Annotated in this window: 48 protein-coding genes and 3 riboswitches (2 of these 51 running past the window's edge); of the genes, 30 read left to right on the plus strand and 18 right to left on the minus strand. The window is 69.5% G+C overall.

Features of this window, described 5'->3' with window-relative positions; genetic code table 11:
- The 6 genes from HNR09_RS09145 to HNR09_RS09170 form a co-directional block, all read left to right on the plus strand.
- Window positions 1-927: the 3' portion of a lipopolysaccharide biosynthesis protein gene (locus HNR09_RS09145; protein WP_179541748.1), read on the plus strand. 432 nt of this gene lie to the left of the window's left edge; 927 of the gene's 1359 nt are visible here — the last part of the coding sequence; its start codon lies off the left edge, out of view; the stop codon is at window positions 925-927.
- Window positions 924-1781, plus strand: coding sequence for an ATP-grasp fold amidoligase family protein (locus HNR09_RS09150; protein WP_179541749.1), 858 nt, complete (start codon window positions 924-926; stop codon window positions 1779-1781). The genes HNR09_RS09145 and HNR09_RS09150 overlap by 4 nt, the downstream gene beginning before the upstream one ends.
- Window positions 1778-3358: a sugar transferase gene (locus HNR09_RS09155; RefSeq protein ID WP_179541750.1), complete on the plus strand. Its 1581-nt coding sequence runs from the start codon at window positions 1778-1780 to the stop codon at window positions 3356-3358. The genes HNR09_RS09150 and HNR09_RS09155 overlap by 4 nt, the downstream gene beginning before the upstream one ends.
- 98 nt (window positions 3359-3456) lie before the next feature.
- Window positions 3457-4839 carry a HEPN domain-containing protein gene (locus HNR09_RS09160; protein ID WP_179541751.1) on the plus strand — a complete coding sequence of 461 codons (1383 nt, stop codon included), beginning with the start codon at window positions 3457-3459 and terminating at the stop codon, window positions 4837-4839.
- Window positions 4836-6317, plus strand: coding sequence for a Wzz/FepE/Etk N-terminal domain-containing protein (locus tag HNR09_RS09165; RefSeq protein ID WP_179541752.1), 1482 nt, complete (start codon window positions 4836-4838; stop codon window positions 6315-6317). The genes HNR09_RS09160 and HNR09_RS09165 overlap by 4 nt, the downstream gene beginning before the upstream one ends.
- Window positions 6314-7537 (plus strand): hypothetical protein, encoded by a 1224-nt coding sequence (locus tag HNR09_RS09170; RefSeq protein WP_179541753.1) that lies wholly within the window; start codon window positions 6314-6316, stop codon window positions 7535-7537. The genes HNR09_RS09165 and HNR09_RS09170 overlap by 4 nt, the downstream gene beginning before the upstream one ends.
- Window positions 7538-7556: 19 nt before the next feature.
- Here HNR09_RS09170 and HNR09_RS09175 read toward each other — a convergent pair whose 3' ends face one another.
- The 7 genes from HNR09_RS09175 to HNR09_RS09205 form a co-directional block, all read right to left on the minus strand.
- Window positions 7557-8102: a CoA-binding protein gene (locus tag HNR09_RS09175; protein WP_179541754.1), complete on the minus strand. Its 546-nt coding sequence runs from the start codon at window positions 8100-8102 to the stop codon at window positions 7557-7559.
- Window positions 8102-9475, minus strand: coding sequence for an O-acetylhomoserine aminocarboxypropyltransferase/cysteine synthase family protein (locus HNR09_RS09180; protein WP_179541755.1), 1374 nt, complete (start codon window positions 9473-9475; stop codon window positions 8102-8104). Before HNR09_RS09180 ends, HNR09_RS09175 begins: the two co-directional genes overlap by 1 nt.
- Window positions 9472-11577 carry an acetate--CoA ligase gene (acs, locus tag HNR09_RS09185; protein ID WP_246348773.1) on the minus strand — a complete coding sequence of 702 codons (2106 nt, stop codon included), beginning with the start codon at window positions 11575-11577 and terminating at the stop codon, window positions 9472-9474. Before acs ends, HNR09_RS09180 begins: the two co-directional genes overlap by 4 nt.
- A gap of 83 nt (window positions 11578-11660) precedes the next feature.
- On the minus strand, window positions 11661-12572 hold the full coding sequence (locus HNR09_RS09190; RefSeq protein WP_179541757.1) for an ABC transporter permease: 912 nt from the start codon (window positions 12570-12572) through the stop codon (window positions 11661-11663).
- On the minus strand, window positions 12572-13663 hold the full coding sequence (locus tag HNR09_RS09195) for an aliphatic sulfonate ABC transporter substrate-binding protein (RefSeq protein ID WP_179541758.1): 1092 nt from the start codon (window positions 13661-13663) through the stop codon (window positions 12572-12574). Before HNR09_RS09195 ends, HNR09_RS09190 begins: the two co-directional genes overlap by 1 nt.
- A 146-nt stretch (window positions 13664-13809) precedes the next feature.
- Complete coding sequence (locus HNR09_RS09200) at window positions 13810-14682, minus strand: ABC transporter ATP-binding protein (protein ID WP_179541759.1); 873 nt, start codon at window positions 14680-14682, stop codon at window positions 13810-13812.
- Window positions 14683-14692: 10 nt separating this feature from the next.
- A riboswitch (SAM riboswitch) is annotated at window positions 14693-14812 on the minus strand.
- A 111-nt stretch (window positions 14813-14923) separates the two neighbouring features.
- Window positions 14924-15529, minus strand: coding sequence for a flavin reductase family protein (locus tag HNR09_RS09205; protein WP_179541760.1), 606 nt, complete (start codon window positions 15527-15529; stop codon window positions 14924-14926).
- A gap of 10 nt (window positions 15530-15539) precedes the next feature.
- A riboswitch (SAM riboswitch) is annotated at window positions 15540-15656 on the minus strand.
- 201 nt (window positions 15657-15857) lie between these two features.
- Window positions 15858-15972: riboswitch (SAM riboswitch) on the plus strand.
- A 7-nt stretch (window positions 15973-15979) separates the two neighbouring features.
- On the opposite strand from HNR09_RS09205, the gene HNR09_RS09210 reads away from it, so the two are divergent.
- The 7 genes from HNR09_RS09210 to HNR09_RS09240 are packed head-to-tail and all read left to right on the plus strand — an operon-like array spanning window position 15980 to window position 23075.
- Window positions 15980-16924, plus strand: coding sequence for a methionine ABC transporter ATP-binding protein (locus HNR09_RS09210; RefSeq protein ID WP_179541761.1), 945 nt, complete (start codon window positions 15980-15982; stop codon window positions 16922-16924).
- Window positions 16924-17586, plus strand: coding sequence for a methionine ABC transporter permease (locus HNR09_RS09215; RefSeq protein WP_179541762.1), 663 nt, complete (start codon window positions 16924-16926; stop codon window positions 17584-17586). Before HNR09_RS09210 ends, HNR09_RS09215 begins: the two co-directional genes overlap by 1 nt.
- Window positions 17587-17646: 60 nt before the next feature.
- Window positions 17647-18603 carry a MetQ/NlpA family ABC transporter substrate-binding protein gene (locus HNR09_RS09220; protein WP_218881910.1) on the plus strand — a complete coding sequence of 319 codons (957 nt, stop codon included), beginning with the start codon at window positions 17647-17649 and terminating at the stop codon, window positions 18601-18603.
- Window positions 18600-19499: a MetQ/NlpA family ABC transporter substrate-binding protein gene (locus HNR09_RS09225; RefSeq protein ID WP_179541763.1), complete on the plus strand. Its 900-nt coding sequence runs from the start codon at window positions 18600-18602 to the stop codon at window positions 19497-19499. Before HNR09_RS09220 ends, HNR09_RS09225 begins: the two co-directional genes overlap by 4 nt.
- Entirely contained in the window at window positions 19496-20422 is a 927-nt protein-coding gene (locus HNR09_RS09230) for a MetQ/NlpA family ABC transporter substrate-binding protein (protein WP_179541764.1), read from the plus strand. Before HNR09_RS09225 ends, HNR09_RS09230 begins: the two co-directional genes overlap by 4 nt.
- Entirely contained in the window at window positions 20419-21684 is a 1266-nt protein-coding gene (locus HNR09_RS09235) for an acyl-CoA dehydrogenase family protein (protein WP_179541765.1), read from the plus strand. Before HNR09_RS09230 ends, HNR09_RS09235 begins: the two co-directional genes overlap by 4 nt.
- The gene (locus HNR09_RS09240; RefSeq protein WP_179541766.1) at window positions 21681-23075 is read left to right on the plus strand and encodes an LLM class flavin-dependent oxidoreductase; all 1395 of its coding nucleotides are present in this window, start codon (window positions 21681-21683) and stop codon (window positions 23073-23075) included. The genes HNR09_RS09235 and HNR09_RS09240 overlap by 4 nt, the downstream gene beginning before the upstream one ends.
- A 107-nt stretch (window positions 23076-23182) precedes the next feature.
- Here HNR09_RS09240 and HNR09_RS09245 read toward each other — a convergent pair whose 3' ends face one another.
- The 3 genes from HNR09_RS09245 to HNR09_RS09255 are packed head-to-tail and all read right to left on the minus strand — an operon-like array spanning window position 23183 to window position 25983.
- Window positions 23183-23662 (minus strand): GNAT family N-acetyltransferase, encoded by a 480-nt coding sequence (locus HNR09_RS09245; RefSeq protein ID WP_179541767.1) that lies wholly within the window; start codon window positions 23660-23662, stop codon window positions 23183-23185.
- A 22-nt stretch (window positions 23663-23684) separates the two neighbouring features.
- Window positions 23685-24836, minus strand: coding sequence for an ATP-binding protein (locus HNR09_RS09250; RefSeq protein WP_179541768.1), 1152 nt, complete (start codon window positions 24834-24836; stop codon window positions 23685-23687).
- Window positions 24837-24852: 16 nt separating this feature from the next.
- Window positions 24853-25983, minus strand: a complete 1131-nt coding sequence (locus HNR09_RS09255) for a hypothetical protein (RefSeq protein WP_179541769.1) — start codon at window positions 25981-25983, stop codon at window positions 24853-24855.
- A gap of 338 nt (window positions 25984-26321) precedes the next feature.
- Between HNR09_RS09255 and HNR09_RS09260 the strand changes: the two genes are divergently transcribed.
- Window positions 26322-27752: an LLM class flavin-dependent oxidoreductase gene (locus HNR09_RS09260; RefSeq protein WP_179541770.1), complete on the plus strand. Its 1431-nt coding sequence runs from the start codon at window positions 26322-26324 to the stop codon at window positions 27750-27752.
- A gap of 69 nt (window positions 27753-27821) precedes the next feature.
- Here the strand turns inward: HNR09_RS09260 and HNR09_RS09265 are convergent, their stop codons facing one another.
- From HNR09_RS09265 to mmsB, 4 genes are all read right to left on the minus strand, one after another.
- Window positions 27822-28226, minus strand: a complete 405-nt coding sequence (locus HNR09_RS09265; RefSeq protein ID WP_179541771.1) for a YtxH domain-containing protein — start codon at window positions 28224-28226, stop codon at window positions 27822-27824.
- A 284-nt stretch (window positions 28227-28510) separates the two neighbouring features.
- On the minus strand, window positions 28511-30052 hold the full coding sequence (locus HNR09_RS09270; RefSeq protein WP_179541772.1) for a GntP family permease: 1542 nt from the start codon (window positions 30050-30052) through the stop codon (window positions 28511-28513).
- Between the two features lie 74 nt (window positions 30053-30126).
- On the minus strand, window positions 30127-31668 hold the full coding sequence (locus HNR09_RS09275; RefSeq protein WP_281366345.1) for a CoA-acylating methylmalonate-semialdehyde dehydrogenase: 1542 nt from the start codon (window positions 31666-31668) through the stop codon (window positions 30127-30129).
- A 5-nt stretch (window positions 31669-31673) separates the two neighbouring features.
- Window positions 31674-32687: a 3-hydroxyisobutyrate dehydrogenase gene (mmsB, locus tag HNR09_RS09280; RefSeq protein ID WP_179541773.1), complete on the minus strand. Its 1014-nt coding sequence runs from the start codon at window positions 32685-32687 to the stop codon at window positions 31674-31676.
- Window positions 32688-32825: 138 nt separating this feature from the next.
- Between mmsB and HNR09_RS09285 the strand changes: the two genes are divergently transcribed.
- From HNR09_RS09285 to HNR09_RS09305, 5 genes are all read left to right on the plus strand, one after another.
- Entirely contained in the window at window positions 32826-33743 is a 918-nt protein-coding gene (locus HNR09_RS09285; RefSeq protein WP_246348774.1) for a LysR family transcriptional regulator, read from the plus strand.
- 253 nt (window positions 33744-33996) lie between these two features.
- Complete coding sequence (locus HNR09_RS09290; RefSeq protein WP_179541774.1) at window positions 33997-34278, plus strand: hypothetical protein; 282 nt, start codon at window positions 33997-33999, stop codon at window positions 34276-34278.
- The gene (locus HNR09_RS09295; RefSeq protein WP_179541775.1) at window positions 34278-35792 is read left to right on the plus strand and encodes a sodium:solute symporter family protein; all 1515 of its coding nucleotides are present in this window, start codon (window positions 34278-34280) and stop codon (window positions 35790-35792) included. The genes HNR09_RS09290 and HNR09_RS09295 overlap by 1 nt, the downstream gene beginning before the upstream one ends.
- A gap of 96 nt (window positions 35793-35888) precedes the next feature.
- Window positions 35889-37238: a M20 family metallo-hydrolase gene (locus HNR09_RS09300; RefSeq protein ID WP_179541776.1), complete on the plus strand. Its 1350-nt coding sequence runs from the start codon at window positions 35889-35891 to the stop codon at window positions 37236-37238.
- Window positions 37235-38761: an amidase gene (locus tag HNR09_RS09305; protein ID WP_179541777.1), complete on the plus strand. Its 1527-nt coding sequence runs from the start codon at window positions 37235-37237 to the stop codon at window positions 38759-38761. Before HNR09_RS09300 ends, HNR09_RS09305 begins: the two co-directional genes overlap by 4 nt.
- A 27-nt stretch (window positions 38762-38788) precedes the next feature.
- Here the strand turns inward: HNR09_RS09305 and HNR09_RS09310 are convergent, their stop codons facing one another.
- Window positions 38789-40204 carry an aspartate aminotransferase family protein gene (locus HNR09_RS09310; protein WP_179541778.1) on the minus strand — a complete coding sequence of 472 codons (1416 nt, stop codon included), beginning with the start codon at window positions 40202-40204 and terminating at the stop codon, window positions 38789-38791.
- A 193-nt stretch (window positions 40205-40397) separates the two neighbouring features.
- Here HNR09_RS09310 and HNR09_RS09315 point away from each other — a divergent pair, with 193 nt between their 5' ends.
- The 8 genes from HNR09_RS09315 to HNR09_RS09350 all read left to right on the plus strand — a co-directional run bounded on the left by HNR09_RS09315 (window position 40398) and on the right by HNR09_RS09350 (window position 50761).
- Window positions 40398-41837 (plus strand): gamma-aminobutyraldehyde dehydrogenase, encoded by a 1440-nt coding sequence (locus HNR09_RS09315; protein WP_179541779.1) that lies wholly within the window; start codon window positions 40398-40400, stop codon window positions 41835-41837.
- Between the two features lie 13 nt (window positions 41838-41850).
- The gene (locus HNR09_RS09320) at window positions 41851-43275 is read left to right on the plus strand and encodes an FAD-dependent oxidoreductase (RefSeq protein WP_179541780.1); all 1425 of its coding nucleotides are present in this window, start codon (window positions 41851-41853) and stop codon (window positions 43273-43275) included.
- Between the two features lie 103 nt (window positions 43276-43378).
- On the plus strand, window positions 43379-44605 hold the full coding sequence (locus tag HNR09_RS09325; protein ID WP_179541781.1) for a polyamine ABC transporter substrate-binding protein: 1227 nt from the start codon (window positions 43379-43381) through the stop codon (window positions 44603-44605).
- The gene (locus HNR09_RS09330) at window positions 44605-45738 is read left to right on the plus strand and encodes an ABC transporter ATP-binding protein (RefSeq protein ID WP_179541782.1); all 1134 of its coding nucleotides are present in this window, start codon (window positions 44605-44607) and stop codon (window positions 45736-45738) included. Before HNR09_RS09325 ends, HNR09_RS09330 begins: the two co-directional genes overlap by 1 nt.
- Window positions 45738-46694, plus strand: a complete 957-nt coding sequence (locus tag HNR09_RS09335; protein ID WP_179541783.1) for an ABC transporter permease — start codon at window positions 45738-45740, stop codon at window positions 46692-46694. The genes HNR09_RS09330 and HNR09_RS09335 overlap by 1 nt, the downstream gene beginning before the upstream one ends.
- Entirely contained in the window at window positions 46691-47563 is an 873-nt protein-coding gene (locus HNR09_RS09340) for an ABC transporter permease (RefSeq protein WP_179541784.1), read from the plus strand. The genes HNR09_RS09335 and HNR09_RS09340 overlap by 4 nt, the downstream gene beginning before the upstream one ends.
- Before the next feature lie 12 nt (window positions 47564-47575).
- Window positions 47576-48046 (plus strand): Lrp/AsnC family transcriptional regulator, encoded by a 471-nt coding sequence (locus HNR09_RS09345; protein ID WP_179541785.1) that lies wholly within the window; start codon window positions 47576-47578, stop codon window positions 48044-48046.
- A 153-nt stretch (window positions 48047-48199) separates the two neighbouring features.
- The gene (locus HNR09_RS09350; protein ID WP_343047506.1) at window positions 48200-50761 is read left to right on the plus strand and encodes an HAD-IC family P-type ATPase; all 2562 of its coding nucleotides are present in this window, start codon (window positions 48200-48202) and stop codon (window positions 50759-50761) included.
- Window positions 50762-50796: 35 nt separating this feature from the next.
- Here HNR09_RS09350 and HNR09_RS09355 read toward each other — a convergent pair whose 3' ends face one another.
- The 3 genes from HNR09_RS09355 to HNR09_RS09365 all read right to left on the minus strand — a co-directional run bounded on the left by HNR09_RS09355 (window position 50797) and on the right by HNR09_RS09365 (window position 54443).
- Window positions 50797-51954 carry a hypothetical protein gene (locus tag HNR09_RS09355; protein WP_179541787.1) on the minus strand — a complete coding sequence of 386 codons (1158 nt, stop codon included), beginning with the start codon at window positions 51952-51954 and terminating at the stop codon, window positions 50797-50799.
- Window positions 51955-52795: 841 nt separating this feature from the next.
- Complete coding sequence (locus HNR09_RS09360; protein ID WP_179541788.1) at window positions 52796-53755, minus strand: AEC family transporter; 960 nt, start codon at window positions 53753-53755, stop codon at window positions 52796-52798.
- 241 nt (window positions 53756-53996) lie between these two features.
- Entirely contained in the window at window positions 53997-54443 is a 447-nt protein-coding gene (locus HNR09_RS09365; protein ID WP_179541789.1) for an SseB family protein, read from the minus strand.
- Window positions 54444-54729: 286 nt separating this feature from the next.
- On the opposite strand from HNR09_RS09365, the gene HNR09_RS09370 reads away from it, so the two are divergent.
- The 3 genes in view from HNR09_RS09370 to phnE are tightly spaced (at most 59 nt apart) and all read left to right on the plus strand, a layout consistent with a single transcriptional unit that may run on beyond the window.
- Window positions 54730-55677, plus strand: a complete 948-nt coding sequence (locus HNR09_RS09370) for a PhnD/SsuA/transferrin family substrate-binding protein (RefSeq protein ID WP_179541790.1) — start codon at window positions 54730-54732, stop codon at window positions 55675-55677.
- A 59-nt stretch (window positions 55678-55736) separates the two neighbouring features.
- Complete coding sequence (locus HNR09_RS09375; protein WP_179541791.1) at window positions 55737-56555, plus strand: ATP-binding cassette domain-containing protein; 819 nt, start codon at window positions 55737-55739, stop codon at window positions 56553-56555.
- Window positions 56552-56919, plus strand: partial view of a phosphonate ABC transporter, permease protein PhnE gene (phnE, locus tag HNR09_RS09380; RefSeq protein ID WP_218881911.1) — the beginning only. It continues 460 nt past the right edge of the window; only the first 368 of its 828 coding nucleotides appear in the window; the start codon lies at window positions 56552-56554; its stop codon lies beyond the right edge, outside the window. Before HNR09_RS09375 ends, phnE begins: the two co-directional genes overlap by 4 nt.

Here is a 56919-nt window from a genome sequence, read left to right on the forward strand (position 1 = left end):
CTGCCGCTCGGACTGGCCGAACGGGTCCTCGTCGGTCAGGACCGGGCTGATCTCCTGGTCCTCCTGGGGCTCGTCCCCGGCGCGATCACCCTGGTCTATGTCTATGCCGCCGGCGTGGCGGGGGTGAGCCCCATGTGGCTGGCCCTCGGACTGCCATTGGGGATGGTCATCTTCCTGCTGCTCTGCCGCCGGGCGGCGGACTATCCCACGGCAGGCCGGACAGCCGGGGGCGGCCGCGCGACGGCGGGCCCCTCGATGACGCACATCCTGCGCGGTGGACTGCCGGTGCTGCTGGCCTCGGTGGGATTGGTCCTGCTGGAGCAGCACGGCCGCATCGTGCTGGCGGCCACCGCCACCGCCGAGCAGCTCAGCGAGTACGCGCTGGCCCTGCAGCTGTACATGCCCATCTACTCGGTGATGCACATGGCCGCCATCGTGTTCTGGCCGCGATTCTCCGTCTCGCTGGACCGGAGCCTGTGGCTGCGCGCCAATGCTGCGCTGATCGGCCTGGGGAGCGCCGCCGCCGTCGGGTATCTGTGCCTGGCCCGCCCGGTCTCTCGACTGATCAGCGGCGGAGAGCTTCAGCCCTCCTGGTCCCTGACCATCGCGATGACGGTCCTGCTGGTGGCGCAGTCCGCGCACCTGACACAGGTCAACCTGCTCACCGACCGTCCCGGATACCGCCGCCAGGCCGCGATGTCCTGCTCGGCGCTGGTGTGCGTGGTGCCGCTGACCCTCCTGGGGGTCCAGCACGGGCTCGGTGCGACGGCGCCCGCGGTGGCGATGATCGCCGTGATCGTCGTGCTGCAGGTCATCCCCGGGATGCTGGTGGCCGCTCGACGGGTCAGCCCGTCCGCACCGAGAATCTCTGACCTTCCTGCTGACCACTCGACCGTTCAAGACCTGACGAGGAGCACCCCCCGATGAGGACCACTCTGCGACGTCTCCTGGAACCCGTGCCTGATCCGCTCGTGCGGCACATGATGTATCGCCGCCGCTTCGGCCGCTGGGGAGACTTCCGTGACGCGCCCCGGTTCACCGAGCTCCTCACCCGGAGGATGCTGCAGGAACGGAGCCAGCAGATCGCCTGGACCTGTGACAAGGTCCGGATGAAGGCCCATGCCCTCCGGATCTGCCCGGACCTGCGCGTGCCCGAGACCCTCTGGCGCGGCTACGACCTCGCCGACCTCGACCTGGCCGGGCTGCCGGACCGCTGGGTGATCAAGCCGAACCATGCCAGCGGCATGGTCGCCTTCGGGGACCGGGAGACGACGCCGGCGCAGCTCCGGCGCCTCACCCGCGGGTGGCTGCGCACCTATGACCGGGCGGCACTGGGGGAGTGGGCCTATCGCTGGGCCGACCACTCCCTGCTCGTCGAGCCCGACATCAGCCAGGACCGGGGTAGGGATCTTGTGGACTACAAGTTCTACGTGTTCCACGGTGAGGTGAAGATGCTGCACCGCTCTTCGGGCCGGTTCACCGCCGGCCACCGGGAACGCTTCTACTCCCCGGACTGGCAGGTGCTGGACCTCTTCAACGGCGTCTCCCAGGAGCCGGAGTCCCCGGCACCGGCTTCTTTGGAGCGGATGGTGGAGCTCGCCGAGGCCCTGGCGCGCGGGTTCGAGTTCATGCGCGTGGACTTCTATGAGATCGACGGCGTCCCCTGGTTCGGTGAACTCACCCCCTATCCCTCGGGCGGCATGGACCCCTTCGAACCGGAGCAGTTCGACCTCGAGATGGGTCGATGGTGGACGGGTCGGCAGGAGGCGGGGATCTCATGAGCCTCGAGATGCTGCCCACCTCCGAGCTCCGCAGCCTGAGCCACCCGGGCGTCGACCTCCGCCCGCCCTCCGCCTGGCGGGTGGTCCCGCCGCTGCAGGTCCAGGGTCTGCCCGCAGGCCTCGGGACGACGACGCCAGGCGGGACGAGCGAACTCCGGCGCTGGAGACGGGGTCTGGCCCGGCGCATCGCGGTCAGCGACGGCCTGATCATCCTCCTGGTCCTGGGAGGCCTGCACCTGGCCGGAGCCCTCACCTCCACCGCGCAGGGCCTGCTGGCCTCCGGCGGTGTGCTGGCCCTGTGGATGCTCCTGCTGGCCCTCTGCCGCACCCGGAACGCCCGGATCCTCGGATCCGGGGCCCAGGAGTTCCTCGGCCTCGCGGCGGTCTCGGCCACGGTGATGTGGATGACCGCCGTGGGCAGTCTGATCCTCGATGAGGCCTCGCTGCGGGCCGGGGCGCTGCTGGCCGTCCCAGCCGGAGCCCTCCTGCTGTTCGTCGGCAGGCTCGTCTGGCGCCATCGCCTGCGCCGCCACTGGGACACCGGTGTGGGGCTGCACCGCGCACTGGTCATCGGGGAGGACGGCAAAGCCCGGCACATCGCCGACCACCTGCGCCGCCTCGGACCGGTCAGCGGCTACCAGGTGGTGGAGCTGCTCGTCCGCGAGGCCGGGCAGCCCCTCTCTTCTCCCGGCCCGTCCACCCTGGCAGGACTCACGGAGACCGAGGCCGCGGATCCTGAGCAGATCATCCGGCACGCACGGGACGCGATCACCCGCGACGCCGTCGACACCGTGATCCTCACCAGCGCCGACCAGCTCACGCCCCGCGCGCTGCGCGAACTCGGATGGGCGCTGGCCGCGCTCGACGTCGACCTCGTCGTCGCACCCTCCCTGAGCGAGATCAGCCAGGGCAGGCTGCATACGCGCAGCGTGGACGGCATGCCGCTGATGCACGTGGACTCCCCGCGGCTCAGCGGCGGCGCCGCGGCGCTGAAGAGGGCCTTCGACATCGTCTTCGCCCTGACGGCCCTGCTGGCCATCGCTCCCGTGCTGGTGGCCGCGGCAGTGGCCGTCAGGCTCGACTCGCCGGGGCCGGTGTTCTTCTCCCAGACCCGCGTGGGCCTGCGTCACTCGTCGTTCCAGATGCTGAAGTTCCGGTCGATGGTGGTCGACGCGGAGGCGCGTCGTGAGGAGCTGCTGAGCACCTCCGAGGGCAACGCGGTGATGTTCAAGATGCGTCGCGATCCTCGGGTGACCCGGGTAGGGACAGTCATCCGCAGATACAGCATCGACGAGCTGCCACAGTTCCTCAACGTGCTGCGCGGAGACATGTCCGTGGTCGGGCCGCGGCCGCCGCTGGTCAGCGAGGTCGAGGCCTATGACGAGAACTCCCAACGGCGCCTGCTGGTCAAACCCGGGATCACCGGGCTCTGGCAGGTCGGCGGCCGCTCGGACCTCAGCTGGGAGGATTCGGTCCGCCTGGACCTCTACTACGTGGAGAACTGGTCGCTGGCCGGGGACGTCGGCATCGTGCTGCGGACCCTCCGTGCGGTCCTGCGGGGGGCGGGTGCCTACTGAGCCTCGGCAGGGACCACAGGACCCGCGCCGGTGAACCGACGCTCAGAGTCGCCGACCGACAGGCCGGCCACCCACGTGACGACGATCAGGGGAACCCCATGACACCACACTCATCCCGCGAGGCCGCCGGCTGCTGGTGGCCCGCAGGAGCACCAGGGTCGGCGTTGTCCGGCACGGTCACCGGTGCGCTGCTCGGTGAGGAAGCGCCCCCCGCGGCCCTTCGACTGACCCTGGAGGCGTCCGCACCGGAGAACGCGCAGGCGATGATCGCCGCCCTGCGCCGCCCGCCGGCGGTGCTCCACGGCCTCCTCGACGGCCGCGCCGCCACGGCCTGGACGCGTGAGGTCATGGCGGAGACCGGCACCCTGTACGTCGAGCTCGAGGTGCTCCTGATCGGGGCGCATCTCATGGGTTCCGAGGATCGCCGTCTGCAGGAGGCCGAGATGCGTCTCGACAGCCTCCAGGTGGGGCAGATCCTGGTGGGTGCCGGGCCCTGGACCGGCTCGCTCCCGCTGGGCGGGGACGCATCCGACTCCGCACCCCCGGCGGGCACCGGTCAAGCCTCGGACGCAGGACGCTCGCGGATCCTCGTGGAGCGAGTGGAGGAGTCCGAGACGGTGATGCGAGTGCATATCCTGCCGAGCCGAGCGGCCTCGGTGCCGGAGATCCTCGAGCAGCTGAGAACCGTCACTGATCTGCTGGCCTTCGCCTGGCTCGAGACGTCCCCCGCGCTCACCTTCGAGGCAAGGGTCCACGGCGACGACAGTCGCCTCCTCGACGACTACCGGGTGACCTGCTCCGCACCGGGGACGCATCTCGGTGCGGGAGAGCGGGCACGCCCGCGCGTCGGGGGACCGCTGTTCACCGGCGAGCAGCGGCCCTTCGCGAAGCTGCTGGAGGCCTGGCGCGTCCTGCGCACCCGACACCGCACCTCGTTGACGATGCTGGTGGCCGCCAGGGCGCTCCCCGAGGAGTTCCAGGAGGCTGCGCTGCTGGTCCTGCTCGGCTCTGCGGAGGCGCTCTACGCCACCTCCTCCGGCCTGCGGCGCCGGGAGATCAAGGACTCGACCCTGCGGCGGAAGCTGGAGCACCTTGCCGACCGTGTCAGCTTCCACGAGGTCATGCCGCACCAGGTGACCGCCGCCGCATGGGCGGAGCAGGCGGCCAGGCTGCGGAGCACCTTCACGCACAGCGGGCGGGTGGACTCCGGGTCCCAGGCCGAGCTGCGTCATATGGCGAAGCTGACCGCCGGCGTCGTGGTCCTGGCGCTGCTGCGCGAGCTGGGCATCCCTGCAGCGGAGGGCCGGCAGCGACTGCCCGGCCACCTGGCGCTGCGTGACGACATGCCTACACCTCGTGGCACGCCTGAGCGACGCCGGGGCGACCCCGCTCAGGGACCGCCACCAGCACGCGGGGGGAAGACCCCGACCCCTCGTGACGTCGGAACCCGGCCCCAGAGGCCAGCGAGGAGATCATCATGAGCATCGCGAGCACATCCCCGGCATATGCGGATCCGCACCATGGCTCCAGAGACGAGATCTTCGCACTCGGCGGCCGTCATGCCCCTGGGACCGGCGAATCCCCAGACCCGACGATCCGGCACGCCCGGCAGGAGGAATCGCAGATGACGGTGTGGGACATGCTGCGCGTGGTGCGCCGATACTGGAGATCCGCCTGCGCGCTCTTCATCCTGGGGCTGCTGGTCGGCGTCACGTTCTTCGTCCTGGCACCGCGTGAGTACACCTCCACGGCCCGGATCTACGTGACCACCGCCACCGGAGACGACCTCTCACAGCTGCAGCTGGGACGCTCGGTCTCCGAGCAGATCGTGGCCAGCTACGCGGATCTGGTGGGCACCGCCGTCGTCCTGGAGCCGGTCATGCAGCAGGTGGGAGCCGAGGAGCCCCTGGCTGACTTCGCGGACTCCGTCGACGCCTCCGTGGTCGAGGGGACCACTCTGTTGGAGGTCTCGGTGCGGGCCTCCACACCGGAGGTCTCGGCCGCGCGGACCGAGGCCCTGACGGACAGCCTCGTGGAGTTCATCGGCGATCTCGAGGAGATGCAGGGTGCACCCCAGGACCTGATCTCGGTCAGCATCATGCAGCCGGCCGTGATCCCGGAGGTCCCCACCTCACCGCAACCGCTGATGGTGTTCGGGGGAGCGCTGGGAGGCGGGGCCGCGTTGGGGCTCGGTGTCGCCGCCCTGCGGGAGAGTCTCAATCGACGAGTGCGGGACCGCCACGACGTGCAGGTCGCCTCGTCGCTTCCGGTGCTCGAGATGGACCTGGGGGCCGACGACGGCGACACCTTGACGCCCGCCGTCAGGCGGATCCTCGCCCCGATGCAGGCGCTGCGTGCCCGGTCCGGAGGCAGAGGCGCCGACGGGCCCGCGCCGGTGACGTTGGTGGCCTCGGTGGATCCGGAGGTGCTCTCGGCCGAGGTGGCGGAGCGGCTGGCTCGCTCGGCGGCCGAAGACGGCTTCCGCGTCCTGCTGATCGAGGCCTCCGGGGGCAACGCCTGGGCAGGGTCCGGCTTCTCGCGGGCCGCTGAGGTCGCGGTGAACGGCCGGGCGCCGATGTCGCAGGGACGGCGGCGGAACGCCGCAGCCGGGATCGACGTGATGAGCCTGGACCATCCGATCGGGACGCTGGAGGACGACCTCCTGCACACCCGGGAGACGCTGGACCGCGCCCGCGCCGCCTGCGACCTGGTGATCCTGAGTGCGGCACCGGTGACCGCCGACGCCCGAGGGCTCGGGCTGGCCGGCGACGCCGACGCCACCTGGCTCGTGGTCCGCGCCGGGCACACACTGATGGACGACCTGTCCGGCGCCCTGGACCTGCTCGAGGGGCTGACCCGCTCCCTCGCCGGGACCATCGTGGTGGGATCCCGTCCGCCGTCCAGCCGGGCCGCGAGGCGGCTCGGCCGGAGGGCCCGGTCGCGCCGGCGGCGCACATGACGATCCGGCGGGAGGGTGCCCTGCCGGCGGGTTTGCAGCGGTCCCTGCACTGGGGGCTGATCCTCTGCGCGGCCGTCAGCGTCCTCTTCGTGGGGGAGTTCTCCCCGCTTCCGATGACGATGCTCCTGGACCTGTGGATCATCGTCTTCATCGTCGCCGTGGTCCGGCGCGGCCGTCTCGCCACGCTGCTGCCGCTCAGCATCCTGGCGATCTACACGTACACACGGATCATGGGGGTCTGGGCCACCGGCGCCGCCTGGGAGGACTTCTTCCAGGCCTACCGCTGGCTGCTGTATCTGGTGGCCCTGGCCGTCGCGGTCGGGCAGAGGTGGACACGTCCCGGCGGACTGACGACGCTGACCTGGTGGCTCATCTCCCTGGCGACGGCGAAGGCGGCCGTGACGTGGGTGATGTACGGCTCGGGCGAGCGTCCCGGCCTCTTCCTGGAGAACAACTTCGAGCTGGCCCTCTTCAGCGGGCTGACCGCCGTCGTCCACCGCGGATCACCCCGCTCGCGCCTGTGGCTGCTCCTGCTGCTGGGGGCGCTCACGGTGCTCTCCGGATCGCGCAGTGGGGCGGTGGCCTACGTGCTGTGCGTGCTGTACGCGATGCTGAGCACCGAGACCAGGGACGTCTTCCTGCGCCTGGCGTCCGTGGCCGTGCCTGCGGTGGTCGCGGTGATCCCGCTGGTGATCTTCCAGGAGCGCGCCGACGAGTCCGAGGTGATCGACAGAGTCCGGTTCCTCGACTTCTTCCTCCGGGAGACGCAGCACTGGGGGCCGCTGAACTGGCTGGTGGGGACGCCTCCGCTCACTCCGCTCAACCCGGCGACCTGTGAGGAGCTGGCGTACTACGACGTGCTGTTCTCGGCCCAGGGGGACGGCACGTGCTACTCCGTGATCCTGCATGCCTTCGTCCTGCGGCTGATGTTCGACGCAGGGATCCTCGGAGCCGTCCTGGTCCTGGTCCTGCCCTGGATCTTCCTGCGCCGCGCCGGCGTCTCAGCCCTGCTCACGCTCACCCTGATGGCGATCGCCCTCACCAACAGCCTCTCGGTCAGCGGCTTCAACAATCCCTACGTCGCGCTGCCGTTCCTCCTGGCGATCCTCACGGCGACGAGACCCGCAGACACGACGACGGCGGGGACCCGTTCCCGGCTCCCGGGCGCGCGGATCCGCGTCTCCGGTGCTGAGGCGGGCCCCCGCCGTCGGCTGTTCTGAGCGTGTGGCGTCTCGGTGCTCAGCCGTCCAACTGCTGACGCTTGGCGCTGATCACTCCGGTGTCGAAGCCGCCCAGGTGCAGGTTGCCGTGGAAGCGGCCATGCTCGATCTTGATGCACCGGTCCTGCACGGCGTTGATCCCCAGGTCCGTGGCGCGCTGCATGGCCTCCGCGGAGTGGATGCCCAGCTGCACCCACAGCGTCTGGGCGCCCACGGCGGCGGCCTCCTCGGCCAGGGTGGGCAGGTCCGCCGGCTTGCGGAAGGCTACCACGATGTCCGGAGCCTCCGGCAGATCCTGCAGCGAGGCGTAGCCGGGCTCACCCAGCACCTCGGTGATCCGGGGGTTCACGTAGTACAGCTGGTAGGACGAGTCCGAGGTCAGGTAGGTGGCCACGAAGTAGCTGGCCCGGGCGGGCTTGTCGCTCATGCCCACGATCGCCACGGACTTCGCAGCGCGCAGCAGCTGCAGGCGCCGTGCCGCGCCCGGCTCCTCCCACAGCCCGTGCGGGTGCTCCTCACCGGCGGTGGTCGCCGTGTTCGTGCGTGTCTCAGGGGTGGTGGTCATCAGGCCTCGCCTCCGTCGTGTGCCGCACCGCCGGCACCGGCTCCCGCGCTGACGGGGGCCGGGGTCTCCTGCTCGGTGTCCTGCTGGGCGGCCAGGGCACGGTCCAGCGCCTGGTCCAGATCCCAGATGATGTCCTCCACGTCCTCCAGGCCCACCGAGATCCGGATCAGGTCCTGCGGGATCCCGGCGGCGGTCAGCTGAGCCTCGGTGAGCTGCTGGTGCGTGGTGGAGGCCGGGTGCAGCACCAACGTGCGGGCGTCACCCACATTGGCCAGGTGGCTGGCCAGCTGCAGCTCCTCGATGAACCGGGCGCCGGCCTCGCGGCCGCCCTTCACCCCGAAGCTGAACACCGAGGCGGTGCCCAGCGGCAGCAGGTCCTTGGCCCGCTCGTGGTGCGGGTGGGACACCAGCCCGGAGTAGTTGACGTACTCCACGCGCTCATCGGCCTCGAGCCACTCGGCGACCTTCTGCGCGTTGGCGGTGTGCTCCTCCATGCGCTGCGGAAGGGTCTCCACACCCTGGATCAGCTGGAACGCCGCCTGCGGGGTCAGGGAGGGCCCGAAGTCCCGCAGCTGCTCGGCGCGGAGCTTGGTGAGGAAGCCGTACTCGGCGAAGTTTCCCCACCAGGACAGCCCGCCGTAGGACTCCACGGGCTCGGTCATCTGCGGGAACTTCCCGTTGTTCCAGGGGAAGGTGCCCGACTCCACGACGACCCCGCCCAGGGTGGTGCCGTGTCCGCCGAGGAACTTCGTCACCGAGTGCGTGACGATGTCCGCACCGTGCTCGATCGGGCGCAGCAGGTAGGGGGTGGTCAGCGTGGAGTCCACCACCAGCGGGACCCCGTGCTCGTGAGCCACCCCGGCCAGGCCGGGCAGGTCGACGACGTCGCTGCTGGGGTTGGCCACGACCTCGGTGAAGATCAGCTTGGTGTTGTCCTGCAGAGCGGCCTTGAAGTCCTCCGCCTCGTCCGAGTCCACGAAGGTCGTCTCGATGCCGAAGCGGCGCAGCGAGACGTCCAGCTGGGTGACCGTGCCGCCGTAGAGCTTCGAGGAGGCCACGATGTGGTCGCCCTGGCCGCACAGCGCCGCGAAGACCAGAAACTCCGCACTCATCCCCGAGGCGGTCGCCACCGCCCCGATGCCGCCCTCCAAGGAGGCCAGGCGCTCCTCCAGGGCGGCCACCGTGGGGTTGCCGATGCGGGAGTAGATGTTGCCGAACTTCTGCAGCGCGAAGAGGTTGGCTGCGTCGTCGGTGTCCTTGAAGACGAAGGAGGTGGACTGGTGGATCGGCACCGCCCGGCTGCCGTAGACGGCATCCGGCACGGCCCCGGCATGCAGGGCCCGGGTGCGGAACCCGAACTGTCGATCGCTCATGGAAGCTCCTGGGTCGAGGGGTGGGTTGATGGATGGTTCAGGGGAGCCGCGGTCTCGCGGTCCCGGCAGATCTGCGCGATCTGCGGCACACAGTGTTCGTTCTGCAGGCTGGTGGTGTCGCCGAGGGCATCGCCCTCATGCAGCTGGGTCAGCAGCCGGCGCATGATCTTCCCGGAGCGGGTCTTCGGCACCTCCGGCACCGGGATCACCGCGCGCGGTTTCGCCACAGGGCCGATCACCTCTCCCACGTGGGAGCGCAGCGCGGTCAGGAGCGCGCGTTCAGCCGCAGCGTCCACCACGCCGTCCTCCCCGGTGAGCCGCGCACGGGCGGGGCCGGTGAGCACCGTGAACGCGACGGCGGCGTGCCCGGTGGTCGCGTCGGGCACGGGGCACACTCCCGCCTCCACCACCTCCGGGTGGGCCACCAGGGCGGACTCGATCTCGATGGTGGAGAGCCGGTGTCCGGAGATGTTGATGACGTCATCGATGCGGCCCAGGATCCAGATGTCGCCGTCGGCGTCACGCTTGGCGCCGTCGCCGGCGAGGAACCAGCCTCGAGCGGCGTGCTTCTCCCAGTAGGAGGTGTAGTACCGCTCCGGATCGCCCCATACGGTGCGTGCCATGGAAGGGCCCGTGCTGGTCAGCACGATCTCACCCTGGACGTCCTGCGCGACGGGACGGCCCCCGGAGTCGACGACTTCCACCGACACTCCCGGCATCGCCCGGGTCGCGCAGCCCGGTTTGAGCCCGCTGTCCTCCGGGCGGGGGCTGAGCACCGTGGAGCCGGACTCCGACTGCCACCAGGTGTCCACCATGGGGACGGCCGGGGCGCCGTCGTCGTCGAGGGTGTCGCGGCCGAGCTGGGTGCGCAGCCAGGTCCAGGCCTCCGGATTCACGGCCTCGCCCACGGTGCCCAGCAGGCGCAGCGAGGAGAGGTCGTACTCCTCCGGCACGCCCTCGGGGAACCAGCCCATCAGGGAGCGCACCAGGGTGGGCGCGGTGTAGTAGGTGGTGACCCGGTGACGCTGGATGATCTCGAAGTGCCGGCCCGGATGCGGGGTGTTCGGAGTGCCCTCGAAGATCACCTGGGTGGCGCCGGCGGCCAGCGGCCCATAGATCTCATAGGTGTGCGCGGTGACCCAGGCCAGGTCGGCGGTGCACCAGTGGACGTCCTGCGCCCGGCGGGCCGGATCAGGGTGGGCGAAGAGCCGCAGGTAAGTGAACAGCGCCCCGGTGAGGTACCCGCCGGTGGTGTGCACCAGGCCCTTGGGCTTCCCCGTGGTGCCGGAGGTGTACATGATGAACAGGTCCTGCTCGGCCTCGAAGAACTCGGGGGTGTGCGCGGTGGAGGCCGTCTCGACGACCTCGTGCCACCACACGTCCCGGCCGATCCCGTCACCGGCGAGGTCCTCGTCCGTCCAGGTGATCTCCGAGCCGGTGCGGCGGATCACCAGCACATGGGCGAGGCTGCCGCCCTCTGCCGCAGACAGTCCGGACACGGCCGCATCGGCCTGCTGCTTCACCGGAACGGCCTTCCCCCGGCGGAACTGGCCATCGGTGGTGACCAGCAGCTTGGCCCCGGTGTCCTCCACCCGGAAGCGCAGCGCCTCGGCGGAGAACCCGCCGAAGACCAGTGAGTGGACGGCCCCGATGCGGGCACAGGCCAGGGTGATGACCACGGTCTCCACCAGCACCGGAAGGTAGATCACCACTCGGTCCCCGCGGCCTACCCCGAGGGTGGTCAGCGCGTTCGCCGCCTGGTTCACTTTCTGCTGGAGCTGGGCGTAGGTGACGTCTTCCCGGTCCCCCGGCTCGCCCTCGAAATGGAGGGCGACGACATCTCCGCGCTTGGCGTCGACGTGTCGGTCCACACAGTTCACGGCGGCGTTGAGCGTGCCGCCGTCGAACCAGCGGATGTCCGGGCCGCGGCGGGTGACCGGGTCCGGATCCGTCCAGGAATGCGTGGTGTGCCAGGGAGTCTCCCAGTCCAGCAGGGAGGCGGCCCGGGACCAGAAGCTCAGCCGTTCGGCCTCTGTGGCGGGGTCGGTCCAGCTGTGCACATCCGCACCGATGGGCCCGGTGGCCAGCGGCCCCTCCTGCATCGAGTGGTCGATTCGACGGGATTTCGGGCCATCCGTGGGGGCAGAATCCCGTCGAATCGACCGATCGATGTGCGAGGTCGGTGTCACGCCCATGTCTTCAGCGCCTTCCTCTCCACCACGCCCAGCAGGGCGTCGGTGAGCTTGCCCAGCACCGCCAGGAGGATGATCGCCAGCAGGAGCCGGTCCGTGCGTCCGTTGTTCTGCGAATCGGTCAGCAGGAAGCCCAGCCCCATGGAGGAGGCGATGAGCTCGGCGGCCACCAGGAACAGCCAGGCCTGCGCCAGCGCGAGGCGGAGCCCGGAGAACACGCTGGGCACCACCGCAGGCAGCTGGACGGTGACTAGCAGCCGCAGCCCGTGGTAGCCGAACGCGCGGCCGGCTTCCACCAGGTGCGGGTCCACATGGCGCAGCGCGGAATGCACGGCGGTGAAGACCGGGAAGAAGGCGCCGATCGCGATCAGCGTGACCTTCGAGTCCTCGTAGATGCCCATCCACAGGATCAGCAGCGGCACCCACGCCAGCGAGGGCACGGCGCGGAACGCCCCGATGGTGGGGTGCAGCAGGGTGTCGGCGACCTTGGAGAGCCCCAGCACCGAGCCGAGCGCCAGGCCCAGGCCGGCGCCGATGCCGAAGCCGATCAGCACACGCTGCACGGAGATCGCGATGTGCTGGTAGAGCTCGCCGCGCTCGAAGAGCTCCGCCCCGGCGCTGAGCACCGTCTGCGGGGCCGGCAGCTGCACGGCGGAGAACACCCCGGCCGCGGCGACGCCGTACCAGAGACCCAGCAGAGCGATCGGCACCAGCGCGCCCAGCAGGAACCGGCCGCCCGGGATCCGGCGCACGCGAGCCGGGACCCCGGCACGGGGGCTCACCGGGCCGGTGACCGGACGGGGCGCCGAGGAGCCGCGCTCACCGACGACCTGGGCCGGCGCCTCCTCCTGGAAACGGCCCGCCTCGGTCCGAGTCCGGGCATCATCGGGCAGGGTCTGGCTCATCACTCATCATCCTCGATGATGGTCGCCTCGCCTTCGGCGCCCTCTGCCTCGGTGGCGTCACGATTCTCTGCGAACTCCGGGTGGAACAGGGTCTCCAGCGCCTCGTCGATGCTCTCCTGGGTGGAGACGTCCCCGGTGTCCAGGAAGATGGGGCCGACCTCTTCCAGCACGTCGTGCTGGGCCTGGCCGGGGACGGGGTCGACGTCGAAGCTGGAGCGCTCCTGGATGACCGTCTCGGCCACCTCCTGATCGATGTTGCCGTACTCGGCGAGGATCTCCGCGGTCTCCTCGGGGTTCTCCAGCGCCCACTGCCGAGCCTGCTCGTAGACATCCACGACGGTCTGGGCGACCTCAGGGTGATCCTCGATGAAGGGCTCGGTGGCGTTGATGACGCTGTAGGTGTTGAAGTCCACGTTCCGGTAGAAGAGCTCCTCGCCGTCGGCCTCTGCGCCGGCCATGATCGGGTCCAGACCGGCCCAGGCGTCGACGTCCCCGTTGCCCAGGGCGGACCGTCCGTCGGCGTGCTGGAGGTTCTGGACGTCGACGTCGCTGATCTCCAGGCCGGCCTCCTTCAGGGACTGGACGAGGAAGAAGTAGGGGTCGGTGCCCAGCGTCGCGGCCACGGAGGCGCCGTCCAGATCCTCGACCGAGGAGATCCCGGAGTCCGGCGAGGTGACCAGCGCGGCCCACTCGGGCTGGTTCTCGACGAGGATCGTGTGGATCTCGGTGCCGTTGGCCCGGGCCAGCAGCGCCGCAGAGCCGGCGGTGGATCCGATGTCGATGGCCTGGGCGCGCAGCTTCTCGTTGGCGTCGTTGGAGCCGTGGGACTGGATCCACTCGACCTCGGTGCCGGCATCGGCCAGCTCTTCCTCGAGCCAGCCGTGCTCCATCATCACCAGGCTGAGCGGGTTGTAGGTGGCGAAGTCGATGCTGAGGGTCGCCAGTTCGCCGTCAGCGGCGTCGCCGGAGCCCTCGCCCTCCACGCAGCCGGCCGCCATCAGGGTGACGGCGAGGCCGGCGACCGCAGCGCGGGAGGTGCGGCCGATGGTGGCGCGGGCAGGGCTGGGGGAGGTGCTGGTCAGACTGGGCATGTGATGAAGCGGCCTTTCGTGCGGTGTCGGGTGCCGCTCCGTCCGCATCCCGGCTGGCAGACCCGGCAGGGTCCACCCGGCTGGGGCCGGACTGGTGCGGCCGAGCGTGGGTCATCTCCGGAGGCTCCCGGAGCTCGGGGCAGAGGTCAGTGGGCGTGGGCGTCGACGCCGAGGCCGGTGAGCAGCTCGCCGCGCAGGGCGGCCAGCTCGGCGGAGGCGCGATCTCGCGGGCGGCTGCCCGGAACGGTGAGCAGCCGCGAGACGGTGGCCCCCTCGCGGGCGGCGTCGGAGGGGTCCGGGCCCAGCAGCAGGATGCGGTCGGCGAGCTGCAGAGCCTCGTCGACGTCGTGGGTCACCAGCAGCACCGTGGTGCCGGTCTGGGCGTGGACGTCGAGCAGCAGGTCCTGCATCTTCAGGCGCGTCAGCGCGTCCAGGGCGCCGAAGGGCTCGTCCAGCAGCAGCACTCCGGGGCGGCGGGCCAGCGCCCGGGCCAACGAGGCGCGCTGGGCCATCCCTCCGGAGATCTCCCGGGGGCGCAGCTGGGCACGGTCGGCCAGGCCGACGAGCTCGAGCAGCTCGTCCACCCGGGCCCGGCCCTCCGCCTTGGACACCGTGCGGGGCAGACCCAGTGAGACGTTGCGATGCACCGAGCGCCACGGCAGCAGGCGCGGCTCCTGGAAGCCGACGGCGGTCCGCTCGTCATAGGTGTGCACCCCGGCGCCGTCGATGACGACCTCGCCGGAGAAGCCGGCGTCGAGACCGCCCACGGCGCGCAGCAGGGTGGACTTCCCGCAGCCGGAGGCGCCCAGGATGGCGACCACCTCACCGGGGGAGATGTGCAGGTCGACGTCGCGCAGCACGGTGCGGCCGTCGAAGCTGCGTCCCACTCCACGCAGCTGCACGTCCAGCGAGTGGGTGGGCGCGGCGGCGGGGCGGTCCAGCACGGCGGTGCCGCCGGAGTGTGCCGAGGTGTGCAGGTCAGACTCGCGTGCTGCGAGTGTGGGTGCAGAGGAACCCATAGGAATATCTCTCCCATCGATCCTGGCGGTAGCACCTTTTCTGATGCGCCGGGCACAAACGGCCGATCGGCACATCCGAAGGTTGCTGCGGCGTCGTCGAGCCAGATCTCTCAGCCGCTCGGGATGGTGGCAGTTTCAACCCTACGCACAACCGCGCCGCCTGGGCAACGGCGATGTCACAGTATGAGACATCACTGAGACGTCGCCGGAGGAGGGGAGCCGCAGAGGCGCGGCCCGCGGTTCAGGCGTCGGCGTCGAGCGGACCGAGGGCCTTGAACTCGCTCTGATGGAACACCAGTGCCTGCGACTGGTCCTCTACGGCGAGGTCCAGCAGCTCGAGCACGATGATGTCGTGATCACCCGCGCGGACCTGATCGTGGATGCGGGTGGTGAAGGTGACCGGGGCGCCGTCGAGGGTGACCGCACCGCCCTCGCCGGTGGTCACGCGGAGGCCGGCGAAGCGGTTCTCCCGGTCCTTGGAGGCGATCTTCCGACACAGGGCGGACTGCCCGTGGCCGACGAGGGAGATCCCCAGCTCGGCGCCGGCACCGGCCAGCTTCGGCCAGGTGGTCGAGCTGTGCTGCACCGCCACGGTCACCAGCGGCGGCTCCAAGGACACCCCGACGGTGAACGTGGAGGCGACGAGGCCCTCAGGGCGTCCGTCCACCTCGGCGGCCACCACGACCACCCCCTGGGGGAAATGGCCGAAGGCCTCACGAAGCTCCAGCGGATCGATGCCGACCAGGCTGGTGGGCACGCGGCGGGCTACGGCGTCGGCGGTGGTGTGGTGCACGGCGGCCTCCACGGGGATCGGGCGGCTCTCGTCGGTGGCCAGTGCTGTGCTCATGGCTGATCAACTCCCATCGGCCCTGGCGGTAGCACCTTTTCTGAGGCGTCCGCCGAGAGAGGCGGAGCACGTCCGAAGGTTGCTGCGGCGTCGTCGAGCCAGATCTCTCGGCCGCTCGGGATGGTTTCGTCGCTCCAGGGTACGCGCGCAGCGCAGCACGATCAAAGGGATGTTCGGGGAGTGACACATGGAGACATCAGGCCTGGTGACCGTGCTGTCGCCCATCCGGCGACCTCGCAGATGTCCGTACATTCTTACGCCTCGTGACATGAACTTATCGATGAGATTTGACGAGTGTTCATCGACAGCGCGTAGTCTGGTGCTCGCCACACCATCCAGAGCGACTGAGAGATCTGGCTCGACGACGTCGCAGCAACCTCCCGAGCAGCCACGCCATCACGGCGCGGACCGGGGAACGGTGCTAACGCCAGAGACGATGGAGAATGCCCGATGATCTCACTGCGCCATGTGTCCACGACCTTCCCCGCCGCACGGGGCAAGGACCCCATCCATGCCGTCGACGACGTCAGCCTGGAGATCCCCCGCGGAAGCATCCAGGGCATCATCGGATTCTCCGGGGCCGGCAAGTCCACCCTGCTGCGCAACATCAACCTGCTCGAGCGCCCCACCTCCGGGGAGGTGCGCGTGGGCGGCACGGAGCTCACCGGGCTCGGAGGCGAGGCGCTGCGCCGCGCTCGCCACCAGATCGGCATGATCTTCCAGGGCTTCAACCTCGTGAACAACCTGACCGTTGCGCAGAACGTGGAGCTCTCCCTGAAGTTCGCGGGGGAGAGGGACCGCAGGGTGCGTCGTGAGCGCGCCGCGGAGGCGCTGGAGATCGTCGACATCACCGAGAAGGCGAAGGTCTACCCCGCACAGCTCTCCGGCGGGCAGAAGCAGCGCGTGGCCATCGCCCGCGCGCTGGCCACCCGCCCGGAGGTGCTGCTCTGCGACGAGCCCACCTCGGCCCTGGACCCCTTCACCACGGCCACCGTGCTGCAGTACCTCGCCGATGTGAACCGCGAGCTGGGCATCACCGTGGTCATCGTGACCCATGAGATGGAGGTCATCAAGGCCCTGGCCGACCACGTCGCCGTCATGGAGTCCGGCCGAGTGGTCGAGCAGTTCCACGCCGCCGAGCTGCGGCGTGAGGGCTTCGCCCCGCGGACCTCCATCGGTCGCTACCTGGTCAGCGACGGCATCTCCGTGGACCGTCGGGGCGGCGGCGTGCGCGCCGGCTCCGAGCCGTCTGCCGCTGACCAGGGCGCTGACCCGGGCGCCGATCAAGGCGCCGACCAGGGACCTGGCGCTGATCCGCCGGCGTCCGGGCGGGAACCCAGGACCGCCTCCGGGCTGGTCGCCGCGACAGCCTCGTCCGAAGGGGGTCCCCGCTGATGGAACGCCTCATCGAGCTCCAGCCCGAGCTGGTCCAGGCCATGCTCGAGACCTTCGTCATGATCGGCGTGGCCATCCCGCTGGCGGTGCTCTTCGGCACCCCGCTGGGGATCTGGCTCTTTCTCCACGCCCCCGGCGGCATCGCCCCGACGCCGCGCACCCACGCAGTGGTCAGCGGAATCGTCAACATGGTCCGGTCCTTCCCGTTCCTGATCCTGCTGATCGCGATCATCCCCTTCACGCGGCTGATCGTGGGCACCACCGTGGGCACCGCGGCGGCGATCGTCCCGCTGACCATCAACGCCATCCCGTACTTCGCCCGGCTGGTGGAGCAGAACATCACTCAGCTCGGCTCCGGGGCCGTGGAGGCCTCCCGTGCCATGGGAGCCACGCGCGGCCAGATCATCCGCAACGTGCTGCTGGTCGACGCCAAGCCGGCGATCATCGGCTCGATCACCATCACCACCGTCAGCTTCATCTCCTACTCGGCCATGGTCGGGCTGGTCGGCGGCGGAGGCATCGGCGACTTCGCCATCCGCTACGGCTACTACCGCTACGAGACCGCCGTGATGATGGTCGCCATCGTGCTGATGATCGCCCTGGTCACCTTCGTCCAGTTCAGCGGCACCCGCGTCGCGCGGCTGACCGACAAGCGCGCCTGACGGCGCCCCCACCCCATTCCTCCGCAGAACACCTGCACCTCTGAGATGAAAGACTCCACGATGCCCAGCACACTGACGACCTTCGGATCTCCCGGAGTGTCCGGATCGATCACCAGCTCCGGCTCCCTGGCCTCCTCCGGCCTCGCCCGCCGCAGCCTGCTGCTCAGCGGCCTCGCCGCCGTCGGGACCTTCGCCCTGACCTCCTGCGGACTCGCCGAGGCCGTCGGAGAGGATGACCGGACGATCAGCATGATCGTCACCGAGTCGGCACCCTTCCAGGACCCCACCGAGATCGTGAAGGACATCCTCGCCGAGGACGGCTGGACCCTGGAGACCACCTACGTCACCGACATCATCCAGCCCAACCAGGTCGTGGCCCAGGGTGAGTTCGACGCCAACTTCTTCCAGCACCTGGCCTATCTGCGCCAGTTCAACGAGGACAACGGCACCGACGTCGAGCCGGCCTTCTCCGTCTACTACGCGCCCAGCGGCATCTTCTCGCTGCAGCATGACAGCATCGAGGATCTGCCCGAGGGCGCCCAGGTCGCGCTGGCTGTGGACACCGCCAACAACGGCCGCGGGATCAAGCTGCTCGCCGACGCCGGCGCCATCGAGATCGACGAGTCCAAGGACGTCACCGAACTCTCCCAGCGGGACATCACGGCCAACCCGAAGGACTTCGAGTTCATCGAGGTGGACCAGCAGTCCACCTCCCAGACCCTGCCCGACGTCGACGCCGGCTTCGCCTTCGCCCGGCTGGTGGCCGAGGCTGGTCACGACGTCGACGAGACCGCGCTGATCCTGGAGCAGGACGAGGACGTCCGCATCCCCTTCACCTGTGTGGTCGCCGGGGCGCCCGGCTTCCAGGACACGGAGAAGGCCGCCGCCCTGCAGGAGGCCTTCCAGTCCGCGGAGGTCCAGCAGTGGTTCGACGAGTACCTCGAGGGCTCCCTGGACTTCACCGATGACTTCACCGTCGACTCCGTCGACGCCGTCTGGGAGGACTTCGCCGCATGAGCCACGACCCGACCTCCCGGACCCCCGCTCCCTCCCGACGGCGGGCCCGGTACGGTGCACTGGGCATCGCCGTGCTGGCCGCCGTCGGGAGCCTCACCTCCTGCGGACTGGCCGACGGCGGCGAGGAGGACCGGACCATCAGCATCATCGTCACCGAGTCGGCGCCCTTCCAGGAGCCCACCGAGATCGCCAAGGAGCTGCTGGCCGAGGACGGCTGGGAGCTGGAGACCACCTACGTCACCGACATCATTCAGCCCAACCAGGTGGTGGCCCAGGGGGAGTACGACGCCAACTTCTTCCAGAACTTCGCCTACCTGAACCAGTTCAACGCCGACCACGGACTGGACATCGAGCCGGTCTTCGCCGTCTACGAGGCCCCCGGCGGGCTGTTCTCCACCCAGCACGAGGAGCTGACCGACCTGCCGGATGGGGCCCAGATCGCCCTGCCGGTGGACACGGCCAACAACGGGCGCGGACTGAAGCTCCTCGCGGATGCGGGTCTGCTGGAGATCGACGAGTCGGTCGCCGTCACCGAACTCTCCCAGCGGGACATCCAGGACAACCCGCACGACTTCGAGTTCGTGGAGGTCGACCAGCAGTCCGTGGCGCAGAGCATCGAGGACGTCGACGCCGCCTTCGCCTTCCTGCGGCTGGCCTCCGAGATCGGCCTCGGGCCCGAGGACACCCTCGCGCTGGAAGACGAGGACGTGGCGCTGCCCTTCACCTGTGTGGTCGCCGCCGCCCCGGACTTCGCCGGCACGGAGGCCGCCGAGGCGCTCGAACGGGCCTACCAGTCCGAGGAGGTCCGCGACTGGTTCGCCGACTACCTCGACGGCGTGCTCGACCCCGCCTTCGACGTCGATGTCGATGAGGCCTGGGCGGAGCTGGCCGGATGAGTGACCGCCCCACCCGGACCCCCACGGGGGACGGGGACACCAGACTCTCCCGGCGCCGGCTGCTGAGCGGTTCACTGGGCATGGCCGCCCTGGCCGGCGTCGGGAGTCTCACCTCCGGCTGCGGGATCGCCGGCGCACTCGGGAACGACCGCACGCTGCGGCTGATCGTCACCGAGTCCGCGCCGTTCCAGGAGCCGACGAAGCTCGCCGAACAGATCCTGGAGCAGGACGGCTGGGACGTCTCGGTCACCTACGTCACCGACATCATCCAGCCCAACCATGCGGTGAGCAACGGCGAGTACGACGTCAACTTCTTCCAGAACATCAGCTACCTGCGGCAGTTCAACGAGGACAACGACCTCGACATCCAGCCGCTGTTCTTCATGTTCGAACAGCCCTCCGGGATCTACTCGGCCTTCCACGACACCCTCGAGGACATCCCTGCCGGAGCGCGCATCGCGCTGCCGGTGGACACCGCGACGAACGGCCGGGGCATCCGGCTGCTGGCCCGCGGGGGACTCATCGAGATCGACGAGTCCACACACGTCGCCGCCCTCTCGGTGCATGACATCACCGCCAACCCGCTGGACCTGGAGTTCGTGGAGGTGGACCAGCAGTCGGTCGGGCAGATCTACCCGGACGTGGACGCCGTCTTCGGCTTCGCCCGGCTGCTCGCCGAGGTGGACGTCATGCCCGAGGAGGTCCTCATCATGGAGTCCTCCGAGGAGGCGCTGCCCTTCGCCCTGGCGGTCTGCGCCCGCCCCGGCTTCGCCGAGGAGGAGCCTGAGAAGCACGAGGCGCTGACCAGCGCCTTCCACGACGAGGAGATCGCCGCCTGGTACGGCGACTACCTGGACGGGATCCTCACCCCCGCCTTCGACCGCGACATCCACTCCGCCTGGGAGGACGTGAACAGCCGATGAGCACCACCACCGACACCATCACCCACACCGGACCCGCGGCCCGTGAGGCCGCGCTGCCCGATCAGCTGCTGCAGACCATCGCCGCCGGCACGGTCCACCGCGAGCTGGAGCGCGAGCTGCCCTTCGAGCCCGTCCGACAGCTCGATGAGGCCCGCTTCGGGGCGCTGCGGGTCCCGCGAGAGTTCGGCGGGCCCGGTGGCACCGTGGAGGACCTGGTCCGGCAGGTGATCCGCCTGGCCGCGGCGGACTCCAACGTGGCACACCTCTACCGCGGACACTTCGGCTTCGTGGACTCTCTGCGCTTCCAGCCCGCCGAGATCCAGCAGGCCTGGTATCCACGCGTCCTGGCCGGCGGCACGGTGGGCAACGCCTCCACCGAGAAGGGCGGCAACGCCCTGGGGACGCTGAACACGGTGCTCACCCAGGACGACGACGGCCGCTGGCGCCTCGACGGGGAGAAGTTCTACTCCACCGGCACCATCTTCTCCGACTACACGCGGGTCTCCGCCTCCCGAGCCGGTCAGGAGGGCCGCCGGTTCGCCGTCGTCGCGACCGACGCGGAGGGTGTGGAGATCATCGATGACTGGGACGGCTTCGGGCAGAAGCTCACCGGCACCGGCACCACCCGGTTCCACGGGACCCCGGTCGAGGACGTCGCGGTGCTGGACCGGGTGCCCGGCTCCCACGAAGCGATCCATGAGGCCGCCTTCTTCCAGCTGTACCTGCTCGCCGTGCAGGTCGGCATCGCCCGTGCCGCCGTCGCCGACGCCGTCGCGCTGGTGGCCAAGCGGACCCGGACCTTCAACACTTCCGGTTCCGGGCAGCTGTTCCGCGAGGACCCGCTGATCCAGCAGATCATCGGCACGATGTCCGCCAAGGCCTTCGCCGCGGAGGCCACCGTGCTGGAGGTCGCCCGGATCCATGACCGCTCCCTGGAGGCGGGCTTCGCCGTGGGCACCCACGAGACAGGCTTCGAGGGCGAGCTGCCGCAGGCCGTCTACGCGGCCGAGATCGCCGTCGAGCAGGCCCAGGTCACCGTCCCGGAGATCGTCATCGGGGTGACCCAGGAGCTGTTCCAGACCGTCGGCGCTTCGGCCACCCTGCGCACCAAGGCGTTGGACCGGCACTGGCGCAACGCCCAGACCATCGCCACCCACAACCCCATCGTCTTCCGTGCCCGGTCCATCGGGGACTGGGAGATCAACGGGACCCTGCCCGAAGGGCTCAACGCGATCGGCGAGGCCACGGGGGCGCGACGATGAACACCATGATCTTCAACGCCTTCGACATGCTCGTCCCTGTCCACCAATCGCCGGGGCTGTGGCGCCACCCGGACTCGCGCATCACCGAGTTCGACACCCTGGAGTACTGGACCGAGCTCTCCCGCACGGTGGAGGACGCCGGCTTCTCCTGCCTGTTCCTGGCCGACGTGCCCGGGATCTATGACGTCTACGGCGACAGCGCCGAGGCCGCCGCCCGCGGGGGAGTGCAGTACCCGCTGCTGGACCCGCAGGTGATCGTCCCCGCACTCGCAGCGGCCACCACCCACCTGGGCTTCGGGGTCACAGCCTCGGTGACCTACGAGGCGCCGTACCTGCTGGCCCGGCGCTTCGCCACCCTCGATCACCTCACCGGCGGACGGATCGCCTGGAACATCGTCACCAGCTACCAGGACTCCGCGGCCCGGAACCTCGGGATGCAGGGGCAGATCCCGCATGACGAGCGCTACGACCGCGCCGACGAGTACATGGAGGTCATGTACAGGCTCTTCGAGCACTCGGTGGAGGACGACGCCGTCGTCGCCGACGCCGAGCGGGGAGTGTTCGTGGACCCGGAGAAGGTGCACCCGGTGGCGCACGAGGGCCGCTGGTTCTCGGTGCCCGGGGAGATGCTCACCCACCCGGGGCCGCAGCGCACCCCGCTGCTGTTCCAGGCCGGCTCCTCGTCCCGCGGCCAGCAGTTCGCGGTGGACCACGCCGAGGCGATCTTCGTCATCAGCTCCCGTCCGGAGAAGCTGGCCCAGCAGGTCACCGCCACGCGTGAGGCCCTCGCGGCGGCCGGTCGAGCCCCGGAGTCCGTGCAGTTCTTCGCCATGGTGACCATCGTGGTCGCCGAGACCGAGGACCAGGCCCAGGACCGGCTCCAGGAGTACCGCGAACACGTGGACACCGAGGCCGCGCTCACCCTCTTCGGCGGCTGGACCGGCGTCGACCTCTCCGGGCTTCAGGAGGACGACGTCATCGCCGACGTGCAGACCGAGGCCAACCAGTCCGCGCTGGCCATGTTCACCAAGGACCCCACCCAGCGGTGGACCGTCCGGGACGCCGCGGAGTTCATCTCCATCGGTGGCCGCGGGCCGCTGATCGTCGGGAATCCGACCCAGGTGGTCGACGAGCTCGAACGCTGGCAGCAGATCACCGGAGTGGACGGGTTCAACGTCTCCGCCGCAGTGCGACCGGCCGACTTCGAACGCTTCCGGGATCTGGTCACCCCTGAGCTGCACCGTCGCGGGCTGCTGGCCGAACGGCCGCACGAGCCGGTGACGCTGCGCGAGCAGCTCGGCGGGGCCGGGCCTCACCTGGCCGAGGACCACCCGGCGCGCCGGGCTGAGATCCCGGCTGCGACCCCGGCCGGAGAGGCGCTCGCCCGCTGAGCCGAGCACCACAGAGACTCTCCCGACGTCGGCCCCGTGGTTTCACTGGGCATGGCCGCGTGGCCGGCGTCGGGAGCCTTCACCACGGCTGGATGCGGGCCGAGCGCTCAGAGCTCCTGCCAGATCAACAGGGCCAGATCGCCGGTGTCCGGGTCGATCTCCTGGAATCCGTGCCGGCGGTAGAAGCGGCGGGCGTCCACATCAGGCGCGTCCACCGGAACCTCCACCAGGTCGGCTCCACCGGCCCGGGCGTCGTCCAGGACCGCCTGGATCAGCAGGCTTCCGAGCCCTGAGGAACGATGCGCGGGGGCCACATAGAGCTCATCGAGCAGATCCACCGGGCCGTCGCACCATACGTTCGGACGCCGAGTGACCAGTGCGAGGCCCGCCTGGCGTCCGGAGGCCTGCTCCGCCACCAGCCAGGCGCGGGTCTGCTCCGTGGCGAGCAGCCGCCGCAGCCGGTGGGCCAGCACCGCCGGCCCGGGAGTGGGGGAGCCGAACTCGGTGTTGAAGTCGTCGAGCAGACGGGCGAGGACGTCGGCGTCCTCCGGTCCTGCCCGCCGCACCTGGGCGCCGTCGTCGTTCATCCCCGGACCTCCCCTCAGCGCCTCACTTCGAGGCGCGGTGCAGGATCTGCTCGATGATGGCGTCGTGGACCATGCGCGGCTGTCCGTAGGCAGGGTAGCGGAACTGCATGAGGTTCGCGTACGGGTTGACGTCCAGGACCACCGCGCCCTCGCCCGACTCCAGGTCAGGGACCAGGAGGTCGACGGCGGCGGCGCTCAGCCCGGGGATTGACCAGAGCCCGTCCACGGCGAGCTCGCGCAGCGTCTCGGGCAGCTCATCAGTCACGTCCACTGCCAGGCCGCCTCCACGAGAGGTGTCGGCGATCTCGGTGAGCCGCTGGATTCGCCCGGACTCCAGCACGGCGTCCCTGGTCAGGCCCATCGGTTCGAGGAACTCGTCGGTGACCTTCGGCTGCCGGGGGCGCAGGTAGGCGTTGTCCCCGCGTCGGCTGATCTCCGCCTCTGCCAGCTCGCCCACCGTGGAGACGCCGTCGCCGACCACATGGAACGGCACCCGTACGATCGCTCCGGCCACCTTCTCTCCCACCACGTAGACACGGACGTCCAGTCCCGGGTGGTGCTCCTCGACGATCATCTGATACTTCGAGTCCGCGGTGGCCGAGCGTGAGGCCATCGCCCGCTGCCAAGCCTGGCGCAGCTCCGGCTCGGTGCGCACGGCGGTGCTGATGCCCTTGCCGGCACGCCCGGCGGAGGGCTTCACCGCCACCGGGCCGCCCAGGGCCTTCATGTACTTCACCGCGCGGGAGAACTCGGTCGGGCTGATCGCCCGACCCTGCGGTGTGGGCACCTCCGAGGCCATCAGGTACTTCTTGGTCATCTGCTTCGACCGGGAGACGCGCCGCGCCTGGTGGCTGACCAGGGAAGTGATGATGGAGTCCATCCCACCGATGACCACGCCGGAGAGGAACAGCAGGCGGTTCGAGTCGCTGATCGTCTTGACGGTGATCTTCCTGCGCTTGGCGGCCGCGGCCAGCAGCTGGTCATGCTGGGAGGTGCTGCTCCAGGTGCGCAGCTGATCCGCTCGGGGCTCCACCTGCTCGGCGATGAAGCGTTCGACGACGTCGGCGGAGCCGGAGAGCACTGGTGCGGGCCGCTCCGGGCGGCGTGCGGCGGCCTCGGGCACCGCGTGCTCGGAGGCAGCGCTGACCGCAGGGGAGGAGGAGTCAGAGGACATGGCTCTCAGGATATCCTCACCGCGAGGCGGTCAGCAGGATCTGCTCAGCGATCGCCCCGGCCACGTTCCGGGGGCGTCCGTAGGCGGGGAAATGATGCGGGGTGAGGCTCGCGCCGACGGTGGCCTCCAGCACCACGGCGCCCTCGGCGGTACCCAGGTCCGGCACCAGCAGGTCGATGCCCGCCGCGTGCAGCCCCGGGATCGACCACAGGGCGTCGACGGCGAGGTCGGCGATCTCCTCGCTGAGCTGATCGGTGACATCCACCGGGATCCCCCCGGCGCGGAGGTTCGCCGCCTGGTTCAGGATCACCAGCTGGCCCTCCTCCAGGATGGTGGAGAGCGAGAGGCCCATCGGGTGCAGGTCCTCCTCCCGGACTTCCGGGATGTTCTCGGCCAGGCTGCGGTGGCGCTGGCGTCGGGAGAAGGTGCGTTCCAGCAGGGTGCGCAGCTCGGAGGACCCGTCGCCGACCACGTGCAGTGGGACCCGCACGATCGCGGAGACCAGCGTGTTCCCGACGACGAACGCCCGCAGGTCCAGGCCGTCGTGGAACTGTTCCACGAGCAGCTTCCTGCTGGGCGCATCCTGGGTCAGCCGGGCCTCCAGGGCCAGCGGCCAGGCGCGCTGCAGATCCTCGGCATTGCTCAGGTGCGTGCTGATCCCGTGCCCGGATCGTCCGGTCACCGGCTTGAGCACCCCCAGCCCGGGCAGCGATCCCAGGTACTTGGCGGCCTCGGTGATCTCGTCCTCCCTGAACGTGCGCCCGGAAGGCACAGGAAGTTCCTGGAGCTCGAGGTGGCGTCGGGTCAGCGCCTTGCTGCGGGAGATCCGCCGCGCGTTCGCGCTGACCAGCGTGGTCATCGTGTGGTCCATGCCTCCCACGACGACTCCTCCGAAGAGGAGCACCGAGTTCTTCGCGCCGACCTCGCGGATGCTGATGCTGCGCCGCGTCAGCTCATGCCGCAGCAGCGCCAGATGCCCGGGGACCTGGGAGACCTCGCGCAGCTCCTCGGCGCGCGGCTCCACCTGGTGGGCGATGAACCGCTCCAGAGCGGTGGGGTCCTCACCGAGCACGACGCCGGCCGGCCCGGCATCGGCGTCGGAGGTGACGTCGGAGGTCGACTGCGAGGCGTTCCCGTGGCTGGCCATGCGCACCAGGATATCCCCCGGCCGGGCCCATGCATGGCGTCGGAATGTGAAGCGTCCTCCCCGCGCTCCCGGCCTGGACGGTAGAGTGCGAGCCGTACCATCCAGAGCGGCTGAGAGACCTGGCTCTACGACGCCGCAGCAACCCGACCGTCACGGTGACACAGGCGGTCCGGGCCCGGCCCCAGCTCGCGGCATCGCCGTCGGGCGTCCCACGGGGCGGGCTCCGGAGCGCCGGGGTGCTCATGCCAGGACCGATGGAGGACTCCTCTCCTGCGCGCATCCGACGTGCAGGGTGCACTGTCTCGAGTGCTGCATCGGCGAGCCACGAGGAGGAACGCATGACCGACCACCACATCCAGCCGCCGACGACGCCCGCCGGGCGACGCGAGATCCTGTTCAACGCCTTCGACATGAACTGCGTGGTGCACCAGTCTCCCGGGCTGTGGCGCCACCCGGAGGACCGCGCTCGGGAGTACAACACGCTCAGGTATTGGACCGACGTCGCCCAGATCCTCGAGAAGGGCCTCTTCGACGGCCTGTTCATCGCTGACGTGCTGGGCCCGTATGACGTCTTCGCCGCAGACCCCGACGCCGCCCTCCATTCCGGGGCCCAGGTTCCGGTGAACGACCCGTTCCTGCTGGTCTCCGCGATGGCCGCCGTCACCGAGAACCTCGGCTTCGGGCTCACCGCCGGCACCGCCTACGAGCACCCGTACCCGTTCGCCCGCCGACTGGGCACCTTGGACCACCTCACCGGGGGCCGTGTCGGGTGGAACGTGGTCACCGGTTACCTGCCCTCGGCGGCGCAGAACATGGGCCAGGACGATCAGCTGGAGCACGACGCCCGCTACGACCACGCCGACGAGTACATGGACGTGGTCTACAAGCTGCTGGAGGGCTCCTGGGAGGACGACGCCGTCGTCGCGGACAAGTCCACCGGCGTGTTCACCGATGCCTCCAAAGTGCATCGGATCGAGCATGAGGGCCAGCATTTCAAGACTCCGGGCATCTCCGTGGTGGAGCCTTCTCCTCAGCGGATGCCGGTGGTCTACCAGGCTGGGGCCTCCACCCGTGGACGCGCCTTCGCCGGCAAGCACGCTGAGGCCGTGTTCATCAATTCGCCGACCAAGGAGCTGACCCGCCAGTCGGTGCAGCGGATCCGGCAGAGCGTGGTCGACGCCGGCCGGGACCCCTACAGCGTGCGCATCTTCGCCATGCAGACAGTGGTCACCGGAGCCGACGACGCCGCTGCGCAGGCCAAGTATGAGGAGCTCACCCGGTACATCGATCCGATCGGCGGCCTGGTGCTGATGTCGGGGTGGATGGGTCTGGACCTGAGCCGGTTCGACCTCGACCAGCCGATCGGGGATGTGGAGTCCAATGCGATCCAGTCCACGGTGGAGACCTTCCAGAAGGCCTCCGGTCGGGAGGGCGAGCCGTGGACCGTGCGGCAGCTGGCCGAGTGGGTCGGCGTCGGAGGGTTCGGCCCGGTGATCGTCGGCGGTGGCGAGTCTGCGGCCCGGCAGCTGGCCGAGTGGCAGGACGAGACCGACATCGACGGGTTCAACCTGGCGTACCACATCACCCCGGGGACCTTCGAGGACATCGTGGAGTTCGTGGTCCCGGAGCTGCAGAAGCTGGGTCGGTACAAGACCGAGTACGCCCCGGGAACCCTGCGGAACAAGCTCTTCGGCGCTGGGGATCACCTGCCGGAGCGCCACCACGGCGCACAGTTCCAGTTGCGCCGTCGCCACACCGCGCAGGTCTGAGGCTCCGCCTCCCCACGCCGGAGTCAACGCGTCGGGCGGGGGAGGCGGGTCGGAGAGGCCCGGCCTCGGTCAGCCGCCCTCGCGGGTGCCGGGGCTGCCACCCTCCTGCGCCCAGTCGCTGCCGTCCTTCTCGGTGCTCAGCCCGGGGTCGCTGTCGACGTCGCCATGGCTGGTGGGGACGGTCTCCGGGGCGTGGAACTCCTCGTCGAAGATCTCCGTCGCCTCGGCGGTGCCCTGTTTGACGGCCTCGGCGGCCGCGGTGGCGGCGCGCTTGGCCGTCTCGGCGACATCCTGGGCCACCTTGCTGGCAGTGTCCGTCGCCGAGGCGACGCTGTCCTGGATCTTCTCCTGCAGGTCGGGGTCGTTCCAGGCCTCCGAGGCGGACCTGCGCGCCTTCTCGAAGCCTTCCCTGCCGGTCTTCGTGCCGATCACATAGCCCACGGCCATGCCGACACCCAGTGAGAGCAGTCCCATCGTCAACTCCTTCGCTCCGTCATGACCTTGGTCGGTGCGGGGAGGAGATGCCGGTCTCGGCGTCGTGCGTGTCGTGCGTGCCGATCCGGCGGCCCTCCGGCCCCGCCGGTCCTTCGAAACTACTGGCGAGGGCGGGGTCGTGTCACCAGGTCACGACCCGGATCCGACCCGGATTCGACCCTGACACCACCCTGATCAGCCTGCGCCTAACGCTCCGCGATCCCCGGTGCGATCCCCGGTGCGATCCACGGTGGGGTCCACGGTGCCGTTCGGGCCCGTGCGCCTCAGAAGCTGCCGACGGCGAGCACCACCGGGATGAGTGCGGCGGTCACCAGCACGGGGATCACCAGGGAGACCACCCCGACGTCCTTATAGGACTCTCGGTGGGTCATCCCGCAGACGATGATCAGCGTGATCACCGCGCCGTTGTGCGGCATCGAGTCCAGCCCGCCGGAGGCCATGGCGGTGATCCGGTGCATAGCCTCCAGGCTGATCCCCTGGTCCACCGCGAGGTCGCGCAGCTCCTCACCCAGCGCGTTGAGCGCGATCGTCATCCCGCCGGAGGCCGAGCCGGTCACCCCGGAGATGGTTGAGGTCGACAGCGCCGAGGCCACCAGGGCATTCTCGCTGACGCCGAAGATGCCGTCGCGGATCACCATGAAGGCTGCCAGGGAGGCGACGACGGCGCCGTACCCGACCTCGGAGGCGGTGTTGAAGATCGGCAGCAGTGCGTTGCGCGCCCCGTCGGTGATCCCACGTAGGATCCAGCGCAGATGACGGACGTTCATCAGCAGGATCACCACGATCGCACCGGCCAGCGCACACAGCACCGCCCAGGCCCCGGTCCGGTCATCCAGCCCGATCCCTCCGTACTTGTCCTCCTGCAGGTGCCCCCAGTCCATCGCAGGGAACAGCAGCATCGTGCAGCCGAAGTTGAGGGCGAAGACCAGCAGCACCGGGATGAAGGGGAAGACATGGTTCGGCGGGGTGAGCATGCCGGGCGTGCCCGTCGGGGCCGGAGAGGTGCTGTCGGTCGTGTGGGCAACCGCGGCACCCGGCCCGTGCGAAGTCCTCGTCTGCCCGGCGGAGGAGCCCGGGGACGATCCATCACCCACCGACATCTCCGCGGCGCCCGCACCCATGTCCGCACCTGCGCCGTTGCGCAGCTCCAGGGCGGTGGGATCGGTGAAGTGCTCGCCGCGTGCCGCGAGCTGCCGTTTCCGATGCTCCAGCCATAGCATGCCCAGGATGAAGATGACCGTCCCTCCCAGAATGCCCACCCCCGGCGCGGCGAAGGTGTTCGTCTGGAACGCCTGCCCGGGGATGATGTTCTGCACCTGCGGAGAACCCGGCAGCGCCGTCATGGTGAAGGTGAGCATGCCATGGGCGATGGCGCCGGGGATCAGCCGCCGCGGAATGTCCGCGGCGCGGAACAGCTCCCTGGCCAGCGGGAACATCACGAAGACCACCACGAAGACGCTGATTCCGCCGTAGGTCAGCAGGGCGGTGGTCAGCACGGTGGCCAGCAGCGCCCGGTTCGGGCCCAGCCATCGGGTGACGACCCGAGCGATGTCGGTGGCATATCCCGCCATCGTCATGAGCTTCCCGAAGATCGCTCCGGTGAGGAACATCGGGAAGTACTGACCGATGAAGTTCGCCAGCGCCGGCATGAAGATCTCGGTGTAGTTGGCCAGGATCGGCGCACCGGAGAACACCATCGCCACCAGTGCGGAGATCGGGGCAGCCACCACGATCGTCACTCCGCGATAGGCCAGGGTGATCAGCAGCACCAGCGAGACGAGGATGCCGACGAGTCCGAGGGTCACAGGTTCTCCCGAGGGTCAGGGTCCGGGCACGTTCTCGCCCCGCCAGGCAGGGTCGGGAACGCGCGCCGGACGGGTCAATGGGTGGGGAAGCCCAGGCTGATCTGCGACTCGCTGGGCTCGGGCCAGCGGCTGCTGACCACCTTGCGGCGGGTGTAGAAGTTGAACGCCTCCGGGCCGTACATGTGGGTGTCGCCGAACAGCGAGTCCTTCCAGCCGCCGAAGCTGAAGGCGCCCACCGGCACCGGGATCGGCACATTGACCCCGACCATGCCGACCTCGATGTCGAACTCGAACTCACGGGCGGTCTTGCCGTCGCGGGTGAACACCGCAGTGCCGTTGGCGTATCGGCTGGCGTTGATCAGGTCGACGGCGGCGTCGTAGCTGTCCACGCGCACCACGGAGAGCACCGGGCCGAAGATCTCGTCGTCGTAGACCTTCATGCCGGGAGTGACGTGGTCGATCAGCGAGGCGCCGATGAAGTACCCCTCGCCGTCGAACGTCTGCTCCCGGCCGTCGAGCACCACGGTGGCGCCCTCTGCGGCGGCGCCGGCCACATAGCCGGTGACCCGTTCCAGGGCTTCAGGCGTGATCAGCGGGCCCATCTCGGAGGCCGGGTCGGCCCCGTCGCCGATGCTCAGCCTCTGGGCCCGGGAGCGGATGCGTTCGACCAGGCCGTCGGCGACGTCCCCGACGGCGACCACCACCGAGATCGCCATGCAGCGTTCCCCGGCGGAGCCGTAAGCCGCAGAGACCGCGGCGTCGGCGGCGGAGTCCAGGTCGGCGTCGGGCATGACCACCATGTGGTTCTTCGCTCCGCCGAGCGCCTGGACCCGTTTCCCATGGGCCGCACTGGTGGCGTAGATGTGCTTGGCGATCGGCGTGGAGCCCACGAAGGACACCGCCGAGACCTCCGGGTGGACCAAGAGCTCGTCCACGGCCTCCTTATCCCCGTGGACCACGTTGAGGATGCCGTCGGGCAGCCCGGCGTCGCGGAAGGCCTGCGCGATCAGCAGCGAGGCCGAGGGGTCGCGCTCGGAGGGCTTGAGGATCACCGCGTTGCCGGCGGCGATGGCGGTGGTGACCATCCAGAGCGGGACCATCACCGGGAAGTTGAAGGGAGTGATGCAGGCGACGACCCCCAGCGGCTGGCGCACCTGGTGGACGTCCACGCCGGTGGAGACCTGCTCCGCGTACTCGCCCTTGAGGTGATGCATCAGCCCGGTGCAGAAGTCCACGTTCTCGAGTCCGCGGGTGATCTCGCCGTCGGCGTCGGAGAGCACCTTGCCGTGCTCGGCGGTGATCGTGGCCGCCAGCTCGGCGCGCCGCTCGTCGAGGATCTGCCGGGCGCGGAACATGATCTGGGTCCGTCGGGCCAGACCGGTCCGCCGCCAGGCCTTCTGCGCCTCGGTGGCGACGACGACGGCGGCGCGGACCTGCTCGGCGTCGGCCAGTGCGAGGCGCCCCGTCTCCCGCCCGGTGGCCGGGTTGCGGACCGGGGAGTGACGCTCGGCTGCGGTGATGATCTCGCCGCCGATGTGATGCCCGATGACGGGCAGCTCGTCGTCGACGCCGCGGGCGGCTCCGGTGGGGGAGCCTGCGGGGGTGGAAGATGTCATGGCGATCAGACCTTTCCGGTCTTGGCCGTGGGTGCGGCCTGGGCTGTGCGGGGTGATGTGCGGGATCGTGCGCTGGGTGATGTGCTGGACGGCGTCGCGGAGGTGCCGGTGCCGTCCCAGCCGGGGGCGCCGCCGTCGGGGGAGGAGTACTTCACGATCAGCGAGCAGTCCTTGTCCGCGAAGCCTTCGTCGATGAGTTGCTCGAACCTCTGCCGGGCCAGCTGGGCGGCCTGCAGCTTCACTCCGGTCCTCTCCCCGGCGTCGAGGGCCAGGCTGACGTCCTTGAGCGCCAGATCGGCGCGGAAGGTGGCGTCATAGTTCCGGTTGGCGGCCGAGGACTCCACGATCCCGGGCATCGGGTACCAGGTCTGCTGCGCCCAGGAGCGCCCGGAGGAGACCGAGGCGATCTCCCAGAAGACCTTCGGGTCCAGGCCGAGCTGCTCGGCCAGCTGGGACCCTTCCGAGGCGGCCATCAGATCGATGAACAGCATCATGTTGTTGCAGATCTTCGCGGCGATGCCGGCGGTGGCCGCCCCGGCGGCGATGATCGTGCCGGCCATCGGCTGGATGCGGCCGGTGGCCTCCCGCACGGCCTCGTCCTCGCCGCCGACCATGAAGGCCAGGGTCGCGGCGGTCGCTCCGGAGATGCCGCCGGAGACCGGGGCGTCCACGAAGCGGAATCCGTGCTGCGCGGAGAGGTCATGGCAGTGCTGGGAGGTCTCGACGTCCACGGTGGAGGAGTCCACCAGCAGCGTGCGGGTCTCAGCAGTGGCCCAGATGCCGTCCTCCGCGCCGAAGACCGCGCGGACGTGCTCGCCGCGGGGGAGCATGGTGAACACGACGTCGGCGCCGGCGACGACCTCGGCGATGCTGCCCACGGTCTCCACGCCGTGCGCGGCGGCCTCGGAGACCGCCTCGGGGTCCAGGTCGAAGCCCCGGACCGTGTGGCCGGCGGCCACCAGGTTCGTCGTCATCGGCCCGCCCATGTTTCCCAGTCCGATCCATCCGTATACGGCCATGTGTTCCTCCTCGAGTGGCGGGCACCCCGCAGGGTGGGCATGTGTCGTGGATCACACTAAGAGCGTGGAGTCTCGACTACAATGCACGAGGGGGCGGCAAGATTGCACGACCGATGTGCGTTGGTGCACACTCGGGCCATGCGTGACCAGCAGGCCGCGGAGCCGCCGCACCAGCACCTCGAGCCCCTGATGACCTTCCTGCATGTGGCCCGGCTGGGCCGCTACACCGCCGCCGCCGACGTGCTGCGGGTCAACCACTCCACGGTCTCCCGGCGCATCGCCGCGCTGGAGCGCTCGCTGGGCGGCCGTGTGCTGGCGCGCACCCCCTCCGGCTGGGAGGTCACTGCCCTGGGGCAGCGGGTCCTGGCCGCGGCTGAGCGGGTGGAGGACGCCCTGGCCTCGCTGTCCGGCGACGGGGAGCAGGCCGGTCGGATCTCCGGAGTGGTCCGCCTCGGCTCCCCGGATGCCTTCGCCGTCCACGTGGCGACCCCGGCGCTGGCGGCGCTGCAGCGGGCCAGCCCGAACCTCGCCGTCGAGCTCATCAGCGCCACCCAACGGGCCCGGCAGACCCGCTCGGGACTGGACCTGGAGATCGTGGTCGGTCGGCCGCAGGTCCACCGGGCCCAGGCGGAGCTGGTGATGGACTACGCCCTGGGGCTCTATGCCACCGAGGACTACCTGCAGCGGCACGGCCGGCCGCGCAGCATCGCGGAGCTGGCCGGACATCGGCTCAACTACTATGTCGAGGCCGTGCTGACCATCGACGACCTCGACCGGGCCACCGAGGCGCTGCCGGCCATGCGCCGAGGCATCGCCTCCACCAATGTGCTCTCCCACGTCACCGCCACCACTGCGGGGGCCGGCGTCGGGCTGCTGCCGAACTATGTGGCCGACCATGAGCCTCGGCTGCGCAGGCTGCTCGCTGAGGAGTACGCCCACGACCTGTCGTACTGGGCGGTCGGTCGCCAGGAGGCGCTGCGCAACCCTGCGGTGCAGGCCGTCTATGCCGCGCTGCGCCAACGCGGTCAGCGCATGGAGGACGAGCTGAGCCGCTGACCCCGCCGAATGACAACGTGTAAGGCGCAGGGGTGGTTCACCTGACAGTCTGCTCCCCCTCGGTTCCGGCCGGGCGGGGGGAGCATGGTGGCACGGCTCTCAGAGCTGCTCCCGGTGCGCCGTCGGCACCGCTCGCGCTCGGGCGCCGTCCGGGGAAACCCTCACGTCATGAGTCCTCAACAAGGAGGTCATGGGCATCGCGTAGACCTGAAGCGGTGATGACCGTCAGACCTATCGAAGGAGGCCCGAGCAGATGATCAAGAAGCCCACTCGGCTGGCTGTGGTCCTGTGGACCTGCATCCTGGCCGGTTTCGCCCTCATGGAGTTCCCGGGGGTGCTCTTCTTCCATGACATGGTGGAGCCCCGCATCCTCGGCATGCCTTTCATCTATGGCTTCAACGTCGTCATCTGGGCGTTCATGTGTGTGGTCCTGTTCATCGGGTACCGAACCCACTGGGGTCGTCGTGCCGCGTCGGAGGGCGATGAATCGGATGCCCCGGACCCCGCTCCTGAGCCGACCGGAGGTGCACACTGATGTCCGCCACTGAGATCGCCGGACTGATCGTCATCGCCGCCTTCCTCCTCGTCCCCCTGGCCATGGGCGCCTTCGCCTCACGGAAGTCGACGGCCACTGCCGAGGACTTCTTCCTCCAGGGGCGGGCCATGGGATCCGTGGCGGTGTTCTTCACCGTGGCCGCCACATGGTGGAGCGCCTTCGCGTTCCTCGGGTCGAACGCCAGCTTCTATCTGGACGGGCCGCTGTACTGGACCGCCATCGCCTGGAACATCTTCTTCGGGGTCATGTACTACGTCGTGGGCAAGAGGATCTGGTTCCACGGCAAGCGCGGAGGTTACGTCACTCCGCGGGACTTCTTCGTCGACCTCTACGGCTCACGCAGGCTGGGCACCTTCATCGCCGTCATCCTGCTGGTGTTCACGCTTCCGCATCTGCAGATCCAGCTGACCGGCGGCGCGTACCTGATGGAGGTGGCCTCCGACGGGGCGCTTCCGTTCTGGCTCGCCGGCCTCCTCTTCTACCTGGTCATCATCATCTACGTCTGGTCCGGCGGGCTCCGCGCAGTGGCCTGGACCGACGTGTTCTACGGGGTGCTCCTGTTCCTCGGGATGATCACCGCCGGCATCTTCCTGGTCGGCGAGGTCGGCGGTATGGGGACCATGTTCGATGAGATCGAGCAGATCCAGCCGGAGAATCTCATCCTCGCCGACGGAGCCTGGATGGCCTGGATCGCCATGTTCGTGGTGACACCGCTGGGTGCATTCATGGGCCCCCAGATGTGGACCCGCATGTACGCCACCCGGTCACCACGGTTGTTCGACCTGATGCCCTTCCTTCTGGCGGTGGCGGCCATCAGCTATGTCGGCTCCATGCTCATCGGCAACTCCGCCGTGGTCCTCGATCCCGACGTCGAGCAGGCGGATCAGGTGCTGCCCGTCATGCTTCTCGAGTACGCTCCGGTGGTCCTCGCCCTGGTGCTGATCGCCTGTGGTGCGGCGGCGGCGATGTCCACCGCCAACTCCCAGGTCCATGCCATGGCGGCGAGCTACACGATCGACTTCCACGAGAGGTACGTGCAGAAGGACCTCCCCGAGAACAAACGGGTCTGGGTGGGGCGCTGGGCCATCCTGGTCTTCTCCGCGATCGCCTACGTGATGACCCTCTACGTGCCAGGGCTGTTGGTCACCATCGGGCTGGTCGCCTTCGCCGGTCTGGCGCAGGTCATCATTCCCACCCTGGGTGCGCTGTTCTGGAAGCGGGCCAGCGTCACCGGCGCCTCCGTGGGGCTCGTCGTCGGCGTCGGCAGCCTGGTGCTGTTCACCGCGCTGCCGGCCACGGTCCCGGGCCCCTTCGCCAACGGAGGTGGGGGCCTGCTCTCCCTGCTGCTGAACCTCGTGGTCTTCATCGGAGTCAGCCTCGTGACCCGACCCCGCGAGACCGGCATCCTGGCGAGGCTCGCGGCGCGCACCCGCGACTTCGATCGAGGACGCTGGGACTCCGGCTCACCGCAGGAGGAGCTCGTGCGCCGCTGACCGCCGGGAGGCGCGGGCCGCGCACCGGCCGCAGGACGAGAACTGCTCGCAACCACCGCATGCACCGCGCATGCACGGGAAAGGACGATGAGACCCATGGCGCACCAGGCGGCAGCGGGAGCCGATTCCGGCGACCCCACTGTGAGACCACAGGATCGAGAGTTCCTGAGGGACTTCCACCACACGTCCCGCTATGGCGCGACGCCGGCCGGTGGGATCGACCGCCAGGCGGGCACCGCAGAGCACGGCCAGGTGCGTCGCTGGTTCGAGGAGCGCGCCGGCCAGCTGGGGCTCAGCGTGGTCACCGACGCGATCGGCACCATCTATGCACTCCGTGAGTGGGTGCCCGGCGCTCCGTTCGTCCTCGTGGGGTCCCATCTGGACAGTCAGCCTCGTGGCGGGCGCTTCGACGGGACCTACGGCGTCGTCGCGGCCCTGCATGCGGTGGCCGCAGCTGATGCCGCAGTCTCCGCAGGACTTCTGGATCCGCGGTACAACGTGGCCGCAGTGGACTGGTTCAACGAGGAGGGTGCCCGATTCGCCCCGTCCATCATGGGGAGCTCGGTCCACGCGGGGATCCTGGACCTTGAGGTCGCCCTGCAGACCACGGATCCTCAGGGGGTCACCGTCGCCCAGGCCCTGGAATCCACCGGCCGCCGGGGGGTCGACCCCGCCCCGAAGGCCGCCGCCTATGCGGAGATCCACATCGAGCAGGGGCGACGCCTCGAGCGTTCGGGCGTGCCGATCGGGATCGTCGACCGGAGCTGGCACACCCAGAAGCTGCTGGTCAGCGTCATCGGAGAGCAGTCACACACCGGCGCGACGCTGATGGCTGATCGCCGCGATGCCCTGATCGCCGCCTCGCACGTCGTGGTGGCCGTGGAGGAGGTGGTCGAGGAGTTCGAGCCGGAGACCATCGTGACTTCGGTGGGGAAGTTCGACGTCCAGCCCAACTCTCCGATCGTCGTGCCGCGTCAGGTCGACCTCGTCGTCGATCTGCGGGCGGACCGGGCGAGCGACGTCGATCAAGCACGCGGTCTGCTCCTGGAGCGCCTCCAGGGGATCGCTCGCCGCCGGGACGTCGAGATCGAGGCCCAGGACTTCGACGTCCGCCCAGTGCAGCGGTTCCCCGCCGACGGCGTGGAGCTGGCCGAGAAGGCCAGCCGCGACCAAGGCGTCGACTCCACCGTGCTGGCGACCTTGGCCGGTCACGACTCCGTCCCGATGAACCGCATCGTGCCCTCGGTGATGCTCTTCGTCCCCTCAGCCGATGGGGTCTCCCACTGCGAGCGGGAGTTCACCTCCGACGAAGACATGGTGACCGGCCTGCGGGTGCTGACCGGTGTCGTGACACGCCTCGTGGCCGGAGAGCTGGCCGATACGGCGTCCGGCGGATCCGATGAGAGCGGCGGCGCGGCGGATGACCGGGAGGACGGACGAGGATGACGGCAGAGAGTCCCAGCCCGACGACGGTGGACGACTCCGAAGAGCTGGGCCTCGTCTCCGCCGTCGAGGTGCTGCGACGCTTCGCCCGTCGAGAGCTGGCGCCGAGCGAGTACCTGGAGCACCTGCTCCGGCGGATCCAGGACGACGAGGCCGAGCCCCGGCCCGTGAACGCCTTCACCGAGGTGCTCCACGAGGAGGCGCGCCGGCTGGCGCAGGAAGCCGACCGCCAATACCTGCGCACCCCGTCGGAGCAGAGCCCCGGCGGCCCATCAGGCGACCGCCGTCTCCTCGGACTCCCCGTGGCCACCAAGGAGAAGCATGCTCTGGCGGGCAGGTCCCACAGCCAGGGCATGCGAGCCTACGCCGACGTCATCGCCGACTCGGACCATCCTGTGGTGCAACGGATCCGCCGCCATGGTGGCATCGTCCACGGCCGGACGGCCTCGCCGGAGTTCTCCTGCGCGACCTTCACCCACACTCGCCTCTGGGGCGTGACACGGAACCCCTGGGACCGTGAGCTGAGCCCGGGAGGCTCCTCAGGCGGCGCCTCCGCGGCGCTCGCCGCGGGGATGGCTCCGCTGGCGACTGCCTCCGACATCGCCGGTTCCACCCGTCTCCCGGCGGCCTTCACCGGCGTGGTCGGCTACAAGCCGCCGTACGGAGCCGTGCCGGGGGCGGGTCCCTTCGCCGCAGACTGGTACCGCGGGGACGGTCCGATGGCCCGGACGGTCAGCGACGTCGCGCTTCTCACCGAGGTGATGCGCGGGCCGCATCCTGGCGATCATGTGACGGTGCCCACCCGGGAGGTCCCCACCATGGCGCTCGAGCAGGCCCCGGAGGATCTGCGCGGGCGGAGGATCGTCTACTCGCCTTCGCTGGGCGACTATCCGGTCCAGCGCGGTGTGCGGCTGCAGGTCGATGAGGCCGTGGCCGCCATGGAATCGGCAGGGGCGGAGATCGTCGAGGTCGAGCTGCCGTGGACGACGGCGGAGATCCGTGAGGTGACGATGGCGCATTTCGGGCATCTCCTCGCCGACGGCATGGGGCAGCTGCTCCGGGGCCGGGAGGACACCGCAGAGGACTACACCCTGCGGTTCATGGAGGACGCGCGTCGGCAGGCGCGTCGGATCTCCCTGTTCGAGTCTGTGGACCGGGAGCGCCTCATGCAGGAGCAGCTGCACTCCGCCATGGCCGGGGCGGACGCCCTGGTCGCCCCGGTCTCGGCGATCGCGTCCCTCCCCGCGACAGCCACGTGCCTGGACGGACTCACCGTGGACGACGTCTTCGAGGGCGGGGAACGGCACCTGGAGCACTACTGGGAGGCGCATATGACCGTCCCCTTCAACGTGGCGAACAGGTGCCCGGTGATGTCGGTGCCGGCCGGGATCCACCAGGGCAGGCCGGTGGGGCTGCAGATCGTGGGGCACCCCTACGACGAGGCCGCGGTCTTCGACATCGCCGCACGCTTCGAAAAGATCCGTCCCTGGGCGCACCGCCGCCCCGGGCGGACTTCTGGCGGATGATCCTTCCCCGGCCAGCAGGTCCACGGATCAGATCAGGCTCCACGCCTCGCTGAGGACGCTGCGCAGGATCTGCTCGATCTCCTCGAGGTCCTCGGTGGTGGCGATCAGCGGAGGGCTGAGCTGGATGACGGGGTCGCCACGGTCGTCGGCCCGGCAGTAGAGGCCCTCGGCGAAGAGCTTCTTGGAGATGAATCCGTAGAGGATCCGCTCGCACTCCTCGGCGCTGAAGCTGGCCCGCGTGCTCTTGTCCTTGACCAGCTCGATCCCGTAGAAGAACCCCTCCCCGCGGACGTCTCCGACGATCGGCAGGTCGAGCAGCTTCTCCAGGGTGCTGCGGAAGGCTCCGGCGTTCTGCTGCACGTGCTCGAGGACCTTCTCCTCCTCGAAGATCTCCAGGTTCTTGAGGCCGACGGCGGTGGAGACCGGGTGCCCGCCGAAGGTGTAGCCGTGGCCGAACATCGCGCCGGGCTCCAGGAACGGCTCCATCAGCCGGTCTGAGGCGAGGACCGCGCCCAGGGGCGCATAACCGGAGGTGATGCCCTTGGCGGTGGTGATCATGTCCGGCTGGTAGCCGAAGTGCTCGGCGCCGAACATGTGCCCCAGCCGTCCGAAGGCGCAGATGACCTCGTCGGAGACGAGCAGCACGTCGTGCTCGTCGCAGATCTCGCGGACGCGCTGGAAGTAGCCGGGCGGGGGAGGGAAGCAGCCGCCGGCGTTCTGGACAGGCTCCAGGAAGACCGCGGCCACGGTGTCCGGCCCCTGCGCCTCGATCGCCAGGGCGATCTGGTCCGCCGCCCAGATGCCGAACCGCTCGAGGCTCTGCTGGTCCTGGACCTCCAGGGCTCCCGCGGTGAGCTCGGCGGCGCGGTAGGCGTTGGTGTTGCTGACGTGCACTGTGCTGGGGACCAGGGGCTCGAAGTCTTGCTTGAGTCCGGCGATGCCGGTGATGGACAGCGCGCCATGGGTGGTGCCGTGATAGGCCGTCGCACGGCTGATCACCTTGTGCTTGGTCGGCCTGCCGGTGAGGCGGAAGTAGTTCTTGGCCAGCTTCCAGGCCGTCTCCACCGCTTCGCTGCCGCTGTTGGTGAAGAACACGCGGTTCAGGTCGCCGGGGGTGAGCTGGGCCAGGCGCTCGGCGAGCTCGATGGCCGGCGGGTGGGCGTAGGACCACAGCGGCATGAACTCCAGCTCGGTGGTCTGCGCCGCCGCCGCCTCGGCGAGATCCCGGCGTCCGTGTCCCAGCTGAGAGGTGAACAGGCCGGCCAGTCCGTCGATGTACCGCCTGCCCTGGGTGTCCCAGAGGTGGACCCCTTCGCCACGCACCATGATCGGCACGTGGTCCTCGGGTGAGGATCCGTGCCGGGTGAAGTGCATCCAGAGATGCCGTGTCGCCGCGGTCTGGAGGCGAGTCGTCTCATCCTGAGGCAGAGGGGGTCGAGTCATCTCACCATGGTGCACCGGCCACGCCCCTCATTCAAGAGAATCAGCGAAAAAGATCTGTTTCAACAACGAAATCAGTTGTTCACAGACTGATGCTTGGCTTGATCCGTACATCCCATGTATCGTGGGTGCCAGTGATCGACATCACATCGGATGCCCGGGAGTCACGAAGCTGGGCAGGAGGAGGAGACCAGGGATGGCACTGACGGAGTTCTTCAACGTGGTCGACGGCGAGAAGGTCCCCGCCGCGTCGGGGGCGACCTACGACGTCGTCGCCCCGCACCTGGGGGAGGTCTACGCCCGGGCGCCGCTCTCCGGCGCCGAGGACGTCGACCGCGCCTACTCCGCAGCGGCTCGCGCCTTCGAGACCTGGAAGCGGGTGACACCCAGGGAGCGCGGTGAGGCCCTGCTGAGGATCGCCGACGCCCTGCAGGCGCGCTTCGACGAGTTCGTCGACGCCGAGTGCCAGGACACGGGGAAGCCGAAGCATCTGACGGCCGCCGAAGAGATGCCGATGAACATCGACCACTTCCGGTTCTTCGCCGGTGCCGGGCGCCTCTTGGAGGGGAAGGCCGCCGCAGAGTACATGGAGGACCACACCTCCTTCGTGCGTCGGGAGCCGGTCGGCGTCGTCGGGCAGGTGACCCCGTGGAACTATCCGCTGCCGATGCTCATCTGGAAGGTCGCGCCGGCGCTGGCTGCAGGCAACACCATCGTGCTCAAGCCCAGTGACACCACCCCGGCGACCTCCACCCTGTTTGCCGAGCTCTGCGCCGAGATCCTCCCGCCGGGCGTCTTCAACGTGATCTGCGGCGACCGGGACACTGGCCGGGCGCTGGTCGCCCACGACACCCCCGCGATGGTCGCCATCACCGGCTCTGTCCGCGCCGGGATGCAGGTAGCCCAGGCCGCCGCCCAGGACCTCAAGAAGGTCCACCTGGAACTCGGCGGCAAGGCGCCGGTCATCGTCCACGACGATGCCGACGTCGCCTCCGCGGCCGAGGGGATCGCCGCCGCCGGCTACTTCAACGCCGGGCAGGACTGCACCGCCGCCACCCGGGTGCTGGTCCACGAGTCCATCCATGACGAGTTCCTCGCCGCGCTGAAGCAGCAGGCCGAGAGCACCACCGTCGGCGGCCCCGATGACGAGAGCGCCGACGTCTGCCCGCTGAACAACGCGGACCAGCTGGCCAAGGTCACCGAGAAGGTCGCCTCCCTCCCGGAGCACGTGCAGCTGGTCACCGGCGGACACCGGGTGGGGGAGGTCGGCTACTTCTACGCCCCCACCGTCCTGGCCGGGCTCGCGCAGGACGACGAGCTCATCCAGGAGGAGGTCTTCGGGCCGGTGATCACCGTCCAGAGCTTCTCGACGGAGAAGGAGGCGCTGGCCATGGCCAACGACGTCAAGTACGGCCTCGCCTCCAGCGTGTGGACCAGCGACCACGGCCGCGCCATGCGCGCCTCCCGGGAGCTGGACTTCGGCTGCGTGTGGATCAACACCCACATCCCCTACCTCTCCGAGATGCCCCACGGCGGCTTCAAACACTCGGGCTACGGCAAGGACCTCTCGATGTACGGCCTGGAGGACTACACGCGGATCAAACACGTCATGAGCTTCATCGGAGACGGTGAGTAGGACGGGGAACGCCGTGGAGACCACGACGACCGGATGGGGACGTCAGGCGCTGGAGGGCGCGAAGCTGGCCCCGCTCTGGCTGGACACCGAGCGGCGCCCGGCGCCCCGCCCTGCTGCCCAGGACGGCGCGCAGGTCGACCTGCTCGTCGTCGGTGGGGGCTTCACCGGGCTGTGGACCGCACTCCGGGCGGTGGAGCGTTCGCCGGGCACTCGAGTTCTGCTGGTCGAGGCGGATCGCCTCGCCGAGCACGCCACCGGCCGCAACGGCGGGTTCTGCGAGGCGAGCCTGACCCACGGCGAGGAGAACGGGCGCAGCCGCTGGCCCCAGGAGTACGAGACCCTGGAGCGGCTGGGCCTCGAGAACCTCGACGAGATCCAGGAGACGGTCGAGCGCTACGGGATCGACTGCGGCTTCCTCCGTGGAGGAGCGCTCAGCGTGGCCACCCGCCCCCATGAGGTCGAGGCCTTCGAACCCGGCACACCGGGATTCCTCGACGCCGACGCCGTCCGTCAGCACGTGGACTCTCCCACCTATCTGGCCGGCCGCCTCGATCCCGACGCCTGTGCGGTCGTGGACCCCGCCCGGCTGGCCTGGGGACTGGCCGAGGCGGCGGAGTCGCACGGCGTGACGATCAGTGAGCACAGCCGTCTGGAGTCGATCCGCCGCTCCTCGGCCGCGACTCGGGGCGGGGTCGCGGTGCGCCTGAGCACGCCGCAGGGGGAGGCCACGGTCACCGCGGGACGCGTGGTGCTGGCGACCAACGCCTTCCCGAATCCCCTGGGCCGTTCGTGGAGACATCTGCGGACCCGGTGGGAGACGGTGCCCGTCTATGACTATGTGCTGGCCACGGAGCCGCTCACCGATGAGCAGCTGGCCGCGATCCGCTGGGATCCTGCGGTCGGTGTGGCCGATGCGGGCAACCAGTTCCACTACTACCGCATCACGCCGGACCGCAGGATCCTCTGGGGCGGCTATGACGTGATCTATCACTTCGGGCGCTCGATCCAGCAGGAGCACCTCGACAGGCCCAGGACCTACCAGAAGCTCGCCGACCACTTCGCCCAGACGTTCCCGCAGCTCGAGGGGATCCGCTTCACCCACCGGTGGGCCGGGGTGATCGACACCTCCACTCAGTTCTGTGCGCTGTTCGGGCGTGCGCACGGGGGTCGGACCGTCTACGCCACCGGGTTCACCGGTCTCGGCGTCGGCGCCTCTCGATTCGCTGCAGAGGTGATGCTGGACCTCCTGGAGAGGCGTCGGACGGAGCGCACCCAGCTGGAGATGGTCCGGAGGCGGCCGCTCCCGTTCCCGCCGGAGCCGCTGGCCTGGATCGGCATCAGGATCACCACCTGGGCCCGGGTCCGCGAGGACCGGACAGGTCGGAAGAATCTCTGGCTCCGGGCCCTGGACCGCCTGGGGCTGGGCTTCGACTCGTGAGCCGCCGCGACATCGTCACCACCACAGCAGGTCGACCCCGCATCGTCACACCACATCACCGCATTGCACCGCACCGCTGCACCACCACCCTGAGGAGGACCCCATGACCCGTCGTCAGACGCCCCTTCCCCCGGATCCGATGATCCGGTCACTGGTCCGCTCCCAGCTGGCCAGCCGCCGGATGTCCCGCCGCCACCTGATGGCCGGCGCCGGCGCCGCCGGGCTGCTGGGGGCGCTGACTGCCTGCGGCACCGGCGGCACCACGACGACGGACGACGGGCCCGCAGAGGACCTCTCCGAGGAGACCATGGAGCTCTTCTGGGCGAACTGGAGCCTCTACCTGGACTACGACGGCGACTCCGGCAGCTACCCCACCCTGGACAGGTTCCAGGAGGAGACCGGGATCAGCGTCACCTACGCTGAGGACATCGACGGCAACGAGAGCTACTACGGGACCATCCAGAACCAGCTCCGTCAGGGCCAGAACTTCGGTCAGGACCTCATCACCTTCACCGACTGGATGGCCGGCAGGGTCATCGCCGCCGGCCAGGTCCGAGAGCTGGACCACGGCAACATCCCTCATCTGGAGAACCTGCTCCCGGGTCTGCAGGACGTCGGCTTCGACCCGGAGCGTCGGCATTCGATCACCTGGCAGTCCGGGATGACCGGCCTCGCCTGGAACAGGGAGGCCGTCCCGGACGGAGTGCACACGGTCACGGACCTGCTCACGAATCCGGACCTGCGCGGACGTGTGGTGGTCCTCGACGAATGGCGCGACACCATGTCGCTGATCATGCTCGACCAAGGCGCCGACATCACCAGCTTCGACGCCGCCGACTTCGAGTCCGCGCTGGAGGTCCTGGAGGAGGGCATCAGCAGCGGGCAGATCAGGCAGGTGCGGGGCAACGCCTACATGGAGGACCTGGTCTCCGGGGACGCGCTGGCCGTGATGGGCTGGTCCGGGGACATCACTCAGCTGAACCTGGAGGAGGGCGACCGCTGGGACTTCGCCCTCCCCGAGGCCGGCGGCACGCTGTGGTCGGACAACCTGCTCATCCCCAACGGGGCCGAGCACAAGTCCAACGCCGAGCGGCTGATGAACTTCTACCTCGATCCCGAGATCGCCGCCGAGGTGGCGGCCTATGTCAACTTCGTCTGCCCGGTCCAGGGGGCCCAGGAGGCGATGGAGGCCATCGACCCGGAGCTGGCCGAGGACCCGCTGATCTTCCCCACCGAGGAGATGCAGGAGAACCTCCACATCATCCGCGGCATGGACACGGATGAGGAAGCCGAGTTCACCGACATGTTCCAGGCGGTGATCGGAAACTGATGACTCCCACCGGCAAAGACCTCGATCTCCGAGGGATCACCAAGCTGTTCGGCGGATACACCGCTGTCGAGGATCTCGCGCTGCACGTCCCGGCGGGGAGCTTCTTCGCCCTGCTGGGCCCCAGCGGCTGCGGCAAGTCCACCACACTGCGGATGATCGCCGGCCTGGAGCACCCCACCCGCGGGAAGGTCCTCATCGGGGAGGAGGATGTCACCGGCACGAAGGCCCATCAGCGGGAGGTCAACACCGTCTTCCAGAGCTACGCGCTGTTCCCCCACCTGAGCGTCCTGGAGAACGTCGCTTTCGGGCCCAAGCGCAAGAAGGTCCCTGACGCGCTCGACCGCGCCCGGAAGGTCCTCGACCTGGTCGAGCTGGGGCACCTGGCCCAGCGACGTCCGGCGCAGCTCTCCGGAGGCCAGCAGCAGCGCGTCGCCCTGGCCCGGGCGGTCGTCAATCGGCCCCACGTCCTGCTCCTGGACGAACCGCTGGGTGCCCTGGACATGAAGCTGCGTCGGCAGATGCAGATCGAGCTGAAGCACATCCAGGAGGAGGTCGGGATCACCTTCATCCACGTCACGCACGACCAGGAGGAGGCCCTGACCATGGCCGACACCGTGGCCGTGATGAACGCGGGGCGCATCGAGCAGATCGGACCTCCGGGCGAGCTCTATGACCTGCCGCGGACCGCGTTCGTGGCGAACTTCCTGGGCAAGTCCAACCTTTTCGAGGCCGAGGTGTTGGGTGGCTCCGCCTCCTCCGGTGACCTGACCATCCGGTTCGGAGACACCTCCTGCAGCCTGGCCGCCGAGCGCGCCGTCCAGCACGAGGGAAGCATCATCGTGGGGATCCGTCCGGAGAAGATCGTCCTCTCCCGGGCAGGGGAGCAGCCCTCCGGAGACCGGGCCGGCTGGACCTGTGTCACCGGGGGACGCGTGAACGCCACCTCCTACACCGGGGTCTCCACGGAGTACGAGGTGAAGCTGCCCGGAGCCGGGCCCCTGACCGTCTTCTCGCAGAACCTGCGGACGGAGGTGCTCGCGGCAGGGACCTCGGTCGACCTGTGGTGGGACGACGCCAACCTCTTCGGCCTGGCCGGGGGCTCCGACACGGGCGCCGGAGTCGAGGAGCTGTGATGAGCCTGAAGGCGGCAGAGGAGCTCACCACGCCGCAGGAGCATGTCGATCCAGCATCGATTCCTGAACGGTCCGCCGAGGAGCAGCGCACCTGGCGGACACGGGGCCGGCTCGGCATGCTGCTGGTCATTCCCGGGTTCGCCTTCATCGCGATCTTCTTCGTGGTGCCGGTCTTCTCCATGCTGGCGATGTCCCTCTACACTCAGCCCGAGGGCGCAGTCGCCGGGGAGTTCGTGCCCGGATTCAACGTGGCCACCTATGCCCAGGTGATGAGCACCTATGGGGACACCTTCGTGCGCTCCTTCGCCTTCGCGCTGATCGCCACCGTCGCCGCGCTGTGCATCGGCTACCCCATGGCCTATCTGGTGGCGGTTCGGCTGCGCGGCCGTCCCCTGCTCCAGGGGCTGCTGCTGGTGGTCATCATCGCGCCCTTCTTCTCCAGCTTCATCCTGCGGGTGCAGTCCTGGCGATTCATCCTCTCTGACGAGAGTTGGGTGGTCGGGTTCCTCAAGGCGATCTCCGTGCTCCCTGAAGACGGGCGGCTCACCGCCACGGCGCTCGCCGTCGTCGCCGGCATGACCTATCTGTACCTGCCGCTGATGACGCTGCCGATCTACGCCAACCTGGAACGGCTGGACACCCGGCTCATCGAGGCGGGCGGAGACCTCTACGCCGGCGGGTTCCAGACCTTTCTGCGCGTGACCCTGCCGCTGTCCATGCCCGGGGTGATGGCTGGGACCATCCTGACCTTCATCCCTGCCTCCGGCGATTATGTGAACGCGGTGATGCTGGGCAACAACGTGGACACCACCACCGTGGGTCAGATCGTCGATTCGCGGTTCTTCCACGCGGCGGACTATCCCTCGGCCGCCGCGCTCTCGGCAGTGCTGATGGGGATCATCCTGATCCTGGTCACGCTGTACGTGCGCCGCTTCGGGACGAAGGAGATCGTATGAGCACCCAGCAGTCCGGGAGCACCGAGGCGCCGGTGAGCATCGATCAGGCCGGGCCCACCCCACGGAGCAGGCGCGGGCTCGACGTCGGCAGGTGGTTCGTGCCGGTCATCGGCGGGCTGGCCTTCCTCTACCTGCTGGTCCCGATCGCCTACATCTTCGTGTTCTCCTTCAACGACGCCGGCCGGACCAACCTGACCTGGCGAGGCTTCACCCTCGCCAACTGGCAGGACCCGTGCCGGCCCTCCCAGCTGTGCGAGGCGTTCGTGAACTCGCTCAACGTCGCGGTCATCGCCACGGTGGTGGCCACCGTGCTGGGGACCATGATCGCCTTCGGGCTGGAGCGCTACCGGTTCCGCTTCGCCGGTTCGGCGAACCTGCTGATCTTCCTGCCGCTGGCCACTCCGGAGGTCGTGCTGGGAGCCTCGCTGCTCTCGCAGTTCCTCAACCTGGGGGTCCAGCTGGGCATGGGCACCACGGTGCTGTCGCACATCATGTTCTGCATCTCCTTCGTGGTGGTGGCCATCCGGGCGCGGATCGCGACCTTGGACCCGGCTCTGGAGGAAGCGGCCGCGGACCTCTACGCCTCCGGACGCACCGCATTCTGGCGGGTCACGTTCCCGCTGCTGATCCCCGGGATCGCGGCGGCGGCGCTGCTGAGCTTCGCGATCAGCTTCGATGACTTCATCGTGGCGAACTTCAACTCCGGGGCGTTCACCACGTTCCCGCAGTATGCCTACGTCGCCGCCCGGCGCGGCATCCCGGCGGAGGTGAACGTGCTCGGCTCGGCGATGTTCTTCGGAGCCATCGCCCTGGTCCTCGGCGTCCAACTGTGGCGCTACTGGCGGAACAGGCGATGGGCGACGCTGTGAAAGGCTTGGCACATGTCCAGGAACAAGACTCGCGCGGCTGAGATCGACGACGTGAACAAGTCCATCATCGAGCTGCTGCAGCAGGACGGCCGACGTTCCTTCGCCTCCATCGGGAAAGCGGTGGGCCTCTCAGAGGCCGCCGTGCGCCACCGGGTGCACCGTCTGCAGGATCTGGGTGTCATCCAGATCGTGGCGGTGACGAACCCCCTGGAGCTGGGCTTCCCCCGGCAGGCGATGATCGGCATCAAGGTGGCGGGCGAGCTCGAACCCGTGGCGGAGGAGCTCGGGTCCTATGACGAGGTCGACTACGTGGTGATCACCGCCGGCGGCTTCGACCTGCTGGTGGAGGTCGTCTGCGAGGACGATGACCATCTGCTGGAGATCGTCTCCCAGCGGATCCGCGCCATCGACGGTGTGGTGGGCACGGAGACGTTCATGTACCTGAGTCTGCGCAAGCAGACCTACACCTGGGGAGTGCGCTGAGCCGCCGTCGCGCTGGGGGTGCTGCGGCGGCCGCGGCATGTGCGGAGCATCTCCTCCTCTGGGCTGAGGGCAGGTGCGGGTGCCGCCCCTAGAATGGGCCGAGGCATCCCGGCTCCGGGGGCCTCCCGCACCACCTCGACAAGGACGGAGCACGTGGCCGCTGAGAAGACCGACGTCCGCGCCCGCGCGGAACTCCGGTCCGCCGTCGACCCTGCTGTCCTGGAGGAACAGGGTCTGAGCTCGATGCAGGTGGCCGAACGTCAGCGCCTCCAGCTGTCCAACGTCCAGCCGCACACCACCTCACGCTCCATCGCGGAGATCCTCCGCACCCACCTGATGACCCTGTTCAACCTGATCATCGGGGTCTGCGCCCTGGTGATCATCATCCTGGGCCGCTGGCTGGACCTGCTGTTCGCCATCGCCGCCGTCGCCAACGTCATCATCGGTCTGGTCCAGGAGTACTCGGCCAAGCGGAAGCTGGACGCCATCGCCCTGCTGCACCAGGACAGCGTCCGGGTGCTGCGTGACAGGCTCCTGGTGGAGATCCACCGCGAGCAGATCGTCCTCGACGACGTCGTCGAGCTTCGCCGCGGCGATCAGGTGCCGGCCGACGGGGTGGTGATCTCCTCCTCCGGGCTGGATGTGGACGAGTCCATGCTCACCGGGGAGTCGGACGCGGTCCCCAAACGCCGGGACGACATCGTGCTCTCCGGCACCGCGGTGCTGGCCGGCACGTGCCGCTTCGTGGTCACCGCCGTGGGCGACGACGCCCACGCGGTGAAGCTGGCCACCGAGGCGAAGCGGTACCAGAAGATCAACTCGGAGCTGCGCCGGGCCCTGGAGAAGGTCGCGTTCTGGCTCTCCATGGTGCTGCTGCCGATCACCGCGATCGTCTTCAACGGTCAGATGCAGGCGTTCGGCGGATGGAGCGAGGCCTGGCGCACCGGGGAGTGGCGCGAGGCCATGGTCACCGCCGTGTCCTCGGTGACCGCGATGATCCCGCAGGGCCTGGCGCTGATGACCACGATCGCCTTCGCCGTCGCGGCGCTGAGGCTCGCTCAGGACAAGGTCCTCATCCAGGAGCAGCCGGCCGTGGAGATCCTCGCCCGGGTGGACGTCGTCTGCCTGGACAAGACCGGCACGCTGACGGACGGCAGCATCGTCTTCCACGGCGCCGCACCGCTGGACGCCCGTGGCCTGCCCACCGTCGCTCAGCAGGACCCGTCCTCCACCGCTCTGGAGGGCACCGCCCCGTGGCAGCAGGTGCTCGCCTGGTACGGGGCGGACCAGTACGCCAACCCGACGGCGGCGGCGCTGAAGGTGCCGTTCTCCGCACTTCCGCGCCATCACGCCGCCTTCCAGGTCCAGTTCTCCTCGGCTCGGCGCTGGTCCGCGGTGACCTTCGCCGACGACGCCGGCGAGCTCGCCGGGCACTGGGTGCTCGGCGCCCCGGACATCCTGCTCTCCCCGCATGTGGCCGCGTCGGTGCGGGCGGAGCAGCTGCTCAGCCACACCGAGGCCATCGCCGCCGGCGGGCTGCGCACCATGGTCCTGGCCCGCGCACCGCTGGACGGGCCGATCCTCGACGGCGCCACCGGGCCGCTGGGCCGTGGGGAGAGGCTGCCGGACGGGCTCGTTCCGGTCACTCTGCTGACGTTCAAGGAGAGCGTCCGGGCGGACGCCCGCGCCACCTTGGAGTTCTTCGGTGAGCAGAACGTGGCGCTGAAGGTCATCTCCGGGGACAGCCCGCGCACCGTCTCGGCCGTGGCTCGTGAGGTGGGCATGCGGGTGGACGGCGACGGCGTCGACGCCTCCCGACTGCCCGAGGGGCCGGAGGCCATGCGTTCGGCGTTGGCCACCCACTCCGTGTTCGGCAGGGTCTCCCCGGAGCAGAAGCGCACGATGGTGGAGGCGCTCCAGGCCAACGGCCACGTGGTGGCGATGACCGGGGACGGCATCAACGACGCCCTGGCGATGAAGAAGGCCGATCTCGGCATCGCCATGGGCAACGGCGCCCCGGCCACCAAGGCGGTCTCTCGGATGGTGCTGCTCGACGGCCGGTTCGACCGTCTGCCGAAGGTGCTGGCCGAGGGGCGCAAGGTCATCGCCAACACCGAACGGGTGGCGCACCTGTTCCTCACCAAGACCGCCTACGCGATCATCCTGGGGCTCTTCTTCGGGCTGATGTTCTGGCAGTTCCCGTTCCTGCCGCGTCAGTTCTCCACCGTGGACTTCCTGATGATCGGCTGCCCGGCGTTCTTCCTGGCGCTGCTGCCCAATGCGCGCCGCTACCGCCCCGGGTTCCTGCGGCGATCCGTGCTGTTCTCCATCCCCGCCTCGGTGGGGATATGCCTGGCGGTGGTCGCGGTCAGCGCGGCGGGCCGGCACCTGGACGAGCCGGCCGCGGGGGTGCAGACGGCGTCCACCCTGTGCCTGACGGCGGTGGGGCTCTGGGTGCTCACCGTGGCGCTGCGTCCGCTGACCGCCCCGCGGACCATCCTCATCGCCTCGATGTATGTGTTGCTGGCCGCGGCCCTGCTGGTGCCGATCTCCCAGCAGTACCACCTGTTCGCCATGCCCAGCGCGGAGCTGCTGGCGGTGGCGTTCGTGGCCGCGGTGGTCGGTTCCGGGCTGATCGAGCTGGGGCACCGGTGGCATGAGAAGAAGGTGGATCTGGACCCGCTGGATCCGGTGCACTCGGAGAACCCCGCCTGAGGCGGACCGACTGTCGTCCGCCGGAGGGGCTGCGGTCAGTCGCCGATGACGGAGACCACCAGGTCCTCGCCGCTGGCGCTGACCTGGATGTCCAGGCCGAAGCTGATGTCGTGGCTCTCATCGAGCTCGTCACCGTCGAAGTGGTCCAGTGATTCGAAGGTCACCGTGGCGCTGAGGCTCGAGGCCCCGGTGACCGACCAGCCGTCGTCGTCGAAGGTCAGCGCGATGTCCGCGGGGTCGGGCATCTCCCAGGAGATGGTGCTCGCGTCCACGGAGTTGGGTGTCTGCACGCCCATGGGGCAGCCGCTGGGCATGAGCACCTGCTGGTCCGCGCAGCTGGTGAGGTACTCCTCGACCTCGTCGTGCAGCAGCTGGGCGGCGGTCTCGGAGGCCTCCAGATCGATCTCCACGCTGTGCTCGCCGTCGGCGACGACCACCTCGCGGGCGGAACCGCTGAGCCAGTCGCTGTCGATGTCGACGTCGATGACGCTGGGCACGAAGGCGGCCAAGGTGGCGCCGTCCTCATGCAGGTTGACCGGCTGCTCGTTGACCTCGATCTGCCCGATGCCCCCGAGCTCGGCGGCCGGCACGGAGAGCTGCACTTCGGTCAGCGCCTCGGGTTCGAGCTTCCAGTCGTCGAAGAAGAGCCAGCTGCTGCCCTCCCGGCTCATCGGGACGTGGGACTCGTGGGGCTCGCCGTCCACCGTGAAGGCGAGGTCCGCGCCGTCGCTGCGCTCGGTGATCGAGAGGCCCTCGAGCTGCCCCGCGGAGTGGCGGAGAGCCTCCCCGTCGAGCAGCACCGAGTCCACGGAGCCCAGTGCGAGCCGGTCCTCGTCAGGGACCTCGTCGGTGTCGGCGTCTTCTTCGGTGTCCTCGTCGGTGTCGCCGGCCTCATCCTCGGTGGCGGGCTCGTCCGAGTCATCGCCTGTGTCCTCGTCAGGGCTTTCGCCAGGATCTTCGTCTGCGGGGTCCTCGTCTGCGGGGTCCTCGTCCTCGTCAGCGGCAGAGAGCACGACGCTCTGGGCCTGGGGCACGGCGGCGTTGAGCTCGGGCAGCGAGGAGAACATCCCGACGGCGGCGGAGCCGTCGCCGGCGCGCAGGGCCTCCCAATAGTTCTCGGCGATGGCCTCGGTGGAGTAGACATGCTCGTCCACCTGCCAGATGCCGATGCCGCTGGCGACCACTGCGAGCACCAGTCCCGTGCTCCAGCCGGCCCAGGCGCCACCGCCCTTCCGCTTCGCCTGCGCGGGGGCGCCCGGCTGGCCGGGGCCGTGGTGCGCCGGGTGGGCGCCGGGCTGGCCGGGGATGAAGCCGGGGTACGGGCCCCCCTGATGGGCCTGGCCGTGCGGAGGCTGGCCGTGGGGAGCCTGGCCGTGCGGGGGTGGGCTGTGTGGAGGCTGGCCGGGCTCGCCGCTCCAGCGAGGTCCGGATCCCTGCGGGCCAGGGTGGAAGGGAGCCGGCGGATACGGCTGTCCGGGACGGCTCTGCGGGGGTCCGCCCTGATGCGGCCCGACCGGCCCGGGTGCACCGTGTCCGGGCGCACTATGTCCGGAATTTCCCTGTCCGGGACCTCCCTGCCCGGCGCCTCCCTGCTGGGGGCCGGCCGCGCGGGGAGCGCCGACGCCCGGGGTCGGGCCGGCAGATCCTGGGCTGGGTGTGTCGGGAGCGGGTCTGCCGCCACGCTGCACGGCGCCGAAGCTCTCGGGCCCGGCGGGGGTCGCCGGCGAGCTGGCCGAGGTCCCGCTGCTGTCCTGGTCGGGGCTTCTCGGATGATCGCGGCGCCCGCCGGGGTGGGCGCCGTCGTCGTGTCCCTGCTGGCTCATGGAATGCTGCCCCTCGTCGTTCGACTCGTCATTCGGGCTGCTGGCACGGCCCGCTCCCGGCGTCTGCCTCAGCCTAGCAACCGGACCTCACCGTGATCACCGTGATCGCCGTCCGCTCCGCCTGATCTGCACCGGGTTTGTGAGATCGCACCGCGTACGTTCAGGGTGCGATCTCACAAACCCGGTGCAGATCGGCGGAGCACGAGGACGGTCACATCAGGATCAGCGAGACGGCGATCATCGCGGGGATCGCCAGGATCGTGGTCACCAGGACGGTGTCACGGGCGATCACTTCACCGGACTCATAGCGGATGGCGCTGACCAGGACGTTCTGCGCGGTCGGGAGGGAGGCCATGACCACGGCCGCCAGCAGCTGGTGGCCGGACATGCCGAACAGGACGGCGGCGAAGAGCCACGCGAGCACCGGGTGCAGCACCAGCTTCAGTGAGGAGGCCATGAGCACGTCGCCGCGCCTTCCGGCCTTCTTGTCCAACGGCCGGCTGCCCACCAGGGAGAGACCGAAGGAGAGCAGCATCAGCGGGATGGAGGCCCCGGCGATCAGCTCCACGGACTCGAGCATCGGTCCGGGCAGCACCCAGCCCTGCCAGGAGAACAGCAGCCCCAGCGCCGCGCCGATGATCATCGGGTTCACGGCCGACTGGCCCAGGCTGCGCAGCGTGGAGGTGTGCTTCGCAGGGCGCACCTTCGTGGTGGTGCCCTGGCCTCGGGTCAGCCAGTCCATCGCGGTCACATAGACCGGGGTGTAGAACGCCAGCTGGAACATGATGATCGGGGCGGCGAAGGCGACGTCGCCCAGCACATAGGCCGCGATCGGGAATCCGAGGTTCGCCGAGTTCACCAGCGAGGCGCTCATCCCGCCGATCATTCGTTCCGATCCGGGGCGACGCTTCATCATCAGCCGGGCCAGGACCAGGTAGATCAGCAGAGTAGAGAAGGCCCCCAGGCCGGCGATCGCGAACTGGGGGCCCAGCACCTCGGCCAGCGAGGCATCGGAGACGGTGAGGAAGAGCAGGCAGGGGGAGGCGACGAAGAAGGCCACCCGGCTGAGGATCACTCGGGATTCGGGGCCGAGCAGCCCCAGCTTCCCGATGATGAAGCCCACGCCGATGATGATCCAGATGACGGAGAAGCCTGAGAAGACCGCCTCCATGTCTCGCCCCCTGGTCGTCTGCGTGCTCGCGCCGTCCGGTCGAGCGCCGTGACAGGCGTCGCAGCCGACGTCGACGACCGCACCGTACCGAACTCGGAGACGACTCTACTCCTGGCGGGCCGGTCATGGCAGACAGGGACGTGGAGTGACGCCGGCATGACGAAGCCGGCCTGACCGTGAGATCAGACCGGGTGGGGGCACCGGATCAGCTCAGCGGCGGGGCCTGACCTCCGCCCGGGGGTCACTGCCCGTCGACGGGGCCCAGGAAGTCCTCGCGGATGCGGTCCACACCTTCGGCAGAGATCTGGAACCCGTGCTCCTGGCCGGCATCGATGATGATGCCCGCGCCGGCGAGCGACTGCACCACGGCCACGCCGGGGGCGTCCACGGCGTGAGGGGCGTGCTCGGCGTACTCGGCGGGGACCAGATCGGTTCCGGAGAACAGGGCGATCAGCGGGTTGCCCTCGCTGTCCTGCAGGGTCAGCGGGTTCACCGAACCGGTCTCCGGGGTGACCTCCTCGGCACTCAGGAAGTACACGGTGGAAGTGAGGAAGGCGCGGATGATCTCGCTGGGCTGGGCGTTGCCGTCCCTGCCGGCCACCAGGGTGTCGCGCAGGTCGGGCAGCTGCTCGCCCTCGGGGGTCTCGTCGGGAGTCTGGGCATCGGGGTTCTGAGGAGTCTCGCTCATCCGTCCACGCGATCACGTCCAGCGGCGGAATGCAAGGCAGGGCCGCGGGCTCGGGCCGAGGCACCGTCGGCCTCGGTCCGAGGTCGGCCCTCCCTCCGGGCCGAGTCGGCCTGCGCCGGTCTGAGCCGGTGGGACCTGGTCCGAGCCGGTGTGAGCATCGTCATCTTCCCTTGGGCCGGTGTTCACCTCGACTCACCAGGCTCGTCATGTCGGGTGACAAGAATTCACCGGGGTCGCCGGTCGGACGCCTGGCGGCACGCATCACACTCGCACACATGAGAGGACCGTGACACCACACGCCATGGCACGACGACGCTCCGCAGCCACACTGACCGCTCTCCTCGCCCTGAGCCTGACATCCTTGGGGCTCACAGCCTGCGATTCGGAAGCCGAGGCCGAAGCCGGTTCCGCCGACGCCTCGGACCCCTGCCCCGACACGTTGCGCTTCTCCGACACCGGGGTGGAAGGGCTGGAGACTCTGGTCCTGGAGTTCGAGGACTTCCGGGTGGCTCTGGAGGAGGCGACCGGCAAACAGGTGGACTTCTACCCGATCTCCTCCCGCACCGCCGCCGCCACGGCCCTGGAGTTCGATGAGATCGACCTGCTGCTCACCGGGCCCGCCGAGTACGTGGTCCTGCGGCAGGAGGCAGGGGCGCTTCCGGTGGTCGGGGTGACGCGTCCGGACTATCGGGCCATCCTCGTCGCGGGGGCGGGTCAGGGGATCGAGTCCGTCGCCGACCTCGAGGGCGGCACGGTGATCACCAAGGAGGTGGGCTCCACCTCTGGGCACCTGGGGCCACTGGAGATGCTGGTCTCCGCCGGGCTGGAACCCGGTGTCGACGTCGAGGTGGTCCCGTTGGACTCCACACGCATCGAGGCCTTCGCCAGTGGGGAGGGCGACGCCCTCGGCACCGGGCTGAAGGACTTCGAGGAGGTCGAGGAGGAGATGGGGGAGGGCACCGTGGTGCTCCTCGAAGAGGGGCCGGACCTCCCCAATGACCTCTTCGTCGCCCGGAAAGGGCTCGGGCAGGACTGCACCGCCTGGCTCCAGGAGGAGCTGGAGGAGAATCAGGACGTCCTGCTGGAGGCGATCGTGCAGACCGGGGAGAACGACAAGTATCTCGAGTCCGAGCTCGTGAGGGCCGAGGACGCCGACTATGACCCCACCCGGACCGCCTTCGAGGCCGCGGGCTTCGAGCAGTACTCCGACCTGCCGGATGAGGACGAGCAGTGAGCTCGCATCAGCTCCCCGCGCCGCGTTCCGCCCCCGCACGCCCCGGTCAGGCTGTCCGGGTGAGCGGCCTGGTCAAGGAGTTCGCCACCGGCACGCGTGCCCTGGACGGTGTGGACCTGGAGATCTCTGCGGGTGAGACGGTGGTGCTGCTCGGCGCGAACGGCTCGGGCAAGTCCACCCTGCTGAAGTGCCTCACCCGGTTGGTCGAGCCCACTGAGGGAACCTTGCACCTCCTGGGACGTGACGTCAGGGCAGCAGGTCGCGCCGAGCTGTCGGGGCTCCGGCGTGAGGTCGGCGTCGTGTTCCAGCACATCAATCTGGTGGATCAGCTCAGCGTGCTCACGAACGTCGTCCATGGGGCGCTGGGCCGCGAGCACTCTCCCCGGACCTGGTTCGCGATGACCGCTCGGGCCGAGCTCCGAGAGGAGGCCATGGAGGCCCTGGGTCGTGTCGGGCTGGCCCATGTGGCGGGTCGCCGCGCCGAGCAGCTCTCCGGGGGTCAGCGACAGCGTGTCGCTGTGGCGCGCATGCTCATGCAGCGGCCCCGGATGGTGCTCGCCGACGAACCGGTCGCGGCCCTGGATCCGCGTGCCGGCCGCGCAGTGATGGACCTGCTGTGGGAGATCGCCGAGGAGCGCCGGCTCACCCTGGTCTGCACCCTTCACCAGCTGCCGCTGGCTCGCGACTACGCTCGCCGGGTGGTCGCACTGCGTGCTGGTCGGGTGGAGCTCGACGCCGACATCGCCGTCCTCGCCGACACCGAGCTGGACGGTCTCTATGCCGCCGAACGAGAGGATGAGGGACTGGCCGGGGACCTCGGCACACGCACAGCCGCGCACCGGGCGACGGGGGCTCACCGTGAGGCGGTCGACGCGTGAGCGCCCCGCTGCTGACCCGGCCCGAGGGCGTCCAGGCACCGCCGCGCTGGAGGCGGCCTCGCTGGATGACCGTGGGGGTCCTCGTCGTGCTGCTGGTCCTGGTGGTCAATGGCCTGCTGCGTCTGGACGTGGAGTCGTCCAGGCTGTGGGGGTCTCCGGCCCGCACCTGGGACTTCATCTCGCGTGGCTTCCCTCCGAACCTCGACCGGGCCCCGCAGCTCGGTGAAGCGATGTGGGAGACCCTGGAGATCGCCGTCATCGGCACCGTGATCGGGGTGCTGCTCAGCGTCCCGGTGTCTCTGCTGGCGGCGCGCAACATCGCGCCGAAGCCGGTGGCGGCCCTCGTGCGAGTGGTGCTGAGCAC

Origin of the sequence: Nesterenkonia xinjiangensis (assembly GCF_013410745.1) — a bacterium.
GTDB classification, from domain to species: domain Bacteria; phylum Actinomycetota; class Actinomycetes; order Actinomycetales; family Micrococcaceae; genus Nesterenkonia; species Nesterenkonia xinjiangensis.

Excerpts from the sequence above, each read along its gene's own strand:
- HNR09_RS09345 (WP_179541785.1), top strand. The coding sequence starts at position 47,576 with ATGTCCAGGAACAAGACTCGCGCGGCTGAGATCGACGACGTGAACAAG.
- HNR09_RS09170 (WP_179541753.1), top strand. The coding sequence starts at position 6,314 with ATGACGATCCGGCGGGAGGGTGCCCTGCCGGCGGGTTTGCAGCGGTCC.
- HNR09_RS09235 (WP_179541765.1), top strand. The coding sequence starts at position 20,419 with ATGAGCACCACCACCGACACCATCACCCACACCGGACCCGCGGCCCGT.
- HNR09_RS09205 (WP_179541760.1), bottom strand. The coding sequence starts at position 15,529 with ATGAGCACAGCACTGGCCACCGACGAGAGCCGCCCGATCCCCGTGGAG.
- HNR09_RS09305 (WP_179541777.1), top strand. The coding sequence starts at position 37,235 with ATGACGGCAGAGAGTCCCAGCCCGACGACGGTGGACGACTCCGAAGAG.
- HNR09_RS09245 (WP_179541767.1), bottom strand. The coding sequence starts at position 23,662 with ATGAACGACGACGGCGCCCAGGTGCGGCGGGCAGGACCGGAGGACGCC.
- HNR09_RS09255 (WP_179541769.1), bottom strand. The coding sequence starts at position 25,983 with ATGGCCAGCCACGGGAACGCCTCGCAGTCGACCTCCGACGTCACCTCC.
- HNR09_RS09275 (WP_281366345.1), bottom strand. The coding sequence starts at position 31,668 with ATGACATCTTCCACCCCCGCAGGCTCCCCCACCGGAGCCGCCCGCGGC.
- HNR09_RS09215 (WP_179541762.1), top strand. The coding sequence starts at position 16,924 with ATGGAACGCCTCATCGAGCTCCAGCCCGAGCTGGTCCAGGCCATGCTC.
- HNR09_RS09150 (WP_179541749.1), top strand. The coding sequence starts at position 924 with ATGAGGACCACTCTGCGACGTCTCCTGGAACCCGTGCCTGATCCGCTC.
- HNR09_RS09360 (WP_179541788.1), bottom strand. The coding sequence starts at position 53,755 with ATGGAGGCGGTCTTCTCAGGCTTCTCCGTCATCTGGATCATCATCGGC.
- HNR09_RS09300 (WP_179541776.1), top strand. The coding sequence starts at position 35,889 with ATGGCGCACCAGGCGGCAGCGGGAGCCGATTCCGGCGACCCCACTGTG.
- acs (WP_246348773.1), bottom strand. The coding sequence starts at position 11,577 with ATGCAGGAGGGGCCGCTGGCCACCGGGCCCATCGGTGCGGATGTGCAC.
- HNR09_RS09340 (WP_179541784.1), top strand. The coding sequence starts at position 46,691 with ATGAGCACCCAGCAGTCCGGGAGCACCGAGGCGCCGGTGAGCATCGAT.
- HNR09_RS09160 (WP_179541751.1), top strand. The coding sequence starts at position 3,457 with ATGACACCACACTCATCCCGCGAGGCCGCCGGCTGCTGGTGGCCCGCA.
- HNR09_RS09330 (WP_179541782.1), top strand. The coding sequence starts at position 44,605 with ATGACTCCCACCGGCAAAGACCTCGATCTCCGAGGGATCACCAAGCTG.
- HNR09_RS09180 (WP_179541755.1), bottom strand. The coding sequence starts at position 9,475 with ATGAGCGATCGACAGTTCGGGTTCCGCACCCGGGCCCTGCATGCCGGG.
- HNR09_RS09230 (WP_179541764.1), top strand. The coding sequence starts at position 19,496 with ATGAGTGACCGCCCCACCCGGACCCCCACGGGGGACGGGGACACCAGA.
- HNR09_RS09240 (WP_179541766.1), top strand. The coding sequence starts at position 21,681 with ATGAACACCATGATCTTCAACGCCTTCGACATGCTCGTCCCTGTCCAC.
- HNR09_RS09175 (WP_179541754.1), bottom strand. The coding sequence starts at position 8,102 with ATGACCACCACCCCTGAGACACGCACGAACACGGCGACCACCGCCGGT.
- HNR09_RS09325 (WP_179541781.1), top strand. The coding sequence starts at position 43,379 with ATGACCCGTCGTCAGACGCCCCTTCCCCCGGATCCGATGATCCGGTCA.
- HNR09_RS09310 (WP_179541778.1), bottom strand. The coding sequence starts at position 40,204 with ATGACTCGACCCCCTCTGCCTCAGGATGAGACGACTCGCCTCCAGACC.
- HNR09_RS09295 (WP_179541775.1), top strand. The coding sequence starts at position 34,278 with ATGTCCGCCACTGAGATCGCCGGACTGATCGTCATCGCCGCCTTCCTC.
- HNR09_RS09225 (WP_179541763.1), top strand. The coding sequence starts at position 18,600 with ATGAGCCACGACCCGACCTCCCGGACCCCCGCTCCCTCCCGACGGCGG.
- HNR09_RS09200 (WP_179541759.1), bottom strand. The coding sequence starts at position 14,682 with ATGGGTTCCTCTGCACCCACACTCGCAGCACGCGAGTCTGACCTGCAC.
- HNR09_RS09335 (WP_179541783.1), top strand. The coding sequence starts at position 45,738 with ATGAGCCTGAAGGCGGCAGAGGAGCTCACCACGCCGCAGGAGCATGTC.
- HNR09_RS09195 (WP_179541758.1), bottom strand. The coding sequence starts at position 13,663 with ATGCCCAGTCTGACCAGCACCTCCCCCAGCCCTGCCCGCGCCACCATC.
- HNR09_RS09190 (WP_179541757.1), bottom strand. The coding sequence starts at position 12,572 with ATGAGCCAGACCCTGCCCGATGATGCCCGGACTCGGACCGAGGCGGGC.
- HNR09_RS09260 (WP_179541770.1), top strand. The coding sequence starts at position 26,322 with ATGACCGACCACCACATCCAGCCGCCGACGACGCCCGCCGGGCGACGC.
- HNR09_RS09210 (WP_179541761.1), top strand. The coding sequence starts at position 15,980 with ATGATCTCACTGCGCCATGTGTCCACGACCTTCCCCGCCGCACGGGGC.
- HNR09_RS09155 (WP_179541750.1), top strand. The coding sequence starts at position 1,778 with ATGAGCCTCGAGATGCTGCCCACCTCCGAGCTCCGCAGCCTGAGCCAC.
- HNR09_RS09285 (WP_246348774.1), top strand. The coding sequence starts at position 32,826 with ATGCGTGACCAGCAGGCCGCGGAGCCGCCGCACCAGCACCTCGAGCCC.
- HNR09_RS09315 (WP_179541779.1), top strand. The coding sequence starts at position 40,398 with ATGGCACTGACGGAGTTCTTCAACGTGGTCGACGGCGAGAAGGTCCCC.
- HNR09_RS09365 (WP_179541789.1), bottom strand. The coding sequence starts at position 54,443 with ATGAGCGAGACTCCTCAGAACCCCGATGCCCAGACTCCCGACGAGACC.
- HNR09_RS09265 (WP_179541771.1), bottom strand. The coding sequence starts at position 28,226 with ATGGGACTGCTCTCACTGGGTGTCGGCATGGCCGTGGGCTATGTGATC.
- mmsB (WP_179541773.1), bottom strand. The coding sequence starts at position 32,687 with ATGGCCGTATACGGATGGATCGGACTGGGAAACATGGGCGGGCCGATG.
- HNR09_RS09165 (WP_179541752.1), top strand. The coding sequence starts at position 4,836 with ATGAGCATCGCGAGCACATCCCCGGCATATGCGGATCCGCACCATGGC.
- HNR09_RS09290 (WP_179541774.1), top strand. The coding sequence starts at position 33,997 with ATGATCAAGAAGCCCACTCGGCTGGCTGTGGTCCTGTGGACCTGCATC.
- HNR09_RS09220 (WP_218881910.1), top strand. The coding sequence starts at position 17,647 with ATGCCCAGCACACTGACGACCTTCGGATCTCCCGGAGTGTCCGGATCG.
- HNR09_RS09250 (WP_179541768.1), bottom strand. The coding sequence starts at position 24,836 with ATGTCCTCTGACTCCTCCTCCCCTGCGGTCAGCGCTGCCTCCGAGCAC.